Source organism: Acidithiobacillus sp. AMEEHan, from assembly GCF_030996345.1.
Classification (GTDB): domain Bacteria; phylum Pseudomonadota; class Gammaproteobacteria; order Acidithiobacillales; family Acidithiobacillaceae; genus Igneacidithiobacillus.
The window spans coordinates 1-57671 of sequence record NZ_CP118747.1 but is presented as its reverse complement, the minus strand read 5'-3'; the positions used below and the strand labels follow the sequence as shown (position 1 = coordinate 57671).

Sequence of the window (57671 nt, the reverse complement as noted above, 5' to 3'; positions counted from 1 at the left end):
GTTTCGTGCGCGCTCGAAACGCCGCCAGATTGCATGAGCACCTTTCTCCCCTCACTGCCCACGCCATACCCCCAATGCCCTTGCATTGGCAGATCTGGGTGGGGATCACCGCCTACTTTGTGAGTGCCATCTTGCTCTTGGGCTATCTCCTCTATACCCTTTCGTCTGCTCAGTGGCGTGGCGCCGGTCCCGGCCAACTGGGCTGGCGGCGTCCCGATACCTACTGGTCTTTTCTCTGGGCCCTCCTTCTGGGTTTGCTGATCGCCGCCATCTACGCTGCACAACTGCATTGGTTCCCTGCGCCCACCCATCTTGCACCGCGCAGCATGGGAATGTTCGATGCCCTCCACCAGCCGGGGCCCAGCAGATATGTCGTTCTGTTGCTCCTGGCCCCGGTAGCGCCTTTCGTGGAAGAAATCCTTTTTCGCGGGGCGGGCTTGGCGGGGCTGCGCACACGCCTTTCGGCCTTTTGGGCGAGTGTTTGGGTGACTCTGTTGTTCGTGCTCATTCATGCGCCATCCAAGGTCGAGAATTTTCATTATCCGCTGGCTTTGCTACCGGTGCTCCTGCTCGCCATTGCCTTAGTATGGTTGCGTTTGCGCTATCGCTCTTTGTGGCCGGGAGTTTTTCTGCATCTGTTTTGGAATGGGACCATCGTTGTGCTCGTTCTTGCCCACTGAAAGCGCTTTTCTCCCACCCCGCGGGCGGATCCGCGGGAGGCGGCTTGGCGCAGTAAGGGGTTCGCAAGCGTGATATGCTCGGCAGGGGGTAGAGGGAGAAAACGATGGCAGCATTTGGTACGAGTGGTTTGCGGGGACTGGTGACGGAGCTCACCGACGCAGTGGTGGTTGGACATGTGTCGGCGTTCTTGCGCTATCTGCAGAGGTTGGGAGAGTTCCAGCCGGGTACAGAGGTGTATCTGGCTGGGGATTTGCGTCCCAGTACCAGTGGCATCCTCGAAGCGGCTTGGCGGGGCGCTCTGGAGGTCGGCGGAAAGCCCCGCTATTTGGGGCGGATCCCTTCGCCGGCCCTGGCCTTTGCCGGTTTCCAGGCGCGGGTGCCGTCGCTCATGGTGACCGGCAGCCATATCCCCTTCGATCGTAACGGCATCAAGTTCAATCGGCCAAGAGCCGAGCTCAGTAAAAACGATGAAGCTGGCATCCTGGAGGCTATATCTGCGCCCGACCCGGAGAAATTCACGCCTTCTGCTGCGTTGCGGCAACGGCCGCAGTTGCCCGATGGGGAGGGATTCGGGCTCGCCCAATACCGCCGCCGCTACCTCGATTTTTTTGTGGGGCAGCCGCTGCAAGGCTGGCGTGTTGGCGTCTATCAGCACTCGGGGGTGGCGCGGGATCTGTTGGCGGAGCTCGTGCAGGCCTTGGGTGCAGAAACGGTGCTGTTGGGGCGTTCGGAGGAATTTGTGCCCATGGATACCGAGGCTTTGCGCCCGGAAGATCGCATCCTGGCCGAGCGCTGGGTGGCAGAGCACGGCCTACAGGCGTTATTGAGCACCGATGGCGACGCCGATCGACCGATGCTGGCCGACGAGACCGGGGCTTGGTGGCGCGGCGATCAACTGGGGCAGATCTGTGCGGCATTGCTGGGTGCCGACGGGGTGGTGACACCAATTTCGAGCAATACCGGTCTTGAGCGTTCCCGGCGCTTTGCGCGGACACTGCGCACCCGCATCGGTTCTCCCTATGTGATTGCCGGTATGGACCAGTTGCTGGCAGAGGGTTGTGCCCGGGTAGTCGGCTATGAGGCCAATGGCGGTTTTCTGCTCGCCTCAACCCTGCGGGAAGAAGGCCGCACGCTCGCTCCCCTTCCCACTCGGGATGCCATCTTGCCGATGCTCGCCGCGCTGGTGGCGGCGGCGTACGCCCGCAGGCCGCTCTCCAGTCTTCTGCAAGAATTGCCCCAGCGCCATACCCGCAGCGATCGGGTGCAGAATTTCCCTACGGAGCGAAGTCGCGAACTGCTGGCCCGTTACCAGGAGGGGGGTGGCAATGTGGCGGCCTTCAACGAGGATTTTTCGGGTTTGCGTTTTGTCGGCACGGCAGTGGACCTGACTGACGGAATTCGGGTGCAAAGCGAGGCAGATGAAATTCTCCATTTGCGTCCTTCGGGCAATGCCCCCGAGTTGCGCTGCTATGTGGAGGCGGCAACCGCAAGGCGTGCGGATGCCCTGCTGGCGGCGGCCATGCAGCGGCTCCATTCCTGGAAATCTGCCTAGCCGATGCGTTGGCGCCGTCGTTCCTCGTGGATCTATACCGGCCTGGGCCTCTTTGCCATCGCCTTGTTTTTGATGGTGATGCGCTATTTGGGGGTGGTATTCGAGACCAACGCCAAGGCGCAGCTCGCGTTGCATGGATCGACCGCAGGCGTGGACGCCTTGCTCCATTTGGCAGCCGTTTGCAACTGGGTGCGTTGGCGCTGGATTGCGAATCTGCTGTTGCTGGCATTGGCAGTCACGATTTTTGGTCTGGGGCGCGATTGGTGGACGGCGCGGCATTGACCGCCATGGGCACAGTGAGTCAGTCGCTGGACGAGCTGAATTGACGAGGGGGCAGGAGCGCTTCGAGCAGCCATTCAGTGAGGAAAAACAGGCTGCGAACGATGACGCCGGCGATATACCAAAGCACCAGAAAACGCAGGATGTCGAGAAGGTAGGGAGCCCAAAATGGTGCTGCGGGAGAAATTGCCGGGGGAAGCAGCAACGTACCACTGGCGGCGGCAATGGCAGCAGCGAGGGTAATGGCCCAGAGGCGGAATTTTGGCCAACGCGGTGCTGGGGCAGCAGCGACATCTGCCTCCTCGTTTAGCACCGGCTCCTGTTTTGCCACCCGAATTTACCTCCCAGAGATCCCCGCACTCGCGGCCAGGACCTTGTCGCGCAACTTGTCGAGCTGGGTCAGTACCATTTGACTCAGGCTTTTCAGTTGTTCCGCACCCTTGCCAATCGCGGCGGTGTCGTTTTCTCGTACAGATTGCAGCAGACGTAAGCCCAGCTTGTGTACTTGTGGATGCACCTGCTGCAGGGCGGCGAATTCCGTGCTCTGCGTTAGTGTTACATCGTTCAGATCGTCCATCCACATCCCCAAACGACAGGCGTGTTCATCCTTGAGTTCCTCTGCGCCAAGGCTGGAGTGGCCGTTACTGATGGCTTCGAGGACCTTTCCCACCCAGCGCACATGGTCGCTCTTGGCGATACTGAGACGTACGGCAACGGGGACGTGGCCAGCCATGGCCTCTTCGGCAGCCTGCTCGAGATTTTTTTGTACTTTTCCCAGGCAGTCGCGAATCTCATTGAAGCTGTCATCGAAATCGCGCATCGATCCACCCAGTGTTTGCATGTGTACACCCATGGCCTCGGCGGCGGCGATTTCCTGGGCACTGCCGGCAATGATGCTCTGTATATTTTCCTGTGTTCTTTGGGCGGAGTGATTGGCCATACCCAAGACCTCGGCAACCGTCTCAAGGGAATCCCCCCCGCGACGTAGATGCTGGATACTCGCAGATACTCGACTCTCCACCTCCGCAGCCCCTTCGTTGATACCGCTCGCGGCATTACGGATGTCGCTCGCGGCCCGGGAGGAACTCTGCGCCAGCTTCTTGACTTCGTCGGCCACGACGGCGAAGCCCCGCCCATGTTCGCCGGCGCGGGCGGCCTCGATCGCTGCGTTGAGCGCCAGCAGGTTGGTCTGTTTGGCAATTTCCTGCACCTTCACCGCTAGGGTAGTGATGGTCCGGGTCTGCTCCAGAAAGGCCTGGACTGTTTTGCCCATGCCGTTCACCGCCTGTTCGACGAGATCCATTTCACCGATGAGTTCGGATAGGCGCTGGTTGCCTAGTTGCACGTCTCGCAGGGTATGTTCAGACAGATCCTGGTTGGCCGCCACCGCAGCTGCGGAATCCTTGACCGCGCGAATGACCGCGTCTGCCTGATCGAGCAGAGACTGGCTGTCGAGTTCGGCGCGTTGCAGGCTGTCCTGAAACGCAAGCCCGAGGAGGTGGATGTTGTTGGTTCCTTGGTAGGCAAGCGTCTGCTGATCGAGAACCTGACAATACTGTTGCAGTCGTTGCCGCTGTTGCTCGCAGATAGGCGTTATCGAGCTTTGAAATTCCTCGTCCTCGCGCAATAGCCTGATGGTTTCGAGATCCCCGTCGAGGCAGGCATCGAGTAGGGAGCCGAGAGAATCTGGATTGTTTATCATGGTTCTGACCTCGGGTTATCGGCGATGGATGACATTGGCGATGGAGCGCGCCAGGTCATCCGGCAGGAACTTGGCGACATAGCCATCGGCGCCCACACTTTTGGCATGGGCCTCGTTGGCGCTGCCAGAAAGAGAGGAATGGATGACCACCGGCAGCGCACGCAGGTTTTCGTTTTCCTTGATGCGGCGCGTCAGGGTGAAGCCATCCATCTCTGGCATTTCCAGGTCGGTGAGGACCATCGCCACCTTATCGGTGATCGCGCGGCCCTCATTACGCGCGTCCTTGGCTATCTGTTGCAGGCGTTCCCAGGCCTCCTTGCCGGTTTTGGTGCTGATGAAGGGAAGCCCCAGACTGTGCAAGGTTTTTTCGATTTGATTGCGGGCTACCGCGGAATCATCGGCATAGAGAATGAGCGAGCCGGCGGGGATTTCCACGCTGTGCTGTTGACCGAGCTCATCGCCGCTCTTGAAGCGGGAGGGCAACACCTGGCGGAGGATGTGTTCGACGTCGAGCACCAATGCCAGCCGGGCCTTTTCCTCATCTTCATCAAGCCGGGCGAGACTGGTGACCAGCCCGCCGACCGCGGCGCCTTCGGCGGAAAGCACCCGGCTCCAGTCCAGGCGTACGATTTCTTCCACGTCCTCTACGGCAAAGCCCTGCACCGAGCGTTCATATTCGGTGACCAATAGAATGTTCAGTCCGCTCGCCCGACAACCTACCACCCTTGGCAGATCAATGACGGGGAGAATCTGCCCACGGATGTTGGCGACCCCCAGCACATGCTCCGGCGCCCCCGGCATGGGGGTGATCTTGGGCATGACCAAGGCCTCGCGTACCTTGAAAACATTGATGCCGAAGAGCTCCTGACTGCCCAGGGCAGCGTCGGCTCCAAGGCGAAAAACGAGTAGTTCGAACTTGTTGGTACCCGCGAGCTGGGCGCGTTCCTCGACTTCCCGCAAGACGCTTGCCATTTCTTACTCCTTGATTCGCTGATGTAGTTCGCGGCTCAGCCGATCGAGATGTTGCAACACTTCATCCTTTGCCTGCCGCGCCTGTTCCACCTGTTTCTCTGCCTCGTCCTGCTGTTGCCGGTCTCTGGCTTCCAATGCTGCACGCAGACCCCGGTGAAATCGCTGATGCGGTGCTTTTACTGCCGTATATTCCGGGTGATCCTGCAGCAGTTTATCGCCCAACATCGCCATCCAATTCCCCAGAGAGCAGCTATGCTCATCTTTGAGATCGGCAAGCGTCAGGCGCTTGGAACCCAGGGAAATCTCGTCTGCGACTTCCCGGAAGCGATCCTGATGGCTCTGTCGGGCGGCATCGATGCTGGCAGCGGCGGCCAGCCAACTGAGTTTGCCGATCTTTTCCTGCAGATCTGCGCTCGCCGCCGCCGCGTCACCGACCTGCGCCTGATTCCGCTCAGCCACCTTGCTCAACTGTTGTGCCGACTCTTCAATGGTACTGACGTGGAGTTGAACTTCTTCGGTGGCCTCCTGCACCCGCCGGGAAAGCGTGCGGACTTCATCGGCTACCACGGCAAAGCCGCGTCCATGTTCGCCGGCGCGCGCTGCTTCGATAGCGGCGTTGAGGGCCAGCAGATTGGTTTGGTAGGCAATTTCACGAATGGTCTGGGCAATCCTGCCAATTCCATGGATCTGCTGTGCGAGCGCGGTCACACCCTCTTGATTGTTGTGAACGTTGGCGTGTAGCAGATGCAGATTTTGGCTGGTGCTGCCCATGGCCTCCTTGGCATTTTGGGCGAGCTCGTTGAACGCGATGGCGCTGCTGATGGCATTGCTGACGATGCCACTGCGCGCGATTTGTTCCTTGCGCGCAGAACTGTTGTCCACCCAGGAGGCATGGAAGGCCAGGGCGCGCCCGTTTTCATCACGTACCGCGCTGAAGCGCAAAATGAAGCTGATCTCGCCCAGGTCCAGCACGGTATGGTGCTCCTGCAGGCTGCCGTCGGCAAGCCTGCGAAAGATCCGCCGCACCCCTTCGGGATCCCGGTGAAACTGGTGGATGGAGTAGCCCTGAGCCTTTCTGACATCTGCACCCCGCAGCTCCCCTTGCAACCGGTCAGCATAGCGATCCATGACCCTCTGGGCGGTTGCATTCATGTAGAAGATCCGATTTTCCATGGCTTCGTCGGCTTCACAGAGCATCTCCAGACTCGCCAAAGGGTCGAGCAAGGCGCGTGCGTACCGCTCCAACTCTGACAGTTGCATATCCTTCCCCTCAGTTCGTCATGACGCCGCTGCCCACCGAGAGAGCGGCAAACCAGTCGAGAAACCGTCGTACTTGGGGGCCACTGTAGATTGCGCCGTGTTGCGGGCAGAGGTAGTCGATTTCCAGTTTGCTCACCCGCTCGATCCAGTCGTCCTTGGCGCGGTTGGAGGGCATCCAGCGCTGGTGGAAATAGCGTGCCTTTTCGATGTGGGTGGCAAAGGATCTGCCGTCAGCATCCCGGCGATCGACCCAGGCACTGTGGCCGGGCGGCAGCAGGGCCGCCCCGACGTCGCCGGTGAAAAGCACTTTGGCCTCCGGATCGTAGACGTGAAAATTGGCAGACGCGTGCAGATAATGCGCCGGGATGAACTCCAGCCGTCGTCCGCCAATCAGGATGTTGCCTCCGGCATCCGGAATGTCCTGCAGCGGCGCCTCCAGAGCACCGTAGTGGCGGATGAACCCCTCCCATAGGGCCGGAATATGCCATTGGATTTTGGGGTTGCAGGCGTGCCACAGCGGCAGGCTGGAGGCAATGTCTGGGTCCTGGTGCGAGACAAAGGCTCCCTGGATACTGGCAGGAGGGACGGCTTCCACCAGTGCCGCGAAGACCTGAGGAAAAATCTCAAAACCACCGGGGTCCAAGAGGAAGGACTGGCCTTGGGATTCCATGACATAGACATTGGAATCAATGACTCGACTTTCCTGCTGGTCGTACAGAATCCACCAGCGATGATCCTTGGCCTCGAAGACTTTAGTAGCTTTCATCTTGTAATCGCTCCAATTGCTGACGATAATCGCGCACGGCCCGCGCAACGATCCGTACGGCTTCCCCCATGTCGCGCGACACCCGCATCAACGGTACGCCACTCGCCTCGACCAGGGCCGCCTCGATGCGGCCACTCGTCACCACATATTCCTGTTCCTCCACACCCTCTTGCAGGATGCGAACCTCCTCCAGCAGTTGGCGAAGAATTTTGCGGGCATTTTCCTGCTCTGCAGCAATGGTCTTGCCCCAGGCCCTGCGGGTAGATGCGAGTCCCGCACACTGGGCTCGCAGATCCGCACCATGCTGGTTCTCTACGGACATGAAATTCTGGATCAGGCGCTGTTGCTGCAGGATGCGCATCTGTGCTTCGATCAGCGGAGCAATGTTTTCCTGCAGGTGGGAGGCCGACTCGCGCAGCAGTGCGGCACGTTCGCGGAAGGCTTGCGCTACAACACCGTATCCTGCCAGGGCGTTGCCATGTTTTTTGACGAGAACCATGGCATTGAGAGCGCGGCGATCGATTTCGCGCAAGGCGCGATCAATGTCCTGCCGTGTCCGGAACGAGGCGTTGACCACCTCCATGACCCGTTCTTGTTGGCGTGCGAGCTGGTCTGGAGTCATCTTGCTGCCCCCATCCGTTCGCTTCCATGACGACTCAAGGCCGAGGCGTCGAGAATCAGGACCACATTCCCGCGTCCGGAAATGGTCGCTCCCTGATACCAGTTCTCCTTGTCCAGAAAGTCGAGGGGCTTGACCACGGAATCTTCGTTACCGAGGACCTCGGACACGAGGAGCAGGCCGCGCTCGGTGCGGATGCCTTCGACCGGCTCGCTGCCCAGGCGTAATTTCCGGCCGTGCAAGAGTTCGCCCAAATCGATCATCGTTGTAACTTCGCCTTCGTCGATGCGATACACACTGCGTCCTTGCATGCGGTGGATGCGGGTTTCCTGGATCTCGACCAGGCTTTCGATGGCGCTGACTGGCAGGGCATAGGTCTCTCGCCGCAGCCGCAGGTATAGCACCGGCAGAATGGCCAGGGTGAGCGGGAATTCCATGGAAATCGTGGTGCCCGTCCCAAGGTTGGTGCGGATATCGAGCTGGCCGCGCAGCTTGTGCACGGTCTCTTTCACGACATCCATGCCAACCCCGCGCCCCGAGAGCTCAGTGGCCTGCTCTTTGGTGGAGAACCCCGGACGGAAGATCAGCTCCAGGGCTTCCTGTTCGGATAGGCGCGCGGCTTGTTCGGAGCTCAGCACGCCTTTCTCGATGGCCTTCTGTACAACCATCTGCCGATCGATCCCCCGACCATCGTCGGCCACCTCGATGCGCACCCTGTCCCCGAGGTGGATGGCGGCGACGCGAATGGTGGCGACTTCTGGCTTCTGCGACGCGCGGCGCTGTTCCGGGGTTTCGATGCCATGATCGAGGCTGTTGCGAATGAGATGGGTCATGGGGCCGGAGAGGGCGTCGACCACGGCTTTGTCGATCTCGACCTCTTCCCCGACGATTTCGAGTTGGACATTCTTGCCGAGTTGACGCGAGGCATCCCGTACGACCCGCGGCAATTGCTGGAAGATGCGTTTACAGGGCTGCATGCGCAGGCGCATGGCATTGACCTGCAGATCATTCACGCTGAGGTCCATTTCCCGGGCAATACGACCGAGGTCCTCATTCTCTTCCAGCAGACTGCCAATCGCCGAGCTCAAGCGGTTGCGCAGCAACACCAGTTCACCGACCTGATTCATTACGGCATCGAGACGTGCAGCGTCGACGCGCAGGGTATTCTCCACCTCGCTGGCGGCACTCGTCACGGTGCGCGGCGCCGCTTTGGGTTTTGGCGGATCACTCCGCGTGGCGGTCGGACTTGGCGGACTGTTTTGCGGGGTGTCCGCTGCGGGCAGGCCGGGCGCTCCCTTTCCATACATCTGATCGAGCACTGCCTCGAACTCACTCTCGGAGATCTCGTCTGCAGCGGACTCGGGCGCGTCCATCCCAGGTGCCCGCGTGCCATAGAGCTGGTCAAGTACGGCTTCGAACTCGCTTTCTGAAATTTCATCTCCGGCAGTGCTATCTGGCGTGTCGCAATTTTCCCCATGTTGCGCAACGTACACGCCGGATTTTCCCTGCTCGTCCACCCGTTGCTCGACATACAGAGTGCCAGAGGGCAGTGGATCCGCGGCGGAGACATCGCCAGCTTGGGACGGCATCGGATTTTCGGTAGGCACAGCGCCGCCAGCGGCCAAGTCGCGGATCCGGGTCCCGAGATCTTCGGGGCCGGGAGCCGGGTCGTCACCGTGAGCCAGTTCTTGCAGCATGCCGTCGATCACGTCCAGCCCACGCAGGATGGCATCGATCATGTCACTGCTGACGCGGAGCTGATGGCTGCGCAGTTTGTCGAGCAGGTCTTCGAGATGGTGCGTCCAGTCGACCAGGTTCTGCGCCTCCAGAAAACCGGCACCGCCTTTCAGGGTATGAAAGGCACGGAAGAGACTGGCGAGTAGCTCGTCATCTTCCGGGCGATCCTCCAGGCAGAGGATTTCTTCCTGGGCCTTTTCCAGAAGCTCGCGGGCTTCGGCGAGATAGTCCTGGAGAATGTCCATGTCCATGATCAAATCCCCAGTTCGGCAAGGAGGGCATCGACGCCATCCTGATCGATGTCCGGGTTGTTCACCTCCTGCTCGGTGGCGCCGGCCGGTTGCCCTTCCATCCCCATCTCATTGAGGGTTTGGCTGATGCGATTTTCCACCGCGCGCAGTAGGTTGATGGACTTTTTCAGCCGTTGTCCGGCAAGATCCTGCCCCTGCTGGCTGGCGATGATGCGTTGCAATGCCTGGTCGATCTGCCCCAGTTCGGAGTCGATGAAGGTATTGTGGGCACTACGAATGCGGTGGAGGGCTCCTTGCGCCAATTCCACCGCAGCAAGAGTCGCCATGGTCTGCTCTTCCGTCAGGCGCAAGGCCTCTTCCAGAGGATCCTTGGCGCCCGCGAGATCCTCGCCGGCGGTGTTGGCAATGCGCCGCAGTCCTTCGCGCAGCAGCAGCTCGATTTCACTGAGGGAACGTTCTGCCGGCTGACCTGTCACTGGCTTGCTCCCTGGGCGGCCTGCAGCCGCTTGAAGATGGCGTCGAGTTTTTCGCGCAGGGTTTCGGCGGTGAACGGCTTGACGATGTAGCCGTTTACGCCGGCCTGGGCCGCTTCGAGAATGTTTTCGCGTTTCGCCTCGGCGGTGACCATGAGGACCGGGATGTGGCGCAACTCGCTATCTGCACGGATGGCACGGAGCAGATCGATGCCTTGCATGTTGGGCATGTTCCAGTCCGAGACAACGAAATCAAAACGGCGGCCACGCAACTTCTGCAGCGCCTGCACCCCATCCTCTGCCTCGTCAAAGTTGCTGAAACCGATTTCGCGCAGGAGATTGCGAACGATCCGCCGCATGGTCGAAAAATCGTCGACAATGAGAATGCTGATGTTTTTGTCTACTGCCTCTATGCCCATGGGCTGGCTCCGCCTCCGGAAAATGAATCACTCAAGCATTTCAGTAGGCGCAAGCAAAAGACATTCCCGCTGGGCGCCCTATCGTCTCTAGCTACAATACGGCACGGCGGCGGGAAAACTTGAGGGACTCAGGAAGGAGAAGTGCTGCTCCAGTACTGCGGATAGCCGTCGGCCGGCGAGATTTTGTCGGACTTCAGCTTTTGCGCCTGCAGGCTGGCGTCCAAGCGGTTTTTCTGGGGCTGTCCGGCCAGGACTCGATACAAATTATTGTGAGGAAGGTTGCCGATGCAGACCGGGACACCAGCCTTGTGGACTGCCTGCGCGAGGCTCTGCGCCTGGGAGAGTTTGCCGAAGGCGCCCAGCTGTACGTACCATCCGGCCACCTCGCAGTTGCTTCCGGGCAGCGCCAGAGGGGCCGGTTTGGCGGGAGCTGCGCTTTCTGCAGGGGCAGTTGACGTGGCGTTTGGCGCCGCAGACGTGAGGCTACTCGTCGCCGTCACTGGACTCTTGGTCGCGCTCGTGGGGCGGGCTGGCGTGTTGTTGGCGCTTGCGGAAGTCCCGGTAGTCGGGAGCTGAAGATACACGGAGTGGGCGCCATCGGCACTCGGGTGGCGCGCCGCACCCGAGTAGAGAAAGAGCGCCAAAATAATGACGACCAGCAACAGGAAAATGAAAAGCCAACGTAGCACCCTGGTGACTGCCCGCTGGTTTTTTGACGATTGCTGCGTCATGTCTTTTACTCCTCTATTAGCCGCGCTGATCGATGGCACCTGCCATGATGGGGTCCACGCCAGCCTTGGCTGGATGCTGTGGCGCAACGACAACGATACTCACTCGACGGTTCATGGCCAACCCTTTGGCACTGTCGTTTGGTGCAACCGGATGATACTTGCCATAGCCTGCGGCAACCAGATGCCGCGGGTCGACGCCGTGGGCGCTGAAGATTTCCACCACGGCCACGGCACGTGCCGCAGAGAGGGCCCAGTTGTTGGGATAGAGCTGGGTATTGATGGGCAAGTCGTTGGTGAAGCCGTTGACCTGGATTTGATAGGGAACGGATTTTAGGACTCTCGCGATCTGCGTCAGGGTCTGCTCTGCCGCCGGGGTCAGATTGGCTTGCGCCGAGGGAAAGAGAATCTTCGCGTTCAGATCGATGACCACTCCCAACTCGCTGCGGTGAATCATCACGCTCCCGTTTTTGATGAGGGGCTGAAGCAAGGCCTCCATTTCCCGTTGCAGATCATCCAGGCGGGTGGCCTCGCTGGTGTTTGCCACGGGAGGTGGGGTTTTACTCTGGGTGTGCACGAGTGGCGAGGAGGGCTTGGTGATGAGAGGAAGCGGTGGCAACCGTACCGGAGCAGTTGCTGGCGAAGTCTGATTTGCCTGCTCCTGCTCGATAGGAATCGGTGACGATGGGTGTCCGGAGAAGGCGGAAACCAAGGTTTCCGACAACACCTTGTATTTGCCCTCGTTGACCGAGGAAATCGCGTACATGACCACAAAGAAGGCAAAAAGCAGAGTGATGAAGTCGGCATAGGAGACCAACCAGCGCTCGTGATTCTCCCATTCCTCTTCCTTGCGAGAACGTCTCGCCATTTCGACCTCCGGTTTCCGATGTTTGGTCCCGTTCGTTCAACCGCAAAGATCATGCCGGCATGGATGCTGCTTGGCAAATGGGACTTTTCTTCGGAGGTCGGTCATGCCGGTAGAGCATCATCTCATCGCTACGCTGTTTCAGGAAAAACATCGGCAAGGGGCAAGCGCGGCCAGACGACTGGGCGCCACGCTCCTGGAACAGCCACGCTGGACTATTCTCGCAGGAACTTCAGGACGGACGGCAGAAAGCGAGATTCTCGATATTTTGCCCGAAGGGCGCGGAGCGCTGTTTGATCCCTGGCCTGGTCTACCCGACCGGCTGGAAGGGGTGGGGGAGCTGCTCTTGCTCGTCGGAGCTTTGAGCGGTATTCCCACCGGCTTCGTGACGCGTTACCTGGGAATGAGCCAGTGGCGGCAGTACCCGGCAGTCCATCTCACGATGCCGGAACAGGTCTATCAGTGGCAACGACGCGGCTTCTTGCGTGCTCCGGCGCCGGTAAACTGTCGCGGCCAGATTCAGCGTCACGGGGCGCGCGCCTTATCTATGGAGCTGTTGAACGTGGGGGCGGGCGGCTTGCGGGTGCGGGTGCCCATGCCAAGGGATTATGCCCTGAGCGTTGCCGAGCGGTTTTCGACGGTCAGCTTCTCTTTTGCCGGAGAACGCCATGCGCTCGCGGCGACATTGCGACATCTCGGCGGTCCTCGTCGAGTAGCGGGTGACGTGGTGCAAGAACTCGGCCTGGCGTTTGACTCGCCACCGCAGGCATTGCAGGAACAGCTCCTGCAATATGCCCTGCGCTATGACCGGGAGGCTCTACAGCGTGCCCGTCTGTGATTTTGTGTCGGTAACGGTACCGAGACGGACGGCATGCGCGAGCAAGCAATCCGGGGGCAAATCGGAGCTCCCGCCGCTGGCTGGCTGTGCCTGTTCGACGATCCATTGCCGCAGCGAGCGTTGTCCCGGGCAAAAATAAAGAGGCGCAAGTTGATGCACGCGTAGCTGGTCTTCCGCCTTCTGCGGGAGAATCACCAGCAGCAGGTTTACCCCGTCGGCGCAGCAGGGCTCTGGTGGGTCGTAGTGCAGCCCGAAATGCTCGGGTGCGCAGAGGAGGAAGGCGATCATCGGGTCGTCAAGGGATTGTAGCCACAAAAAAGGGCCCTGTTTATCGACGTGCAGGAGTGCGAAGCGCTGCAGGTCGGCAAATCCCGACAGCGGTGGGGAGCATTGCCAGATCTGCGCATCACTGATCGGCAACTGGCCGAAGCGCGTGGGATAGAGAGACTCGCTCATGAATTCTCCTGTGTCTGACCCGAACCGTGTTGTGCAAGCCAGACCTCCAGCTGTCCAGGCTGACTCTGTGCGGCATCCTGGTTTTCACTGCGTACCATATCAAACAACTCCTCGCGCAAGATGGAGATCCCTGCCGGGGTTTCCAGGCCTAGGCGAACCTGGCCATCATCGATGCGCGTGACGACGATGCGAATATCCTCACCAATGCGGATGGCCTGGCCTTTTCTACGCGTCAAGACCAGCATCAGGCGCTCCCCAGACGGTGCCCATTGTTACCCTTGCTGATTTGTCCCGCATCGTCGTAGAGCTTGTTTTCCTTACCGAAGAGTAGCTGCCAAGCCTCCTGTTGGAAGTGACCGAGGGCCTGGATGCTGGCGCCATTGCGGCGGTTGATCTGGGCAATTTCCTGCAGTAAGCGTTGGCGATGACGCATCTCTACTGGGCTGCCACTCTGCCCCCGGCGCTGGTTTTCCAGGGCGCTGATTTCGCGGAACAACTGCATCTTCTGGCCAGCGATGCCTTGCAGCCGCGCCCAATCACTGCTGAGCAACGCCTCGGACTCACTTTCCAAAAGCTGTCGTAACGCCTCCAACCGGGCAAGCTGCTGGGAAATGATTTCGCCGGTGGAAGACACGGATCAGGCCCGTGTGCTGGGCGCTGGTCGCGCCAGCAGTTGCTGTTGATCCTGCAGCAGTCCTTGCCCAATTTTGGCTGGCGAGACGACATAGCTGCCGCTGCGCACCGCTGCACGCAGGGCCTCGATGCGACTCGACTCACTCTGGTCATCGCCGGCATGCAGCAGGGCCTGCGCCGTTGCCGAGAGTGTTACTTGCTCTTGCGCTACGCTGCTCGGTGCACTACTGCCGGTTTTCGCGGATGTTTTGCCGCGCGGCGCGTCTGCGGTTACCGGTGTAATCGGGTATTTCGGCTGAATGGGATCCATGGCTGCCTTCCTCTCCGCTCATCTCTCGAATAACGGCACAATTGCAGAATCTCTTGAATCGTGCAAGAAACCTTTTCTTGCGCCTTCAAAAGGATACTCGTACATTCCCATCGCGCATCACGATGGCATGCAGTACTCGTCCAGACTGCACATTACGTACCAGAATGCTCTGTCCCTCTTTGCCACTCTCGATGGCTTCTGCGGTGGTCGCTATGCGTACCCCGTCCCCCTGGGCAACTAGCGTTACCAATTGCCCGGCATGCACCAGATCCGGTTGCTGCAGCATCGAGCGCAAGATGGGTTGGCCAGCCATGACCCCGTAGCGTAGGCGTTGGCCGATGGCTTCCCTTGGATTATGCAGCGGCGCTCCGGAGAGTTCCCCAGGATTGGCCATGCTTTCGGCAATGTCGCCGGCGCGCAGGATGCTGTCGGCACTCAGACTGTGCGCCGCAATCAAGATCTCGCTCCCCTGGCGGATCTGTACTGGTACATATAAGGTCCAGACCTGAGGGTTTTGACAATGCACCGCCACGGTCTGATTGCCAAAGGGATTGGCGTAGCCGAAATATCCGAGTTGTAGCCGTGTACAGGCCGGAAAATTGACGCTTGCCGCGGGTACATCCACGGCGATCTCACTGCTGCGCGCGTTGGCCGGTAGGTGTTGGCGTACGAACTGAGTGACGGCGCGGTGAATGGCTACCATCCCTTCACCTGCATGGGCTGGTTCGATGGGTATCAGGCAAAAGCCCAAGACAGCCACAATGGCCCAGTTGCGCAAAGATCGGAACATCAGAACTCCTCGTTCATCGGCGCAGACGTGTTGCGAAGCGAAAGCAAAACTCAGGCCAGAGCTTTCATCGGGATGGACTCGGAAATCCCCACAGAAACCCTCCGCCCGGCGGCAAAATCTTGCCGCATTTCATGGCCGGCGGAACATTGTCGCCGATGATCTCCATAAAATTGGGAAAAAACTTTGACAGGGGCAATCCCTTCGGTAGGCACGAGGTTTGCTTAAACGCATTGTCATCTTCGCTAGAGGCCTGATGCCATGCCCAGTCTCTTGGACCAAACCCTGAACCCTTTGGCAGACGCCCTGCGCGTGTCCGGCTATCGGCAACAATTGCTCGCTGCCAACATTGCCAACGCCAACACGCCGAATTACAAGGCGGTGGACATTCCCTTCGCCAAGACCCTGCAGGCGGTGCAGGCGGGCCAGGGCATGGGGTTCCCCATGAAAACCGATCAGTCCCGGCAATTCACCAGCGCTCCAGGTTCCTTGGCGCTGGCGAGTTTTGTCCAGTACCAGCGGGGGAGTGCGGTGGGGCTGGATGGAAACTCTGTGGACATGAACCGTGAACAGTCAGAGTTTGCGCAGAATGGCGTGCGGTACCAAGCCGATGTCACTTTCTTGACGGGAAAGATCAAAAATTTGTTATCTGCGATCACTGGCACCACGCAGTGATCCCGGCGTAGAGGGAAAAGCCATGTCCTTGTTTTCGGTTTTCAATGTCGCGAGTTCCGGACTTGCGGCGCAGAGTTATCGGCTGAATGTAGTGGCGAGCAATCTCGCCAATGCCAACTCGGCCACCAGTTCCAACGGTCAGCCATATCGGGCGCGGGAAGTGGTCTTTGCCGCGCAACCGCTGAGTAGCAACCCCGCTGGTGTTGACGGTGTGACGGTTGCTGGAGTCATCGAAAAACCCGGACCGTTCAAATTGGTGTACCAGCCGGGAAATCCTCTGGCCGATGCCCAGGGCTACGTAAAAATGCCCAATGTCAACCCGGTAGATGAATTGGTGAATATGATTTCTGCGTCCCGCGCTTATCAAGCGAATGTGAACGTGATGGAAACCACCAAGACCCTCCTGCAAAAGACCTTGACCCTAGGAGCCTGAAAATGAGTAGTGTCAATTCTCTCACTGCAGCCGTAAATCCTTTTTACGCCTCTTTGCAAAGTACTGGTGCCAGTAGTTCCGGATCCGCCAGTTCCGGTGCCAGTGGTTTGGCCAGTGAAAGCACATTTTACAATCTGCTGATCACCCAATTGACCAATCAGGATCCTCTGGATCCCTTGAGCAATCAGGATCTTTCCGCCGAGCTAGCGCAGTTCAGCGTGGCCAATGGCGTCAATGCCATTCAAGGCTCGCTGAGCAGTCTGATGGCGCAGATCAATCAAAATCAGGGACTGCAGGCGGCATCTTTGATTGGTAAAACGGTCAGCACCTCAGGCAACAGCCTGCAATTGAGCGGTGGCACTGCTGCCGGCGGCTACGATCTCAGCGCTGATGCCAACAATGTCGATGTGCTGGTGCAGAACTCTGCCGGGCAGACCCTGGCAGTATTGCCCCAGGGCGCGCAAAGCGCCGGAATGCAGAGCTTCACCTGGAATGGCACCGATAACTCCGGTGCTGCGCTACCAGCGGGAAATTATCAATTCATTGTCCAGGCGGCTAATGGCTCACAAGCAGTCACGGCTACGCCCTATAGTTGGCTCCTCGACACATTGAGTGGGTAAGGCGGTATGATTGCTTTATGGGAAGGGCAGCGAGCTGAGGATAAGGATGGACCAAGGTAATCAACTGTTCACTCTGGCGTTGGGGTTGGTTCCGCCGTGGATGGTGGACGATGTGCGGTTCACGGTGGAGGAAAAGCGCCTGGACCTGCATGTGAACTTCCCAAGGGGTAGTCAGTTTCCCTGTCCGGTCTGCGGCCAGGACTGCCCGGTCTATGACACCCAGGAGAAGGTCTGGCGTCACCTCGACTTCTTCCAGCATGCGGCTTATCTCCATGCCCGCGTACCACGGGTCCATTGCCCGGAACACGGCGTGCATTTGGTATCCGTCCCTTGGGCGCGGGAAGGCTCGGGATTCACGCTGCTCTTTGAGGCTCTAGTCATGGCCATGGTCCGGGAGATGCCCGTGTTGACGGTCTCCCGCCTAGTGCGGGAGACGGACCAGCGACTCTGGCGGGTGCTCGATCATTACGTCGCCAAGGCCCGCGAGGCCGCGGACATGTCAGAGGTCCATTCCGTCGGTATCGATGAGACGAGCAGCCGGCGCGGCCATGATTACATCACCCTGTTTGTGGACCTCGTGGCGAAGCGCCTGCTGTTTGCCACACCCGGCAAGGATGCCGAGACTTTTGCGCAGTTCGCCGAAGATCTGCAGGCCCATGGCGGCAGCGCCGAGGCCATTACGGAGGTCAGCATGGACCTCTCGCCAGCCTTCCAAAAAGGGGCCGCAGAACACCTGCCCAACGCCCAGGTCACCTTCGATCGCTTTCACCTCATGAAGCTCGTCAATGAGGCCGTAGATGCCGTACGCAAGGGGGAAGCCCTCTCCCAACCAGACCTGAAAAAGAGCCGCTGGCTTTGGCTCAAGAACCCGGGAAAGCTCTCCGCCAAGCAAAGCGCCAGGCTCCGGGAGATCCTCAAGAACCAGAACCTCAAGACAGCACAGGCTTATCAGCTTCGCCTGACCTTCCAAGAAATCTTCACCGTCCAGAATCGCCACCAGGGCGCCACCCTGCTCAAGGCCTGGGTGGAAAACGTCAAGGACAGCGGATTACCGCCAATGGTCAAGGTCGCCTACACCGTCATGAATCACTGGGATGGTGTGCTCCGCTGGTTCGAGAGCCAGATCACCAACGGGATTCTGGAAGGCTTCAATAGCCTCCTCCAGTCCGCCAAGGCAAAAGCCCGTGGCTACCGTACCCACAAGAACTTTATCAACATGGCCTACCTGATCCTCGGTAAACTGGATCTCAGGCTACCCACATGAAACATCGAAGAACCCTATAGTTTTGGGGTGGTGAATGGCGTCACCTTGGGTAGCGCTGGTCCTACTTTGCAACTGAGTGGGCAACAGGGTTCGGTTCCTTTCAGTTCCGTACAAAACATCATTTGAGGAGACGGTCATGGGTGCTTTCCAAACGGCTTTGAGCGGATTGAATGCAGCAAACACGGATTTACAGGTGCTGGGCAATAATATTTCCAATGCCAATACCGTGGGTTTCAAGTCTTCCAACGCGGAATTTGCCGATGCCTACGCCTCTGCCATGGCCAACAGCGCGCCTACCTATGGCCAGGTGGGTATTGGTACGCAGGTAATGACGGTGGCACAGCAATTCACCCAGGGGAATATTCAGACCACCAGCAACCCTCTGGATGTGGCGATCAATGGTAATGGATTTTTTCAGTTCAATTACAATGGTGCGACGGTATATAGCCGTAACGGTCAGTTTCAGTTGAATTCCGGCGGCGTGATCGTCGATGGCAATGGTGGCGAACTGATCGGTGTGCAGGCGCAAAATGGTAAGTTGACCGGCCTCAGTGGCCCGCTGACTATCAGCCAGGCGGCGTTGCCACCGCAGGCATCTTCGGGATTGAGCTATTCCCTGAATTTGGATTCCACCAACACCCCAATCTCCAGTGGAACGCCATTCAGTACGAACGATCCAAACAGTTACAATTACTCCACCACCAGCACCGTGTATGACAGTCTGGGTACGCCGCAACTGGTGACCACCTATTATCAATTGGCATCCAGCAGTCCGACCAGCGGTCAAACCTGGAATGTGTACTATTCGGCAACTGGCACCGCCAGCGGCACGCCCAGCAGTGGTTCGGTGGGTACTCTGCAATTCAACTCGACCGGTCAGGTGCAGCCCCCGAGCAGCGGCACCATCAATCTGCAGTGGGCCGACGGCGCCAATCCATCCACCCTGGCAGTGAATTTCAGTGGCAGTACCAACTACAATTCACCGAATGCGGTAATCGCCGCAAACACCAATGGTTATGGCGTTGGACAATTATCAGGACTCTCCATTGATCCCAGCGGCGATATCTATGCGCGCTACAGTAATGGCCAGTCCCAAGTCATGGGGCAAATCAGTCTCACCCGCTTCGCCAACAACAATGGCCTGCAGAATCTGGGTAATAACTACTGGGCGGAGACCTATGCCTCGGGCCAGCCGTTACAAGGTAGTCCGGGTAGTACCAACCTTGGTGTTCTGCAGTCCGGTGCCGTGGAGGCATCCAATGTCGATCTTTCCAAGGATCTGGTCAATTTGATCGTGGCGCAGCAGGCCTATCAGGCCAATGCGCAGACCATCAAGACGCAGAATACTGTGGTGCAGACCTTGCTGAGTCTGTAAGGGGGTAGATCGCCGTGGATACGCTCTACATCGCCATGACCGGTGCCAAGACCTTGCTGCAGCGGCAGGACGTCGTGGCAAACAATCTTGCCAATGCCAATACCAGTGGTTTCCGTGCGGAAATTGCGGAATCGCGGGCCTTGCCTGTGTACGGTTCCGGGGCGGGGCTGCCGACTCGGGTCTATACCGCAACTACCGACGACAGTTGGGACTTCCAGAGTGGGCCGATCGTTCATACCGGGCGGCCGTTAGATGTCGCGATCGATGGGCAGGGGTGGATTGCCGTGCAGGGTACGGACGGCAAAGAGGCCTATACCCGCGATGGAAATCTCCAGGTCAACGGACAGGGCATCCTCGAGACCGCCACTGGTCATCCGGTGCTCGGGGTCAATGGTGCCCCCATCTCCCTGCCACCCATGACGGGTCTGACCATTGGTAGTAATGGCACGATTTCTGGCGTACCCCAGGGCAATCAGCCCAATGGTCTGCTCGTCATCAACCAGATCAAGCTGGTGAATCCGCCGGAAAAGGATCTGCGCAAGGGCGCCGATGGACTGTTCCGTACAAGTGACGGCAAAGCGGCACCTGAGGATCCCGCTGTCGTCCTGGAAGGAGGCGCGCTGGAGGGTAGCAACGTCAATCCCATCCACAGCATGATCCAGATGCTGCAGGACAGTCGGCAGTTCGAAATGCAGACCAAGTTGATCCAGACCATCGATCAGGATCGCAATACAGCCAATCAGATCCTCGTGCTTTCCTGACGGTAAGGAGAAAATTCTATGATGCGCTCTCTCTATGTGGCAGCCACTGGTCTGGAAGGGGAACAGACCAAGATGGACGTCATCGCCAATAATCTGGCGAATGTGAATACCACCGGCTTCAAACAGTCTCGGGCAGTATTTCAGGACCTGCTTTATCAGAATCTGCGGCAACCCGGCGCGCAGTCGTCGCAGACCACCCAGTATCCATCGGGACTGCAGCTGGGTACCGGGGTGCGGGTCGTGGCTACCGAGCGGCTGATGACCCAGGGCAACCTGACGCAGACGGGGAACGCTCTCGATGTCGGCATCAATGGTCAAGGTTTCTTCCAGATCCTGGAGCCGAACGGCACCATTGCCTACACCCGCGATGGAACCTTTCAGCTCAATAACCAGGGGCAACTGGTCACTTCCAATGGGTATCTCTTGCAGCCACCCGTCACTATCCCGCCGAATGCGCAGAGTATCACCATCGGCGAGGATGGCACGGTTTCGGTCGTGCTGCCGGGGCAGGCGGCGCCGCAGCAGGTGGGCACCATCCAGCTTGCCAACTTCATCAATCCCACCGGCCTGCAGAGTATTGGCGGCAACCTCTATCTGCAGACGGGTTCTTCCGGGGCGCCGCAGACCGGCCAACCCAGCCTGAATGGCTTGGGCACGGTGCAGCAGGGTTACCTCGAATCCTCCAACGTCAACGTGGTGTCCGAGCTGGTAGACATGATCGCCACCCAACGGGCCTATGAAATCAACAGCAAGGCGGTCTCGACCTCGGATTCGATGTTGGGCTACGCCATCCAGAATATCTGACGAGGGGTTGCTCATGCGGGGAATGATTGGATTTCGCTGGCAAAATCTCTGGCGTCTGTGCTCCGTGCTGTTCCTGGTGCTGGGCTTGACTGCCTGCGCGGATATGCAGCACCCGAGTATGGAGCCGATCAAGCCGTTGCCCATCCCCGCCGAGCCCGCCTCGCTGAATGCGCATCCGGCCAATGGTGCCATCTGGCAGCCGGAGACCAATGTCTCCCTCTTTGCCGACAACCGCGCCAACCGTGTGGGCGATCTGATCACGGTGCTGATCCAGGAGAATGCCAGCGCCTCGAACAACACCAATACTGCCATCAACCGCTCCGACTCCCTGAGTGCGGCGCTGACCAACTTCTTTGGTCTGACGCCGGCCTTTGGCAATATCGGCGGCTCGCAAATCAGTCCCTCCATGGGCGCGAACAGTAGCCAAAAATTTGGCGGCACTGGCGCCACGACCCAGAGCAATACCTTTACCGCCACCCTCGAAACCACGGTGGTGCGGGTGATGGGCAATGGTAATCTGGTGATCGAGGGCTCCAAAGAGGTGTTGCTCAACGGTGGGCATGAGTTCATCCGGGTTGCCGGAGTGGTGCGCCCCGCCGATGTAACGCCGCAAAATACCGTGCTTTCCACGCAGATTGCCGATGCTCGAGTGGAATATAGCGGTGACGGTAGCATCTACGCGGCGGCACGGATGCCATGGCTGGCACGATTCTTTCTTTCTCTCTGGCCATTCTAAGCATCGGGAGATTGTCGATGAAATCGCGTCTGGTCATCCGCTGGTTGTTCTCTCTGCTGGGTGTCGCCTTGTTGCTGGCTGCCGCGCTGCCGAGTAGCGCAGAAAGTATCCGCAATCTGGCCATGGTCTCCGGGGTGCGCAGCAACCAGCTGGTAGGCTATGGGCTGGTGGTGGGTTTGAACGGAACCGGCGACCAGGCGACTCAAGTTCCCTATACCACCCAGTCCCTGCTCAATATGTTTCAGCGCCTCGGCATCAATTTGCCAGCGTCGGTGGCTACCAACCTGCAACCCAAGGATGTGGCGGCAGTCATGGTCACCGCGCATCTACCGCCCTTTGCCCAGCCGGGGCAGACCATCAACGTCACCGTCTCGGCGGTGGGCAATGCCTCGAGCCTTGCGGGTGGCACTCTGCTGATGACGCCGCTGAAAGGTGCCGATGGCCAGACCTATGCCGTGGCCCAGGGCAACATCATCGTCAGTGGTTTCGGCGCGAGCAGCAATGGCACCTCGGCGCAGGTGAACATCACCACCGCGGGTACCATTCCTAACGGTGCCAATGTCGAGCGGGCGGTGCCGAGTGGCTTCGCCAACGGCGGACCGCTGCAGCTGGACCTGCACACGCCCAGTTTCACCACGGCGGCACGTATCGTCGATGCCATCAACCGCAGTCTTGGCGGTGGCACCGCGCAGGCCCTCAATGCCGGGGTGGTCGAGGTCAGGGCGCCGAGCGATCCGGGGCAGCGTGTCAACTTTCTGGCATTGATCGAAAATCTGCAAGTCGATCCCGAAACGCCGGTCGCCAAGGTGGTGATCGATGCGCGCAGTGGTACGGTGGTGCTTGGGCAAAACGTCACGCTCGGCAGTTGTGCGGTGGCGCATGGTAACCTTTCGGTCACCATTTCGCAGAAATATCTGGTGAGTCAGCCTAATCCCTTGGGTGCCGGTCAGACGGTTGTTGTGCCCCAGGCCAACGTCAAGATCCAGCAACCGCAGGCCAAGTTGCTGATGTTTGAGCCGGGAGTGAGCCTGGAGGCAGTAGTGCGCGCCCTGAACGCTGTGGGTGCGACGCCAACGGATCTGATCGCAATTCTACAGGCAATGAAGGCGGCCGGTGCGCTACATGCCCAGCTGGAGGTGATATGAGCACGGGCGGCATTGCCCTGCAGGCGCAGAGTCACGCCGTCAATCTCAACGGCCAGGGGGCGGCAGCCGTGAGCAGCAACGCCCTCGGTTTTGCCCAGCTGCAGCAGCTCCATCAGGAAGCCAAGGACAAAAATCCGGCCGCCATCCTGGCTACGGCCAAGCAGTTCGAGGCGATGCTGTTGGACGAAATGCTTTCCACGATGAGTAAAACCACTTTTGGCTCCGATCTGCTCGGTAAGAGCAGTGGACCGATGTTTCAGTCGCTGTTCACCGAGCAGATTGCGCAAACGGTGGCACAGGGGCGTGGCGTTGGTCTGGCGAGCACCCTGGCGCAGGAGATCGCCACTCGCTATCACCTGCATTGGGATGCGAAAACCGCAGCCAAGGCTGAGGCGGCGAATACTCCAGTAACGATTCCGGCAGCACCGACGACGTCCAATGTCCAGAACATCAGCGCGCCCAACTGGAATCAGCCTGGTCAGAGCCTGCTGCAGCGAGCCAAGGCCTTCGTGCAGAGCATTCTGCCTGCAGTGCGGCAGGCGGCGGTGCAACTGGATGTCTCGCCGGTTGCCATCCTTGCCCAGGCGGCCCTGGAAACCGGTTGGGGAGCGCATGCACCCGGTGACAACCTCTTTGGGATCAAGGCGGGCAGCGGCTGGAGTGGAAGTGCCCTGCAGAATCTCACCCATGAATTTGTCGACGGCGTGAACACCGTAGAGGATGCGAGCTTTCGCGCCTATCAGAATGTTGCGGCCAGTGTGGCGAACTACACCCAACTGCTGCTGAATAGCCCGCGGTATCGGGCCGCTTTGGGTCAGGGGAACAACATCGCCGGCTTTGCGCAGGCTTTGCAGAATGGCGGATATGCTACCGATCCCAACTATGCGACCAAGATCACCGCACTCGCGCAAGGGCCAGTGATGCAGGCAGCACTGGCCGGCACGGGGCTCACCCCTTGAGCTTTGCCAAGAACGTGCCGTTTAACGGTGTATGAAGCGACGGAGATGGGCATGGAAGCCAGCGAACGCGAAGAACTACAGACCCTGCAACGCCTGACGGCGGTGCTCGAGCAGGCGCGGGCGGCGCTGCAGGCCGGTACGCCGAGTGATACCGCCAGCCTGGCAACGCAGCGGGAATTGCTCGCGCGCTTGTTGGATCTGCGCGCGGCAGCCGGAGCTCGAGAAGCCAGTCCCGCCCTGCAGTCGGCGGTGCTGGAGCTGCAGGAGATCGTCGCCGCCTTTGAACATGCCCTGCGGGTCGGGATGGCGGAGATCCGTGCGCGGCTGGAGCCGCAGACCCAGTCTTCCAGCGAGAGCTTTGCCGACCGCATCGGACGCGGTCATTCCTTGGGGAGTGCGTGAGATGTCTGGTGTTTCGGGTCTGATCAATACCTCACTGACGGGTTTGCAGGCGGCGCAACAGGCCTTGCAGGTGACGGGTAATAATATCGCCAACGTCAACACTCCGGGTTATAGTCAGGAAACCGTCATCCAATCGACCACCACCCCAGCTATTTGGGCGGCCAGTTCTACGGGAATGGCACGCAAATTACCGACGTGCAGCGGGTGTATAGTAGCTTCCTGCAGGGGCAGGTCTGGTCGGCGAGTGCGGGTTCCAGTGGCGCGGCGACGCTGTCCCAGGGGCTACAGCAGATATTGGGCGTGCTCAGTAGTGGCAGTGTGAGTACGCAAATTCAGCAGTTTTTCTCCGGGGTGGCACAGGTGGCCGCCAACCCGAGCGATATTCCATCACGCCAAGCGATGTTGGGTGACGCGCAGACCCTCAGCAATACCTTTCAGTCCCTCGCGCAGCAGCTCAATCAGATTGGTCAGGGCATCAATCAGCAGATGCAGCAGAGCGTGTCCAGCATCAATCAGCTGAGCACTCAGATTGCCCAGTTGAACCAGCAGATTGCCAATTCGGCGGGTTTGGGCAATGGCACCCCCAACGACCTCCTCGATCAGCGCGACCAACTATTGACGCAACTGAACGCGCAGGTCGGGGTCCAGGTCGTTCGCCAGAACAACAGCCAAATCAATGTGTTTCTTTCCAACGGGCAGGCCCTGGTTGCCGGCTCCACCGCCTTCTCCCTGAAGACGCAGGCGAGTCCGTACAATCAGCAAAATCTGGATATAGCCTACGAAGGCGCACAGGGGAGCGCGGACATCACGAAGAACCTTAGTGGCGGAATCCTCGGTGGTCTCCTACAACTGCGCGCGCAATCCCTGCAGCCGGCCGAGAACGGTCTGGGCTTGCTGGCCGATGGCATCGCTGCGCAAGTGAATGGACAGCAAGCGCAGGGTCTGAATCTGCAGGGGAGTTCCGGTACCGCCATTTTTCAGACCGGCGGCGTGCAGATCTTTGCCAATAGCAGCAATAGCAGTGGTTCCTCTGCTGCCGCTCTCCAGGGCAAGATCACCAATATCGGCAACCTGACGGGTGACGAGTATATCTTGCGCAAGGGCGCCAGTGGTTACTGGCAGCTGAGTAACGCGAGTACCGGCGCGGTGCTACAAACGACGTCGGGAACGGTCAGCACTGGTGGCGCAACGTCCCTCAATTTTTCGACGGAAGGCTTTCAGGTGCAGGTGTCGGGTAGTGTTGCCACGGGCGATCGATTTTTGGTGGAGCCGACGCGCCTGGGTGCCGCGGGCATGCAGACGATCATGAGCGATCCCAGTCAAATTGCGGCCGCCAGCCCGTATGTGGGTAGTCCTGGCGTCATGACCAGCGGTGCTTTGGTCAACAATAACCTGGGCAATATGACCCTCTCTGCTGGCCAGTTTGTGAGTGGCAGTACCGCAGGCGCGGTGCAGGTGAGTGGACTTGGCTTTCCCATGACAGGCACTGCAGAGTTGCAATTCAGCAATGGAGCCAGTAGTGGCTCCGCCGACTTCACCATTACTGCCAATGGCACCACGCTTGCCAGCGGTACGGTGGCCTTGGGCAGTTCGGGAACCGCCATCGACATTGCCTACCCCAATGATCCGCCGGGCGGGTATTACCAGATGCTGCTCTCGGGTACTCTGGTAGGCAAGGGAGACACCATTACCATCAGCCCCGGTGGGGCGGGTAGTAACGGTAATGCGCAGGCCATGGCGGGCCTGGCGACGCAAGGCATTTTCAACGGTGGCGCGAATAATGCCAACGCTCAGGCGGCACAGCTACTGACGCAAGTCACCACGCAGGCCAATCAGGCGCAGGATCAGGCGCAGGCGCAGGCAAGTGTCCTCAGCCAGGCGCAGTCGGCGCAGCAGTCGTATTCTGGGGTGAACTTGGATCAGGAAGCGGCCAATCTCATTCTTTATCAGCAGGCCTATCAGGCAGCAGCCAAGGCGATTTCCGTGGGGAATACCCTGTTTCAGTCTCTGATCCAGGCGTTGTGACAGGAGAAGCGAGATGCGCGTGAGTACACAACAGATTTTTCAGGCCGGGCTTAGCGGCATGCTGCAGCAGCAGAGCACGCTGAATCAGCTCAGTCAGCAGCTTTCCACGGGCAATGCCTTGACCAATCCCGCCGATAATCCCACCGCGTACTCGCAATCGCTCGATCTGGGGGCGCGTATCGCCAATCTGCAGAGCTACCAGCAGAGCAATCAGTACGCCCAGCAAAATCTACAACTGAGTTCGAGCACTTTGCAGAGCGTAAGCACGCTCATGAATCAGGTCCAGCAGCTCGCCGTGCAAATGAATAATGGCACGGTCAACAGTAATGATTTGCAAAATGCCGTTACCACCATGCAGGGAAATCTGCAGCAGCTGGTACAGTTGGCAAATACCCAGGATGCCAACGGCAAGTACATCTACGGTGGTTCGCAGGATGGCAGCCCGCCATTTGCCCTGCAGAGTAATGGACAAGTCCTCTACCAGGGCGATGGTGGCACAAATTCGTTGCAAATTGGCCCGTCTCTGAGCGTGCCGAGTAGCCAACCGGGCAGTGCAATTTTCATGAATATTCCAGCGGGAAATGGTACCTTTACGGTTACGCCGAGCGGCAGCAATTATGGATCCAGCAGTTCTGGTACCGTCACTCTGGGACCTGGCTCGGTCCTAGATAGCGCGGCCGCCCAGTCTGCCTTCATTGCCCAAGGGGCGAGTTACCAGATCAGTATCAGCCAGGGCAGTAGTGGCATGACCTACACCGTGAGTAGTGGGACCGGAAACTCACCGAGTTCCTCCTGGAGCCCGGTCAGTTCTGGAGCATTCACGCCAGGACAGAGCATCGACATTCCCGACCCGAACGATCCCAATAGTCCAATGGCGAGCGTGAGCACGCAGGGAGCGCCAGGATCCGGCCAAACGGAGAGTTTCGTCTTGAGTGCCGCGCGGCCACAAAGTCTTTTCCAGACGTTTCAGAGCATCATTACTGCCTTGCAGGCCGGTACCGGTTCGCCCGCGGCGAATACCGAGCGCGCCCAGGGCCTGAGCAACGCGCTCGCCAATCTCAGCAATGCCCAGACACAGCTCCTCAGTGTCCAGGCAAGCATTGGTTCGCAGCTCCAGCAGGCGCAGTCGGTGAGCACGCTGAATACAAATCTGACCGAACAATTTCAAAGCACACAAAGCAGTCTGGCAGATATCAGCTATCCCCAGGTCATCACCCAGTTTCAAGAGAGCTCAACAGCCCTGCAGGCAGCGCAAAAAGCGTTTGTGCAGGTGCAGGGGTTGAGTTTGTTTAATTATATTTGAGTTAAATATACGTGAATTTGGGGAGGTAATGACGGTGTCTAGTCCGCATTATTCAAATAGCTTTTTTGAACAAAATTTGGTTCTAACAGATAAATATAAAAACAGAAATAGATTTGAAGTATTTCGTGAGTTTTGTCACGGAAAAAGAGTCTTGCATGTTGGTTTCGCAGATTGGCCGATTACGGATATTAATAATAATCTTCATGTCTATTTAGATGGGGTTTGCAAAGCTCTTGATGGCTTTGATACCAATGTTGAGGCTTTTCCTTTAATTCAAGCGCATGTTAAAGGTAAGCTATTTTCAGATGTAAATAAAATATTTGATAGCTATGATTTAGTTATTGTTCCAGAGGTTATTGAACATGTTGGAAATGTCGAAAATTTTCTAGAAAGTCTTAATCAATTAAAATTTGACGAGATATTATTTACTGCACCAGACGCGGTTCAGTGTTATTCTCGGCACTTTAGGGTTTTGAATGATGGGCATTTTTCAGAATTGGTTCATCCAGATCATAATTGCTGGTATAGCCCATATAATTTGTATAATACGATCCGTAAATATTCCCCTTGGGAAATTTTTGAGCTGGGTGCATTTAATGATATTTCTATTATCTTAAGAGCAAAAAAAGAATCCGCGAAGATTAAATATAGGCTCCTCGACACATTGAGTGGGTAAGGCGGTATGATTGCTTTATGGGAAGGGCAGCGAGCTGAGGATAAGGATGGACCAAGGTAATCAACTGTTCACTCTGGCGTTGGGGTTGGTTCCGCCGTGGATGGTGGACGATGTGCGGTTCACGGTGGAGGAAAAGCGCCTGGACCTGCATGTGAACTTCCCAAGGGGTAGTCAGTTTCCCTGTCCGGTCTGCGGCCAGGACTGCCCGGTCTATGACACCCAGGAGAAGGTCTGGCGTCACCTCGACTTCTTCCAGCATGCGGCTTATCTCCATGCCCGCGTACCACGGGTCCATTGCCCGGAACACGGCGTGCATTTGGTATCCGTCCCTTGGGCGCGGGAAGGCTCGGGATTCACGCTGCTCTTTGAGGCTCTAGTCATGGCCATGGTCCGGGAGATGCCCGTGTTGACGGTCTCCCGCCTAGTGCGGGAGACGGACCAGCGACTCTGGCGGGTGCTCGATCATTACGTCGCCAAGGCCCGCGAGGCCGCGGACATGTCAGAGGTCCATTCCGTCGGTATCGATGAGACGAGCAGCCGGCGCGGCCATGATTACATCACCCTGTTTGTGGACCTCGTGGCGAAGCGCCTGCTGTTTGCCACACCCGGCAAGGATGCCGAGACTTTTGCGCAGTTCGCCGAAGATCTGCAGGCCCATGGCGGCAGCGCCGAGGCCATTACGGAGGTCAGCATGGACCTCTCGCCAGCCTTCCAAAAAGGGGCCGCAGAACACCTGCCCAACGCCCAGGTCACCTTCGATCGCTTTCACCTCATGAAGCTCGTCAATGAGGCCGTAGATGCCGTACGCAAGGGGGAAGCCCTCTCCCAACCAGACCTGAAAAAGAGCCGCTGGCTTTGGCTCAAGAACCCGGGAAAGCTCTCCGCCAAGCAAAGCGCCAGGCTCCGGGAGATCCTCAAGAACCAGAACCTCAAGACAGCACAGGCTTATCAGCTTCGCCTGACCTTCCAAGAAATCTTCACCGTCCAGAATCGCCACCAGGGCGCCACCCTGCTCAAGGCCTGGGTGGAAAACGTCAAGGACAGCGGATTACCGCCAATGGTCAAGGTCGCCTACACCGTCATGAATCACTGGGATGGTGTGCTCCGCTGGTTCGAGAGCCAGATCACCAACGGGATTCTGGAAGGCTTCAATAGCCTCCTCCAGTCCGCCAAGGCAAAAGCCCGTGGCTACCGTACCCACAAGAACTTTATCAACATGGCCTACCTGATCCTCGGTAAACTGGATCTCAGGCTACCCACATGAAACATCGAAGAACCTAAATATAACGTCTGCGAAGCCACTGGCGGTAGTATGATGGGAGGCTGTAACATCGTTCAGTCATGTGAAAATAGAGATTTCAGATTGCTCATAGTTTGCGATTACTTCTGGCCCTCTGTTGGTGGCGTTGAGTCGATAGTTGAGCAACTTGCTTTGCAACTTGTTGCTTCCGGAAAGATTGTAGAAGTGGCTACGAGAGCTCTTCCAGAGCGTAATGCTAAAAATTATCGTGGAATTGATATCTTGAGTATTACGGTGAATGAAAACGAAATTCCGTGGAAGAGTTCTGCGGCAAAAGCGCTTCGTTCTATAATTGAAAATAACGATTACTCATCTGTGATTATTATTTCGGATCCCCTTAGTTGGCCGATTTGGTCCCTCAGTAATTTGCACATAGATAATGAAAAAACGAAGATTATTGTTCAGCCGTTAATAAATCGTCAAGGGTTTGAAGTATGGAAGGGTATGGAAGATTTTAAAAAACAATTAGAATCTGTCTTGCGCCGCGCCTCGGCTGTTGTTAGTCTAACAAAAAATGGGATCGAAAACGAATTTCTTTCTGAAATTGGAGTTCTTCCAGTTGTGATTCCGAACGCTACTACCGGCAATGCTAGCACCTTTAATCTTCGGTCCAGATTGGGCATCGATGATGAATTTCCGATTCTCTTGCATGTTGCCAATTTGTGGCCAGTAAAAAATCATCTGGGTCTTCTTGATGTGCTATTCAAAACTGCCGGCAATTGGCATGTGGTGATTATTGGCCATGCTACCGCCGATGTCTCATATGTTGAAAAGGTTAAGTCTGCGATACTGCGAGATCCTAGGGTGCATTGGCTTCCAGACCTTGATGGGGCGGATGTCAGGGCAGCTATGGCGAGTTGTGCTCTTCTCTTAATACCATCTCATGGAGAGGTTTCTCCGGTTGCAATTATAGAGGCTATGAGTCAGGGTTTGCCTTGGCTATCTGTGCCGTATAGTGAGGGCGTCTATGAGTATTCTGGCGGCCGGGTTGCTTTCCTTAATGAATTTCCAGTTCATATCGCGGAGCTTCTTTCTTCAAAAAGTCTGCGAGGAGAGCTATCTAAAGCAGGAAAGAAACAATGGGTTGACGAATTTTCTTGGTCATCAGTTCTTCCGAAGTGGGAAGATTTGTTATTGCATTCATGTACGGACAAATGGAACCCAGTTGTTGGTGTAATTCTACCGTCTAAAAATCGACCTTTACTGCTTCGAGATGCTATACGATCTGTGATCAATCAACTGTACGAAAATTGGATTCTGGTCGTTGTAAACGATGGTGGCGTTGATGTTTCTCAAATTATTCGAGAGTTCTCTGATAATCGTATAACATTGCTACAGCACGATCATAGTTATGGTGCGTCGCAGGCTAGAAATACTGGGCTTCGCACATTGAAGTCTGATATTGTCGTTTTCCTTGATGATGACGATGAGTTTGAGCAGGATTACTTTTCCCATATAATTGATTCTTTGAGGGACGCTGATGTTGTTGTTTCTGGTAGTGTATATATTTATGAAACCATAGATTCTGCTGGCAGAAAGGAGCTATCCCGTGCTTACCCATACGCTGGCATGTCGTTTGACTTTGATAAGTTGCTTGGCGGAAACTATATTCCACTCCCTTCTGTTTCGTATAAGAGTGAAAGCTTTCGTGAGTTTTTCGACGCTGGTCTTGAGGTATATGAGGATTGGGACTTTTTGCTTCGATTGACCCGGGGTAGGACAGTTGTTAATTGCGATGATGTGCTCGTCAAGGTTAGACAAAGAGTAGATAAAAAGGACTCGCTCACTCATGGCTTAGGATTTGTTAAATGGATGAGCTCGTTTGAACAAGTTTGCGCAAAACATCCATCTAATAGCCCGGAAGTTCTACTTCGCAGGGTGCAAACCCAAGTTGAGATTGTCAACACTAGATTTTCTAACTCTACTCCTCACGTGACTTCAAACGAGAGAGCCGAGCGCGCGGGGTTGGACGTCTGCGACAGCCCAGGCGCGCTCATGGTAGATCCGGTGCGTCAGGTCTCGCCGTGGCTGCCCGAGGCGCGTTGGCTACCGGTGGAAAGTGCTTGGGCCAAAGAAATGTTGGCTGCTGAGTCAGTGTCTGGTCAGCAGTCGCCTCGGGTTGCGGCTTCCGTGCTGTTGCATCCGTCTCGCTCTGCGGCGGGTACGATCGCCAGTATTGATGCACAATGGGTGGGCGCTGAACTTTTGCAGATTCAATCCAAGCCGGGTGATGAAAGCTGGCTCGCAGTTCTCAACAAGCATCTCCTTTCCAGCCGGGACGATTGGATTGCTTTGCTGGATACGGGAGACGAGCTTACTCCGGACGCCATCTTTCGCATCCAGCAGGCCATTACCGCACATCCGGAATGGCAGGTCATTTACACGGACGAGGACTCGTTGACTGCCGACGGGCAGCATGTGAATCCCCATTGCAAGCCCGATTTCAATATCGATTACCTGCGTAGCCTGCCGTACATCGGCGGTCTATTGTTGGTCAAAAAGGAACTTTTTGCTGCTTTGGGCGGCTTTGATCCGGCAGCGGATGGCGCCGAGGATTATGATCTTGTGCTCCGCGCCTGGGAGCAGGTGGGAGACGAGGGCATCGGGCACATTCCAGAAGTGTTGTACCACCGGTTGCAGGGGGGGGGTCACTGCAATAAATCCATCGAGGAGATTTTGGCGGCCAGCAAGGGAGCATTGGAACGTCACCTGCAACGTCTGGGGATTGCCGCCGAGGTCCTGCCTGGGCCGTTTCCGCCCTCCACTCGAGTGCGCTATCCCCTGTCGGCGACCCCGCTAGTTTCCATCATCATACCCACGCGCAACCAGGTTGCCATCTTGCAACGCTGTGTGGAATCGATCATCGAAAAGACCCGCTATCCCCACTATGAAATCCTCATCGTCGATAACGACAGCGATGAGGTCGAGGCCCGCAACTATCTGGATTTGCTCAGTGCCCAGGAGGAGAGTCTGGGGGGACGCCTACGCGTCCTGCGTCACCCCGGACCCTTCAATTTTTCGGCAATGAACAATCGCGCCGTTGAGGAGGCTCGCGGCGATCTGATTTTGCTGCTCAACAACGATACCGCCGCCTTGCATGAAGACTGGTTGGAAGAGATGGTCAGCCATGCCCTGCGTCCAGAAGTCGGCATTGTTGGGGCGAAGCTACTCTTTCCTGACGGCAAAATTCAGCACGCTGGCGTGATTCTGGGGATGAAAGGACCTGCGGAGCACCCCTTCATCGGTCAAGCAGCGGAATACCGCGGGTACTTTGGGCGCGCCATGTTGACCCAAGATCTTTCCGCCGTGACCGGTGCCTGTTTGCTCGTCTCCAAGGCGCTCTACCGGGATGTTGGCGGGTTGGACGAAGAGCGTTTTCAGGTCTCCTACAACGATGTCGACCTTTGCCTCAAAGTGCGCGAGCGGGGCAAGAAGATCGTCTTTACCCCCTGGGCCATATTGATGCACGAGGGCTCGGCGAGTCAGCGCGGCGAAGTGGAAAAAAAGCCGAGCCCTGAGAAGGAAAAACGTTTTGCCAGCGAAAAAATGGCTTTTTACCGCAAGTGGCTGCCGCAACTGGCCTTTGATCCGGCGTACAACCGGCATTTGAGCCTCGCCAGTACAGATTTTCTGCTCGAGGATCAGGCCGCCTTGACCTGGGACCCGGACTGGCGTCCCCGCCCGCGCATCCTGGTGCATCCCGCAGATCGAGAGGGCTGCGGCGAGTACCGCATCATCAGCCCCATGCGCGCCTTGCAGCGGGGAGGGCGGGTACAGGGATGGGAGACCATGCGCATCTTCGAGCCCGCCGAGATGAAGCGCTTCGCTCCCGACAGCATCGTCGTGCAGCGGCAGATGGAGTGGCCACAGATCGAGGCCCTAGAACGCCACAAGGCCCTGTCCAAAGCCTTCCGCGTCTTCGAAATCGACGACCTCATCACCAACTTGCCGGTGAAGAGTCTGCACAAGGCACATATTCACAAAGATATCGCCAAGCGCTTTCGCAAAGCGGCGGGTTTGTGCAACCGTCTGGTGGTCGCAACCGAGCCCCTAGCGCAAGCCTACAAGGGTTTCAGCGATGAAGTTCGGGTACAGCCCAACTGCGTCGAGGACGCAATATGGGGTGCTTTGCGCCCGCAGCGGCGCGGCGGGCCAAAGCCGCGGGTAGGCTGGGCGGGGGGCGTGGGGCATACCGGCGATCTGGAGATGATTGCCGATGTGGTCCGTGATCTCGCCAATGAGGTGGAGTGGGTCTTTTTCGGTCTTTGCCCCGATGCCCTGCGCCCTTACGTCCACGAAGTACACGGCGGCGTTCCGCTGCCCCAATATCCCGCCAAATTGGCGAGCCTGGATTTGGACCTTGCCCTGGCGCCTCTGGAAGATAACCCCTTCAATGAGGCGAAGAGTCATCTGCGGCTACTGGAGTACGGAATTCTCGGTTACCCCGTGGTCTGCTCGGATGTCTATCCCTACCAGGGTGATTTTCCGGTAGTACGGGTGAACAACCGTTACCGCGATTGGATGAGGGCCATCCGCGAAGCGGTCTCGGATCGGCAGGCCCTGGCGGAGATGGGGAACCATCTACGGGAAAAGGTGCGTGCACATTGGCTGCTGGAAAATCACCTGGATGACTGGCTCGCCGCGTGGTTGCCCTGATCCTGCTCTGCTCAGGTGAACCCGCTGTCTTCGTAGAAGTCGTCCGGGGAGAGAGTAACCGATAAACCACTGCAGCGCAGGGAGACGACTTCCTCGCGGTCTAGGATCTGTTCACGCCAGACCTCCCCCTCCCTGCTGAGCAGGCGGAGGTGGACCTTTTCGGAATCTGCCAGCAGATGGCAAAGACCTCGCCGGCCGCGCTACTCAAGATTGCCACGTGCAGCATTCAAGTTTTTCTGCAGCGTGTCGTTAAGGGAATTGTGAGGCGGATCTCACATTGGCATGGATGCCAACTTTATCCCTAAGAAAGGAGTTTTCTCATGGCAATTTCCGGAATCATCAATACCAACGTCTCGGCGTTGAGTACCCTGAACGCCCTCAATGGCACCCAGGGTAGCTTGAATACCTACTTGCAGCAGTTGTCGACGGGCAAGAGCATCAATGGTCCCCAAGACAACCCCGCGGGCTACGCCATTGCCCAGCGCTTTCAAACCCAGATCAACGGGTTGAATCAGGCGGTTTCCAACGGCAATCAGGGTGTTTCCCTGATCCAGACCGCCACTGGCGCCATCCAGAACCAGACGAGCCTGTTGCAGCAGATTCGTACCACGGCGGTGCAGGCGGCCAATGCCTCCAACACCACCTCAGATCGTCAGGCCCTGCAGGGGGTGGTGAGTCAGTTGCTGGCGCAGGTACAGACCATCGCCACTCAGACCCAGTTCAACGGCCAGAATATCCTCGACGGCACCTTTGCCGGCGCGGCTTTTCAGGTGGGTGCCAACAGCAACCAGATCATCAACGTGGCGGTAGGTAATACCCAGACCAACGCGATGGGTAATTATGCTACCTCGTTAACAAACCAAACTGGTGGGGCCTATTCCACAAGCAGCGGCGCATTCATCAACGGTGGTTACGCTGCGGGTGGAGCATTTACGATTAGTTCGGGCGCTGCAGGTGCAGGTGGTGCTGGTAATTTTGCAACGAACACTCTCGGAGTTTCGGGTTCGGTTGGATCTGCGGAGGTCAAAGTTTCCAGCGCGTCGGAGTCTGCTTATAGTTTGGCGCAGAGTGTAAATGCGGTTTCTGCACAAACCGGTGTTTCGGCACAGGCGTACACGAGTGTAGCGTTCCAAGTGACGGCAACGGGTAGTATCAGTTTTTCCTTGAGCAATGGCTCGAGCGGTTCGCCAACAAACTCGGTCAATATCGCGGCGACCATCAGCAGTGGTTCTGGTGGAAGCTTGGATCTCAGTTCGATTGTTACCGCCATCAATAATCAGGCAGCGATTACAGGGGTTTCGGCCAGTACACAAACGGTAAGTGGTACCCAGGAGCTGGTTTTGACCCAAAGCCAAGGTAGAAACATTGTGATCCAGGCGGGAACTGGTTCGGCGACATCGGGTATGTCATCCGGATCCACAGCCAAATTGCAGGCCGTTAACAATTCGGGTTCGTCCGTAACATCCGTCGGCGGTGTCTTGTATTCCGGATCTGGCGGAATGGTTATCCAGGGCGCCGTGCAGTTTGAATCGGCGTCTTCCTATGCCATTGGTAATGCCAGTGGCATCGGTTTCAGTTCTCAGGCGGCTACCCTCAGCGGATCCGCCATCTCGAATATCAATGTCAGCACGGCGGCGGGAGCGCAGCAGGCCATTGGCATCATCGATCAGGCGATCAACTATCTGAACCAGCAGAATGGTGCCCTGGGTGCAATTCAGAATCGGGTACAGGCATCGGTCAGCAACGACCAAACGACGGCGACCAACCTGCAGTCGGCGCAGTCGGTGGTGCAGGATGCGAACATCGCTCAGGCGACGTCGCAGTTGACCAAGTACCAGATCCTGCAGCAGGCGGGTATCTCGACCTTGGCGCAGGAAAACTCCTTGCAGCAGAGCTACCTCAAGCTTTTGCCGTAAGGAAATCTGCTTCTTCCTCCCAGGGACGCCTGGGAGGAATTTTGCCAGTGAGGTTACACCATGGAAACTTCATCTATTTCTGCAGTGACTGCTGCGAAACCATCAGCCAGCAATGGCGTAAGCCCGGTGCTTGATATGCCAACGGTGCCAAACTCTGCGGGGCAGGCAAATCCCTCGTCTAGCACCCCAGCGGCGGATAAAAAGGCCGGACAAGTGCAGCAGGCAGTGCAGAAATTGCAGGAGAAAGTGGCAACTACCCAGCCCTCGATCACCCTGGAGGCTGGCTTGGACCCCAACGGTGAGCATCCGAATCAGGTGCTGATTCAATTGAGCGATAAAATGACCAAGCAGGTGTTTTTTTCCTATTACGTGCCGGCAGAGCAGGTCGCCAAGGCGGCGGAGTCGGAAAATCCTGTTGGCTTGTTATTACAGAATAAGGCGTAAGGAGAGCTTTATGTCTACATCTCTTTCTGGTTTGGTAAGTGGCATCGATGTACAAAGCCTGATTACCAACCTGAGTGCTGCTTATCAGGCTCCCATTACCCTGCTACAGACCCAGGAACAAACGCAACAGACCACCCTCAGTGCTTGGGGCACGCTACAGAGCAGCCTGTCGAGCTTGCAGAGCGCTCTGGGCTCCTTGCAAAACATTGGCAGTACCAATAACCGCAGCGCCACGGTGGCGAACAGCTCCTTGGCCTCGGCGACGGCTTCGGCCAACGCTCAGCAGGGTAGCTATAACCTCAGCAATATCGTCCTTGCGCAGGCGCAAAGCGTTTATTCCAGCGCTTTTTCCAGCGTCAGCAGTGGCATCGGTACAGGAACCATACAAATTCAGGTGGGCAGCGGTGCAGTGCAGAACGTTGCCATCAATAGCAGCAATGACACGTTGGACGGCATTGCCCAGGCGATCAACCAGGCCAATTTAGGGGTAAATGCAGGGGTGGTCTACGATGGAACCGGCTATCGCCTTACCCTGACTGGACAGAATACCGGCGTCAATCAGTCTTTTTCGGTGACGGTCAGTGGTGCTACCGGTAGTCTTTCCAGCCTGAGTTACAGTTCCGGTAGTTCCGGCGGTATGACTCTGAGCCAGGCAGCACAGAATGCGGCTGTCGATATCAATGGTCTGCCCGTCACCAGTAGTACGAATACGATCTCTGGGGCAATCCCAGGGGTAACCCTGAATTTGTTGCAGGCCAGCAGTGGTAGCACTTCCTTGCAAATCAGCGCGAGCAATACGGGTTTTGTGACGGCAGTACAGAGTTTTGTCAGTGCGTTCAACAAGACCATGGGGACCATCAACCAGCTCACGGCCTACAACGCCCAGGCGGGTTCTGGTGGTCCGCTTCTTGGCAATGCAGCAGTCAATGGCCTGCGTACGCAGCTGTTGAATCTGGTGTCCAATCCTGCGGTGGGGCTCAGCTCTGGCGCGTCCTACAACTCTTTGGGTTCGGTGGGCTTGGGCTTGACCAGCAGTGGGACCATCAGCCTGAACACTGGCACCCTGCAGACTGCGCTGAGCGCAGACTATCAGGACGTGGTTGGCCTTTTTGGTCAGAATGGCCAGACCAGCAGTAGTTACGTGCAATTCTCGGGGGCTAGTTCTGCCACCCAGGCAGGTACCTACGCCATTAATGTCTCTCAGGCTGCTACCCAGGCGACGATCACGGCGGCCTCGCCGTTCCCCAGCAGCGGACTGACCCAGAGCGAGAGTTTGACCTTTGCTTCGGGTTCGCAGTCGGTGGTGGTTTCCTTGGCCTCTGGCAGTAGTCTGGCGGCGGTGGTGAATACCATCAACGCTACTCTGCAGCAGGGGGGCATGACAGGTGTCGAGGCCGTCAACGACAACGGCACCCTGGAATTACAGTCCACCGCCTATGGCAGTGCGCAAAGCTTTTCTGTGATATCCAATGTTGCCAGTGGCGGCACGGGAATTGGTACGAGTACCTTGGCAGCCTCGGGTACAGACGTGCAGGGAACAGTCAATGGTCAGGCGACGAGTGGTGTCGGGCAGTTGATGACCGTGACCGGTCCCGGTAATGCCTTGGGTTTGCAGCTCAATGTGCTCGGCAGTAACACCGGTTCCCTGGGGACAGTATCCCTCAGTCAGGGGCTCTATCAGCAGATGAATAGCCTGCTGAGTCAGGCCCTCAATACGCAGAATGGCTTTATTGTGGCGGCACAGAACGGTATCAACTCGACGATCAGCGGTTTGAACGCCCAGATTGCGACCCTCCAGCAGTCGGCAAGCAACCAAACCGCCTTGCTGACCCAACAGTTTGCTGCCATGCAGTCGCAACTCTCCACGCTGCAATCTACTAGTCAGTATCTCAATGCCTTCTACAACAGCGGTACTTTCAGTTCCTCCAGCAGTAGTTCTTCTTCCTGAACATCGAGGGGTTAGCGTATGGCAGCGGTAATGAACGCAGTACAGGCCTACCGACAGGTAGGCCAACAGGGGATCTCCTCCGACCGTCTGGTCCTGATGGGCTTGGAAGGGATTCTCGAATATCTGCGGCGCGCCGATCTGGCGATTCGCGAAAGTCGAATTGCGGACAAGGCGGAAGCCATGGACAAGGCCTATCAATTGACGGCACATCTGCTGGCAAGCGTGGATCATGAGCGAGGTGGGGAAATCGCTGCCAATCTGGAAAATTTGTATCGATTCGTCCTGGAGAAATTGGCTCTGGCGAACATTTTTGACGACCTCGATACCTTGGCCAGTTGCCGACCCATACTCGAAGACCTGCGGGACGGCTGGCGAGGTTTGCTCGAACGCGGCTGAGGCACTATCCTCTCTCCAAAATGGAGAGAGAAACGTGGATGGACCTGGGGTAGCCATAACCGCCAAACTGCCAGTTGCGATTCGTTCGTGGTCGGGCCAGGAAGAAGAATTTGCGGACTTCATGGGTGATAACCGCGTTTTGTTGCGCGCCCTACTGATTTGGGAGGAAGAAGGTGGCAACGCCGACGAAGACGAGCGCTCGGCTCTAACCCATCTGCAAATCAAGACCGATCTGTTACTCACCCTGCTTAGCGCCGGAATCCGCGCGCAAGAACCACTTCCGGCTGCACATCCTTGCGAACTGCGTGGCGATTCGCTGCAAATCACCCTGGACGACGATTGGCAACCGCTCGATTTTCCGTTGCAGGCAGCAATTTACTTGCATCCGCGCCTGGCCATGCCGCTGCGGCTGCCCGGCGCGGGCTTCGAACAGGTGCTTACGGATTCTGTGCAGCGGCTCTGGCGCTTCCCATTTCGCCTGAGTCCTGGCGTGCAGGAAATGCTGGATCGACTAATCTTCCGTCATCATCGGCGTGAGGTTGCCAGATTGCGCGAAAGCATGATGGATCACAAAACGAGAAAGGAATGATGGAAAGCCTTGTCGAAACCACTGCGCCGCAGAACCCCGCCGATCGCCGTGCCTTGTCGCGAGAAAGCTGTGGACTGGTTGGGCGTAGCGAGGTCTTGCGCAATGTGACCCGGCTCTTGGGGAAGGTCGCCGCGACGGACAGCACGGTGTTGATCCTGGGAGAGTCCGGGACGGGCAAGGAGGTGATTGCCCAATGCTTGCACCGGCACTCGACCCGCGCCGCTGGCCCCTTTGTGGCAATCAATTGCGGTGCGATTCCCGCCGAGTTGATGGAAAGTGAGCTCTTTGGACATGAAAAAGGGGCGTTTACCGGCGCCCTGTTGACGCGTAAGGGGCGTTTTGAGCTGGCGGAGGGCGGCACGCTCTTTCTCGATGAAGTAGCGGAAATGACTCCGTCAATGCAGGTGAAATTGCTGCGCGTTCTGCAAGAGCACCAATACGAGCGGGTAGGTGGCAGCAAGCCGCGGGATGCCGATGTGCGCATCATCGCTGCGACGCACCGCGACCTGGAGGCGCGCATTCGCGACGGCTTGTTTCGCGAGGATCTCTATTACCGTCTGAATATCTTTCCCGTAGAATTGCCACCTCTGCGTCAGCGTGGCGACGATCTTTTTTTGCTGCTGGAGCATTTTTTGATGCAGCGGCAGGAAGATGGTTTTGCGCCTTTTCGCCTGTCTGCCGAAGTGAAGCAGGTCCTACTCGAGCATTGTTGGCCAGGGAATGTGCGGGAGCTACGGAATCTGGTGGAACGACTGAGCATTCTCCGCGCTGGGGAGGAGGTGCGGCTGTCCGATTTGCCGCAACACATTTGGCAGAGCGCAAAGAACGCCAAATCGGAAAGCGACGCTTTGCGGACGATTTGGGCGATGGAGCCGGATGCAGCGTTGCCGGTCGCGGAGCTTGGCGAGCTTGGACATCGTTTGCCCGACGGCCCTTTTGATCTCAAGAATTATCTGGAGGAGATCGAACGGAACCTGATCTTGCAGGCCCTGGATCTCTGTGACCAAGTGGTGGCGCGTGCCGCCGAACGACTGGGGCTGCGGCGCACGACTTTGGTGGAGAAGCTGCGCAAATATGCCATACAGCCCGGCAGGGAGTAACGCCTCGGTGCCTGGCCATCCGGATCCCCAAGACGCCGCTCGCCTGCTCGAGGCCTTTGAACTCTTCAACAACGCCTCGCGCGAGTTGAGCGATGCGTATGGCACCTTGCAGGCCGAGGTGCATCGGCTCAACGGGGAGTTGGCCGCCGCCAATCAGCGTCTGCGCGAAGAGCTGCAGGCAAAGGAGACCTTGGGCCAGCGCCTGGCAATGCTGCTGGAGATGTTGCCGGGCGCGGTATTGCTGCTTGATCCCCGCGGGCGGATTTTGCAGATGAACCCCGCCGCGGAGCGACTGCTGGAGACTCGGGAGCTCGGCTGGATCTGGCCGGAATTGCCCGGATTAGCGATTCAGGAGGGGGGCGCGGAATGTTTGCTATCGGCCGGGGGCGCGCGCCGACGTCTGGCCATCGCCGTAACCCCGCTGGCCGGGGAGGGGGGGAAGATTCTGCTCTTGCAGGATGTCACCGCGGCACGTGCGCGCGAAGCCGCCAGTCAGCGACGCGAGCGTCTGGCAGCCTTGGGGGAGACGATGGCGGGCCTTGCGCACCAACTGCGTACGCCGCTAGCGACGGCACTGCTCGCGGTCGGCCAGTTGCGGCCGGAGCGAGATGCCGAACATTTTGCGCGCCAGCAGCAACGAGCATTGGATCGATTGCGACATTTGCAGGGGGTCATCGACGCCATGCTGCAGTTTTTGCGCGGCAGCATGCCCGCCGAGGACAGCACTGCGCGCCTGGAGGAGATTGACGCAGGATTGGTGCGGGTATTCGCGCCCTTGTTTCGTCAAAAAAGTGTCAATCTCGATCTCCAGCTGGGAGAGAATGACTGGATTTTGACGGGCAGCGCGGATGTATGGGTCAGCGTCATCGGCAATCTCCTGCAGAATGCCCTGCACTTTGCTCCCGTCTCGAGCACGGTGTATGCCCTCGGCGCGCGCAGCGGCAATTCCTGGATTCTGCGAGTGATGGATTCCGGGCCCGGGGTACCCGAGGCCGAACGCGAGCGGATTTTCCAACCCTTTGTCAGTGGCCGTCGGGAGGGAACCGGGCTGGGTCTGAGTATTGCGCGCAATTTCGTCACAGGTCTGGGGGGGGATCTCCATGTTGAGGACAATCGACCCGGTGCCTGCTTTGTACTGCGCGTGCCTTTCGCAGCGCTCCCCGATCCGTTGGCTAGTCGGTCGAAGTCCTGATGAACGACAAGCGCATGGCATTCCGCATTCTGTTGGTCGAGGATGACCCGGATTTCGCCGAGGTATTACAGGAGGCTCTGAGCGATCTCGGGTATCGCATTCGTCACGCCAGCGATGGCGAGGCGGCCCTGGCGCAGTTGGTAAATTTCCCCGCCGATCTCATCCTCAGTGACGTGCAGATGCCGCGGCTGGATGGCTATGCTCTCCTGGCGGCCCTGCGTGAGCGTCGCCAGGCCCCGCCCGTGCTGATGATGACCGCCTGGGGAACGATCGAAGAGGCGGTGCGCGCTTTGCAGGGCGGGGCGGTGGACTATCTGGTAAAGCCTTTTGAAATCGAGAGCTTGGAGGCAAAGCTAGAAAAGCATCTGCTGCCCCGCGCCGGTGCCGATGACCATTTGATTGCCGAGGCACCCAGTATGCGGCGCTGCCTGGAGCGTGCAGCAAAAGTCGCGCAGAGTGACGCCACTGTGTTACTCAGTGGTGAGAGCGGTGTGGGGAAAGAGGTTTTGGCGCGCTATCTTCATCAGCACAGTGCCCGTGCCAAAGGCCCCTTCGTTGCTGTGAATTGTGCTGCCATCCCCGAAACCCTGTTGGAGGCGACACTCTTTGGCCACGAGAAAGGTGCCTTCACCGGCGCCACGCAGGCGAGTGCGGGAAAATTCGAGCAGGCCCAGAACGGCACTCTGTTGCTCGACGAGGTGACGGAAATGCCCCTCGTCCTGCAGGCCAAGCTGCTGCGAGTCTTGCAGGAGCGGGAGCTGGAACGGGTCGGCGGGCAGCGCACGATCTCCCTGGATATCCGGGTGCTTGCCACCAGCAATCGCGATCTCGGGGAGGCAGTCAAAAGCGGCGGGTTCCGTGCCGATCTCTATTACCGGTTGCAGGTGGTTCCGCTGCAGATTCCCCCTTTGCGCGAGCGGCGCGAGGATATCCTCCCGCTCGCTCGGTATCTCCTGGGGCAAGCGGCAGTGACCCTCGGTCTACGCGCGCGGACGCTGTCGCCGGCAGCAGAACAGGCGCTGCTCGCGCATGACTGGCCGGGCAACGTGCGCGAGCTACAAAATGCCCTGCACCGCGCCCTGATTCTGGCGGACGGTGACGAAATACAGACGCGGGACCTGGATCTGCCGGGCGAGATGGCAGAAAACGGGGTGGCGATGGAGGAGCCGTTGTCTGTTGCAGAATTGGCATTGGGGGAGCAAAAGGGGCACTATGAGCGGGAGTTGATTGCCGATGCTCTGGCAAAAACCGGAGGATCGCGTGGCGAAGCGGCGCGTTTGTTGGGAATCAGTGCGCGTACCCTGCGCCACAAATTGCAGCGCTTGCGGGAGGCTGGTTTCGACCTTGGATAGTTTGGCCTGGATATTGCTTCATTTTGGGAAAGCATTCCCAGGAAGGATATGGTCATGAGCAGTGTAGATTCGCTGGATGGTTTGCTGAGCCAGCTGCGTGCCCTGAGCGAGCAGGCGCAGGGTCTGAAAAACAACACTCCGAACAGCGGTGGAGTAGGAGAATTTGCCAACACGCTCAAACAGATGGTGGATGGCGTAAATGCCCAACAGGAATCCGCCAACCAGCTGCAAAACCAGTTTGCCACTGGCGATCCGCAGGTAAGCCTGAGTCAGGTGATGGTTGCCTCCCAGAAGGCCGATCTTTCTTTTCAGACCATGCTCCAGGTACGCAACAAGCTCGTTTCTGCCTACCAGGACATCATGAATATTTCCGCCTGAGCGCGCAGGGTTGATGCCCCATGGCCGAAGAAGCCCTGAATCCGTCTGCCGCACGTTTGGATCTGCGCCAGTGGCAACAACGCTGGCAGGAGATGCCAGCCAATCGCCGGTTCGCCTTCCTGGTGGTGCTTGCCGCTGTCGTTGCCGTGCTCCTCGTCGTGGCGCTGTGGCATGGCTCTGGCAACTATCAGGTCCTCTATGCCGGGCTTTCCGATCGCGACGGTGGTCAGGTCATCGCGCAATTGCAGAAATTGAATGTTCCCTTTCGCATTACCGATGGGGGTACGGTCATTACCGTCCCCAGTGATGTGGTGTACAGCACGCGGATGAAGCTGGCGGCAGAGGGCTTGCCGCACGGCGATGCGGTAGGTTTTGAACTGCTCGATCATGAACCCATGGGTACCAGTGATTTTGTCGAGCATGTCAATTATCAGCGTGCCCTGGAGGGTTCGCTGGAGCGAACCATCTCCTCGCTCGGAGAAGTCGAGCACGCGCGTGTGCAACTGGCAATTCCCAAACCGTCGGTCTTTCTGGATCAGGAGCAGAAGCCGACCGCATCGGTCATGCTCACGATGTACCCCGGACGGCAACTTTCTGCCGGTCAGGTGGCGGGGATCGTCCACCTGGTTGCGGCCAGCGTGCCGGGTCTCGAGGACAAAAATGTCACAGTAGTCGATCAACACGGCAACCTGTTGAGTAGCAACGCCAACCAGTCCCTGGGTCTGCAACCGGCACAGTTTGCCTACCAGCAGGCAGTCGACGCGCAATATCAAAAGCGCATCGAGGCGATCATTTCCCCAATTGTCGGGAGTAGCGGAGTGCATGTTGCGGTATCGGCAGCCATCGACTTTGCCAAAAGCGAGAGCAGCTCGGTCACCTATGGTAAGAATCAGGTACTCAGCCAGCAGACGCACAGCAGTAGCAGTAACGGTGGTGAAGGGCCATACGGTGTGCCGGGCGCGCTCTCCAATCAACCACCGGGAGTGGCCATTGCGCCCCTCACCGCGCCGGTGGTTTCTACGCTCTCCCCGGCGGGACTGATCGCGCTGGCTCCCACGCTGAAGAGCTTGGCGCCCACCCAGAGCAGCAACGACACGACGACCAATTACGATGTCGATAAAACCATCGTCCATACCGTCAGCCCGGTCGGCAGCGTCAAGCGGGTTTCCGTCGCGGTATTGATCGATGAAAAGCCACTGCCGGGCGGTGATGGAAAGCAGTTTTCTGCCCTCGCGCCAGCGCAGATCCAACAGATTCAGCAATTGGTGGAGGAAGCCATCGGCTATGATGCCAAGCGTGGTGACTCCGTGAAAGTCGTGCAGATGCCTTTTGCCGGCAGTCAGATGAACGCCGCTCTGCCGTGGTGGCAGCAGTCCTGGTTCCTCAGCCTGGCCCACGGTGCCTTGCGCTATCTGGCCATCCTTCTGCTAGCCTTCCTGCTGTTCCTGGGGCTCATCAAGCCGGTCTTGCGGATGCTGCGTGACCGACAGGAACGAGCGCAGAGTGCGGCGCTGGCAGCGGCGCGGGGAGAGCAGGAACGGCAAGACCAGCAGCGCGCAACGGCAGGGGCCCAAGGGGGACGTGTCTGGGCTGGGGAAGAGGGAGAAGTCGAGCTTCCGGCGGATCCGCTCAAGGCAGATCTGTACGTGGCAAGGCAACTGGTGATGCAGGATCCGGCCCGGGCTGCCCAGGTCGTCAAGGAATGGTTGAACGGTGAGCAGCGAAGCTGATCTGAATGGCATCGAACGCAGCGCCATTCTTCTGCTCAGTCTGGGCGAGGATGAAGCTGCCGAAGTGATGCGGCACCTCGGCCCGCGCGAGGTACAGAAGCTTGGTGCGATGATGGCAAAAATGGCGCAGGTGAGCACCGATCAGGCACGCACGGTACTCTCGGATTTTCGCGCCCGCCTCGAACATCAGACATCCTTGGGGATCGGCAGCGATCAATACATTCGTGGCATGCTCACCAAGGCCCTGGGTGACAAGGCGGGATCACTCATCGACCGCATCCTGCATGGTGGCGAGGCCAATGGTCTGGAAAACCTGAAATGGATGGACGCCCGTTCCGTGGCCGATCTGATCAAACTGGAACATCCCCAGGTACTCGCCATGATCCTCGCCTATATGGAGCCCGAGCAGGCGAGTGAGGTGATTCACTTCTTGCCGGAGCGCACGGTTGGCGAGGCGATGATGCGTCTTGCCAGCCTGGAAACCGTGCAGCCCGGAGCGATCCGGGAGCTCAACGAGATCCTGGAGGAGCAGATTTCCGGCGATTCCCAATCTCTGCAAGTCGCGACCTTGGGTGGACCCAAGGCAGCGGCGGAGATTCTCAACCGGCTGGAAACCAGTCGCTCCGGCAGCATTCTCGATCAGATTCGTGAATCCGAGCCCGAACTGGCGGAAAAGGTACAGGAAAAGATGTTTGTCTTTGACGACCTCGCCAAGCTCGATGACCGCAGCCTACAGACCCTGCTGCGCGAGGTGCCATCCGATGGCCTCGTCGTTGCCCTGAAGGGGGCTCCGGGTCCGCTACGCGAGAGCTTTTTCGCCAACATGTCCAAGCGTGCCGCGGAAATGTTGCGGGACGACCTGGAAGCCAAGGGGCCAGTGCGCCTGAGCGAGGTGGAGGCCGCGCAAAAGGCCATCCTGCAAGTGGCCCAGCGTCTCGATGCTGCCGGCCAGATCAACCTGAGTGGCGGTGGTGAGGAGATGCTGTAAATGGCTGCCTCCGACACCGACGTCATCCAGCGTGAGAACATAGCGAATTTGCGTGCCTGGCGTATGCCGCAAATGCCGGGTATCGCCACGGCGACGAGGGCACCGGAGGTAGAAGAAAACCCTCCGGCAGAGGAGGCGGGCGAGGAAGTCGAGCTGCAAGACTTGCGGCCGCCGACGGCAGAAGCCCTGCAACAGTTGGTTGCGCAGGCGGAAGAGGAGGGGCGGCAGCGCGGGCGGAAAGAGGGCTACGCCGCTGGCCGCGACGAGGGTCTGCAGGCGGCCAGAAAGGATATCGAAACCTTTCGGCGGCTTGTAGAGCAATTGGCCGCGCCGGTTGCGCAGCTCAACGACCGCGTGGAACAGGCCCTCCTCGCCCTGGCTTTGGAACTGGCAAGGCAGGTGATCCGCCAGGAGCTGCAGACGCATCCGGAGCAAATTCTGCCATTGCTGCGGGAGGCGCTGGCCACGGTGCCAATCGCCAGCGGAGCAACGGTCGTCCGCTTGCATCCACAGGATTGTGCGCTGGTTGAAGAGCGGTTGCCTGAGCTGCTCGATGCGGGAGTTACTCCGGTGCCAGACGAGGCACTGGAATCTGGTTCGCTGGTCGTGCAGGTGGGCCTGGACACGGATTCCCTGCGTCCCGATCGTCGCTGGCGGGAGCGTTCCGAAACGCCTGCCACGGAGCTCGACCTGCGCCTGGCGACGCGTTGGCGTCAAGTATTGGACACGCTGTTTGCCGGACCGAGGCCTGAGGATGGTGTTAACGTTACAATAAAGTATCATCCCAAACAATATAGTTTCATCCCCAACAATAAAGTCTCATTCTCGACAATAGAGTATCATCCTGATCTTGCGCTCCAGAGCTAGTGGAGTATGCTTGTTCAATAAGCGGCTAGGAGAGGATGCCTTGGCTCGCCAACGCTACGATATCGACGAAGACCGGATCGCGCGCTTCCAAAAGGAGGGGCGTGGAAGGGGCGTGGCGCAGATTACCTCCCATGGCTTACCACGCGAGACGTACCATCCCAAGGGCGGTGCCACCGCATCAAGGGGAACAAGACTGGGCGCGTGCATCACCTCCTCTCGGATATTGAGCGTAATACTTTTTACTTGTTTGATTGGGCAGATATTGTCACGGATATCCGTGAACAATTTCCATTAGATCGCAATATCACTCGTCGTATTGCAGGAGATCTTGGGATTCCCCACCCTCGCATTGCTCACAGCTCCGCTCCTTTAGTCATGACCACGGATTTCCTAGTGGATGTTTATGTTGGCGGACGGCTAATACAGCTGGCGCGAGCAGTCAAGCCGGCAGACGAATTGGAAAAGCCACGTGTGATTGAAAAACTGGAGATGGAACGCCGTTACTGGGAGCTACAAGGTGTGGACTGGGGAATCATCACCGAGCGGGATATCCCTGAGGCGATGGTACGCAATATTGTCTGGGTTCATAGTTATGCCGAAATTGACCAGATCAAACAACCCTACGAAGGCTACTTTTCGGAGAAGGCGAGGCTAGTATTTCAAGAACTTCCGTCACATCCCGGGCCTACCCTCCGGCAGTTCTGCGCTGACATGGATCTCCGGTTTTCCATGTCTGCTGGTGATTGCCTACTTCTAGTCCGACACATGTTGGCTAAAAAGATGATCGTCTGTCCAATGGATCGGCCCATAGACGATTCCACGCCGTTGCATCAATTCCGATTGTCTCAGCGTGAGTCCATGAGGGCCAGCGGATGAGAGAACTTGCGGTTTGCCAATTGCTGGAATACCCCGAGGAAGGGAGGATCGAACGAGTTCTATGGATCGACCCCGCAATGAGCGGCCTCTACAGCATCGATATTCAGGCGTCTACTGCCATGCCCCTTTTCCGGGAGGCAGAGGAAATAGAGCGGATGCGCGAGACGGGGGAATGGCGCCTCACCGATCCCGACCCCTGGTTGGCATTCGTGGCAGACGAGGCCATCCCCGAGATCTACCGGCTAAAGAGGGACCGGGCGTGGACGATGATACGTCCTCTAATTCTTGACCAGCCAGCCATCTTCCAGCCTCGCCTTAGAAGTCGGGCGGTTCAGGCCGTGATGGCGGAGACGGGGGCTACTAAACAGACAATCTACCGCTTGCTACGACGATACTGGCAGCGCGGCATGACACCGAATGCGCTGCTCCCCGACTATGATCGATGTGGGGGACGAGGCAAGGAGAGGGCTTCCTCAGGAAAGAAGCGGGGAAGGCCCGCCGATAGGGACGATTTGGGCGTCAACGTCACGCCAGAAATGCGGCAATTATTTCGCTCGGTTGTCACCAAAAAATTTGCAAAAAATGCACAAATGGATCTGCGAGTAGCCTATGACGAACTGATCGCAAGTGCTTTTTCCGATCAGGCGATCAATGAGCAGACCGGGCGGCAGGAACTGGTCCCACGCAAAGATGCGCCAACCTTCAGGCAGTTCTGCTATTGGTCCGAAAAAGACAACGATCTTTTTCGAGTCGATCGCATCCGTCGCACGCCGCGCGTCTACGATAAGGACCGACGCGCCATATTGGGATCATCGACGGCAGAAACAGTCGGTCCCGCTTCTCGTTTCCAAATCGATGCGACAATTGCAGATGTCTATTTGGTGTCGCGATATGACCGTGCGAAGATCGTCGGGCGCCCGGTATTGTATATCGTCATCGACGTCTTTAGTCGCATGATTACGGGAGTGTATGTTGGATTTGAAGGACCTTCCTGGGTTGGTGCGATGATGGCGCTGGCCAATACTGCCACGGAAAAAGTGGGGTATTGCCGCCAGTTTGGCGTCGAGATAGGTGAGGCAGACTGGCCGTGTCAAGCTCTTCCCGATGCGCTACTTGGTGATCGAGGTGAAGTCGCCGGCAGTGCTGTTGAGACGTTGATCAATAACTTTCAAGTGCGCGTCGAAACCGCAGCACCCTACCGTGCGGACTGGAAGGGTATTGTTGAACAGCGGTTTCGACTGATTCCTGCCCGTTTTAAGGCCTACGTTGCAGGCTATGTTGCCACCGATTTCCGGGAACGTGGCGCCAAAGACTATCGTCTGGATGCAACGCTGGATATCGACCAATTTACTCGTATCATCCTGTACTGCATTCTCTACTATAACAATCAGCACGTCTTGAAGGATTATGAGAAGACCCCGGACATGATTGCGGACGGAGTTCAGGCGATACCCTCCGAGCTATGGGATTGGGGGATTGCACACCGAAGTGGTAGCCTGCGTGTCTTCCCACCAGAGTTGGTTCGACTGAGCCTGTTGCCGAACGCTGAGGCGATGGTAACGGCCACTGGAATTCGCTATGCCGATTGCTTCTACACTTGCCAGAAAGCGATAGAGGACCACTGGTTTGAACGCGCCCGGCAAAGAGGGCGCTGGAAGGTGAAAATTTCCTACGAACCGCGCTGCATGGATGTGATATACCTTCACGATGATCTGAGGCAAGGGAAATTCATCTCCTGCACTCTGACAGAAAAGAGCCGCCATCATCTGGGCCGAACTCTGTGGGAGATAGATCAAATACGTCAGGAAGAGCGCCGCGCAGGACGCAATAACGAGCAACATGTTCAGCGCGGGCGTATCAACTTGATTGAGACAATAAAAAATGTCATGCAGGAGGCCCAGATCATGCAGACGAACGCGCCCAATTCTTACAGTAGCAATCGCCAGAGAACGGGTAGCATTCGCGAAAACCGTCGCCGGGAAAAACGGGATAATCAGGAGCGAGAAGCCTTCCAAACCAAGCGGCGCAGGGAGGATGCCAAGATAAAGGGGGAGATCCTCCACTTCCCCACGGGAAAAATGGAGGACGACTACCGTCTACCGGACATTGCGGAGATTCTTCGTAGGCAAAATGAAGAACAGGGTGATGACGATGCGGGATGACATGACCACCCTTGCTGAATACAGCGAAAACCCGTTCATCGCAAAGTTGCCGCCCGTCTTGTCCGTGAATGAGGCATTGCGGGCTATGGCAGGGCCACCAAAATTCAGTGAAAAAGAGCGTGGCTATCCTGCCCATCTGCGGGCACATTGCGTCCTGCGACTGAAGAACTATTTCGAGCCGCTCGAGAACCATCTGCAATTGGAAGCGAAGTTCGGCATGCTTCTTCGCCAAGGGTACCTTAGTCGCAATCCCAACACTAACGACTACATTCACCGCCTGCAGGAGGGCTACGAGCGAGTAATTGGGAAGGATCTTGCCGCTGTCCGGCGCCCAATCCGCTCTACGGCGAGTAGCTTTGCCCTGATCGGTTGCTCCGGCATCGGCAAGAGCTACGGCATGGGCAGGGTCCTGGAGCTCTACCCGCAGGTCATCCACCATGTCCACCCTTTCAGTCTTGACCAAGTGGTTTGGCTGAAGCTGGATAGCCCCTACAAAGGATCGCCTAAACAACTTTGCATTAGCTTTTTTCAGGCGATAGACAATTTGTTGGGCACCCGGTACCGCGCCCGGTATGGGGCCAGTCGGAGCTCTCTTGATGAAATGATGGTCCAAATGGCGCAAATCGCCAACCTGCACGCCCTCGGTGTACTCATCGTCGACGAGATTCAGCATATTAGGGAGGCCCCGGGCACTGGAGCCGACGCCTTATTGAATTTTCTTGTGACATTGGTGAACACCATCGGCATCCCGGTAATTGTCATTGGTACGCTGGGAGCGTTGCCGTTGTTGCAGGGAGATTTCCGCCAGGCGCGTCGGGCCAGTGGCTTAGGAAGTTTGGTCTGGGAACGCATGGAACAAGGTCCGACCTGGAACTATTTCGTCGACCGCATATGGAAATACCAGTGGACGCGAGAGTTGTCCCCGCTGACCGACGAGATTCGTCAGGTGCTTTATGACGAAAGTCAAGGAATTATTGATGTGTTGGTCAATCTTTTCATGATGGCACAACTGCGTGCCATACAGCTGGGAGCGCTGCGAGACAGACCGGAGTGTATTGACCCTGGTCTTCTGCGTCAGGTTGCGCGTGAGCACTTACGACTCATCCACCCCATGATTGACGCCTTAAAGCGGGATGATCGGGAGGCAATCGCAAAATATGACGATATACGCCCATTGCATGACCATGCTGCACAAGTCTTTGGGGACTCGCTTGCGCGCTTATCGGGGCCTTCTTTTGAGAAGGCCCCTGCCCCCGAGAGGTTGGCGATTGGCGAGGATGCAAGCGAGAACCAAGTTGTAGCGGCGATCTTGCGCGCTTTGGGAGACTTGGGAGTGGCGCCGGACCTTGCAAAGGTTCTATTGACAGAGGTCCGTGCCGAAAATCCGGGGCTATCCGCCCTGGATCTCGTGGCAAACATCGCCGCGATGCTGCAAGGACGAGGGCCCGTGCGTCCAAGCGCCAAAGTAGGTCGGAAGAAAGTACGAACGTCCATAGCTGGGGCAAAAGCGTTGTCTGACGCGAATGACCTCAGGTCAGTTGTCACCGCTGGGAAAAAAGATGGGCTGTCTGCTTACGATTCACTGAAAGGTGTTGGAGTGATTAAACCGCCTCTGAATGACCTTGCTGGATGAAGGTCGTCAATGCTTGCCTACTTTCCCAGAGTGTATCCGGATGAACTGCTTTACAGCGTGCTTGCGCGATACCACCGGCATACGTGTTCTCAAAGTCCAAAGCAGACCATTCAGGATTTGTTCGGTGCCACGGGCGTGAAGGCGAATGTTGCGCTACAAAGCCGGATAGCGGCTCTCTGTCAAAACATACCAGCTGATCGTGGACTTGATCCTGAAAAACTGATCAAAGAAACTACGCTCCTCCCTTATTATGTAGCTTTTGCCACGGAAGAGGTGACCAAATTTGCCATTTCCCAGTTAACCGACGGCCATGCGGAATCGGTTTTCGCGCGACTTGGCATTGCAGCGAGCGTGATCTCGGCGCCAGATAGTCTGCGATATTGCCCAGTTTGTCTGAGTGAGATGCAGAGACAATACGGAGAGTGGTACTGGAGGCGTAGCCATCAACTTCCCGGTGTTCTGTTATGCCCAGACCACAAGGTTTTTTTGGTTGATAGTAGCATGGTCCCCAACGGAGAGAATCAACATGCATTTATTGCGTGCTCTCTACAAAACTGCAAACTTCTAGCGTTGGCCAAGAGTTGGGAATGCGAGCCGCAGGGGATGACGTTGTTGCAAGATATCGCTGATCGCAGCGCGTCCCTTTTGGCTGCTGCGTTGAAGCATGAAGAATGTCGTGATTGGGGGGTATATTACCTCGCCGCGGTTCGCAACCGAGGTTTCGCGAAAGGAAAGCAGAGAGTAGATCAAGCGTCCTTTCGGGAAGCTTTCTCTCGTTTTTTTGCGCCGATTGCCAATGTGGTTCCACAAGCGTTCAATGGGGACTGGCCTGTGGCCATGGTCCGGAAGCACCGTAAGGCATTTCATCCACTACAACACATCTTGCTGCAAATGTTCCTTGACCGATATCCAGTTATTGTGAAGCCTGCAGATCCTTCATTTGAAGAGGGTCCATGGGAGTGCCTCAATCATTTGGCAGAGCACTTTGGGCGCAAAGTCGTTGAATCGTTGACTGTGCGCCGGGAGATGGATAGGTTTGTTGGACGGTTTTCGTGTGCGTGCGGTTGCAGTTACACGCGAGTGGCGGGGTCCTCGATTCCACCACATATCGGGTTCTTCGATGTTTCATGTGGGTAGCCTGAGATCCAGTTTACCGAGGATCAGGTAGGCCATGTTGATAAAGTTCTTGTGGGTACGGTAGCCACGGGCTTTTGCCTTGGCGGACTGGAGGAGGCTATTGAAGCCTTCCAGAATCCCGTTGGTGATCTGGCTCTCGAACCAGCGGAGCACACCATCCCAGTGATTCATGACGGTGTAGGCGACCTTGACCATTGGCGGTAATCCGCTGTCCTTGACGTTTTCCACCCAGGCCTTGAGCAGGGTGGCGCCCTGGTGGCGATTCTGGACGGTGAAGATTTCTTGGAAGGTCAGGCGAAGCTGATAAGCCTGTGCTGTCTTGAGGTTCTGGTTCTTGAGGATCTCCCGGAGCCTGGCGCTTTGCTTGGCGGAGAGCTTTCCCGGGTTCTTGAGCCAAAGCCAGCGGCTCTTTTTCAGGTCTGGTTGGGAGAGGGCTTCCCCCTTGCGTACGGCATCTACGGCCTCATTGACGAGCTTCATGAGGTGAAAGCGATCGAAGGTGACCTGGGCGTTGGGCAGGTGTTCTGCGGCCCCTTTTTGGAAGGCTGGCGAGAGGTCCATGCTGACCTCCGTAATGGCCTCGGCGCTGCCGCCATGGGCCTGCAGATCTTCGGCGAACTGCGCAAAAGTCTCGGCATCCTTGCCGGGTGTGGCAAACAGCAGGCGCTTCGCCACGAGGTCCACAAACAGGGTGATGTAATCATGGCCGCGCCGGCTGCTCGTCTCATCGATACCGACGGAATGGACCTCTGACATGTCCGCGGCCTCGCGGGCCTTGGCGACGTAATGATCGAGCACCCGCCAGAGTCGCTGGTCCGTCTCCCGCACTAGGCGGGAGACCGTCAACACGGGCATCTCCCGGACCATGGCCATGACTAGAGCCTCAAAGAGCAGCGTGAATCCCGAGCCTTCCCGCGCCCAAGGGACGGATACCAAATGCACGCCGTGTTCCGGGCAATGGACCCGTGGTACGCGGGCATGGAGATAAGCCGCATGCTGGAAGAAGTCGAGGTGACGCCAGACCTTCTCCTGGGTGTCATAGACCGGGCAGTCCTGGCCGCAGACCGGACAGGGAAACTGACTACCCCTTGGGAAGTTCACATGCAGGTCCAGGCGCTTTTCCTCCACCGTGAACCGCACATCGTCCACCATCCACGGCGGAACCAACCCCAACGCCAGAGTGAACAGTTGATTACCTTGGTCCATCCTTATCCTCAGCTCGCTGCCCTTCCCATAAAGCAATCATACCGCCTTACCCACTCAATGTGTCGAGGAGCCACATATCGTCGATTATGGCCCCCTTTTGGATGTGAGGCTGAAACAGAGAGTGCGGGAAGGGCTTGGCCTTAGATCGATCGCACGTGATCTCGGCGTTGACACTGGAACAGTGCGATTGCGGGCGAGCAAGCTTGGTTTGCCTGTACCCTGGAAGGCATTATCCGGACGAAATGTTAGCCAGCGCCCGCTGGAACGGGATTCGATGAGAGAACATTGGCTAGATATCCAGCGTAATCGCCCGGCGTTGTCACGTCATCAACTCGCTCGTTTATGCCCCAGGGAACATGCTTGGCTCTATCGAAACGATAGAGAATGGCTGATTGAACATTCGCCTGCACCGAAACATGGGAAATGGCTGGATCAACGAGTAGATTGGAAGGCGTTTGATCGTCACATGGCAATCCAATTGCGTAAGGCTGCTAAGGATATACACCAGCAGGTTCCGCCGCGACGGGTTACCCAGACAGCCTTAGTGCGCACGCTGGAGCATTCCCAGCGCCTCTTTAAGTCCCGTTCAAAATTGCCTGAAAGCGTCAGGACCCTCGATGAACTGGTAGAAACAGTTGAGGATTTTCGCTTACGTCGCATTACCTGGGCAGTAGCCGAACTGAACCGGCAAGCTTTGGAGGTGCGCGCTTGGCGCGTTCGTCGCCTCGCGGGGTTGCCCCCAAAGGCCTCAGATCGGGTGGAAGCGGCGCTGACGGCACTGGTTGAACACCCCCAGCCCATCGCGGGTGCTGCATCGTGATTAGAATAAAAGAGTTTTGCGATGTGTCTGAGGTTCTTCAACTTTATTGGTTGGCCGGGCTTCAGAAAAACGCCAAGAATGATTGGCTATTAAATGTCGTAACGCGAGGCGAGTCTTCGGGGGGCTTTGTCATGTGGAAACTCCCGATTGGCCTATTCCCAGTACTCGCACTCGGCTACACATTTCATGACGGTCAGTTAGATAAAATCACCTATGGCGAGTATGCGGATGTGATAATTCCAAACTTGGCAGAAGGACAGGAAACGGATTCATCCGCCATCCCTGCTGAGTTATACCCATTTTACGGATGGTCATCCGGGGTGCAGCGATTGTTTCGTTACGAAGTGGGCCGGGTAGAGTATCTGATCCCGGCAATGGAGCTGATCCGCAGCCTCTTTCTACATAATAAAACGCTTGCAAACTATATCATGCAACCTGGTGGTATCATGACACTCTACAGACCGATTATGCCAGGGTATAGCTCTCGATTGCAGCTAGACTTTACGCAGAAAATGCCAGTCAGGTCCCTGAAAAGACCGTTTTTGCTGGAATTTGCATGGCTGGCTGTGGACCCTGAGGGGAGGCGGTCTTGGGACAGCGTTTATGAGCGATCAGTCAATCAACGATTCATGACATTTGATCCTCCGGAGTTACGCAACTGCAAGATCAAGTTTCGTGGCGTTCGTGAGAAAAATCGTTGGTTGATCATGGAGATAATCGAGATAGCAGGGAAGAACGTTCCTTGTGATATTTTGTATTATTCACATCCATCACTGAAAACAGATGTATCTGTCCAGATGCCAAGAGGCGAGTTAATCACGCGGAAGAAGCGCGGTGTATCCTCGGAAGATAGTCCTTTCACGGTGGATATAGAGAGTTCTGGAAGCAAGACGGATGTGAATCAGCCAGCGCTGCAACTAATGACAAGGTCCAGTATTTTCGAGCGAGAAGTAGAAGTGTTCGTAGTAAAAAATGGAAATCGGATTCGTTATCGAAAGGTTGGAGATTTGGCTGGTATTGGGGGATTTAATGAAAATATAAATGTTAACGTTCGCAGTGGTGTGGCAAAAATCCCCCCGAAGAAGGTCAGTGTTGCGCCTGAGTCGCAGTTTGATAATTTGGCCCCTTTAGAATTTCAGTTGCTTACAATCGAGAGCAAAGAGAGTTCTGAAGATTTGATGAGGCTAATGCAGGTCATAAGAGAAATGGCAAATAGGCTTGTCAAAGTGGATGTTTTGATGGCGCTCTGCCGCCTGCCTGTTGGTCGATCGTTCTCTATGATTGGAAACCGCCAGAGATTATGTCTAGTAGCAGTATTATTTCAGAAGGGCAGTCATCCTATTGTCTTATTGGACGTGGAACACAGAAAAAATACAGCGCTATCTACCCTCCTTATTAGGTACAAAGGCGAATTATCACTTCAGGATATTGAGGGACACGTTTTGGCTCTTTTGGGTGGAGTTGATCGTCGTGGTGGACATTGGGATTTAGCGGTAAAACCTCCTTGTCCTGCCGATTATGAGCCTTTACGAAAAGTGATGAGGCCCGTGCTGGCGCGCCGAACAAGAGAGGCGGAAAACTATTTCTGGGCAGAAAAACTTAAACTGATGATCTTTGGGCGGTTGTGAGTTGTTTGAGCGAGTCAGTCCATATGAGCGGAAATAATGTTTGCTTAGAGAATCTCTGAGCTAGCGCGAAAATCGGCATGATTCTGGGTGGCCTTGTTGCGCGGGGTAGGACGATGAAGTCTCAATATTGGTGTGGATACATGGCGAAGCAAACCCTCTACGACAAGCTTTGGGAGCAGCATGTGGTGCTGCGCGAGGAGGATGCGGAGGTCGCGTTCGGCAATAAGTCGATTAAGTGAGATGATGGAAGCGCCACTCGCTTCCACGAATGCGACGTCATGAGCGGCAAACAGTGCTCGTTCGGCAGCCTTCTATGGAGAATGTGCTCGCCAGAACATCTCGCACGTGATTATTCAGCCTTGGCCACGCGTTTGCGTGAAGGTTTCCCGATGAAGTTCGACCGCACGAATACAGCCTGCCGGGGCCTTCACTGGCATGCGCGGATCCGATCTTCCATGCTGCCAGAAGCCGTGCGATGGCCGGCAACAAGAAATCCCCGCCACCAAACGACGGCTCTAGGAGCTTGAGTTTGTGCAGCGGACGGTTGGCCTCATAGCCACTAAGATCGAGAAGAAAATCGACGATTTCGCGGCGCGTAAAGATGGCGCCGCGCGCCTCGATGCCGGCGTCGGTTGCGAGGATTTCGACTGCCTACGCTACCGGGTAATGTCGCTGCAAGGACGACTGCCGGGCGGCGAGTCCTCCGCTGCTCGCCTGGAGCGAAGCGAGGGCGAGTAGTCCCTGGTAGATGCAACGGTGTACTGTATCCGCCGAAACGACCGCGAGAGCTGGGAGTGCAGGCGCGTGCAGTGCCGCATGGTTGCCGTCAAGTCAGTTGGGAGACGAG

The 57671-nt window shown here is 57.2% G+C and carries 57 protein-coding genes and 3 pseudogenes (1 of these 60 running past the window's edge); 43 read left to right on the top strand and 17 right to left on the bottom strand.

The window, feature by feature from the left end:
• The 3 genes from ORD17_RS00290 to ORD17_RS00280 form a co-directional block, all read left to right on the top strand.
• Positions 1 to 680 carry the 3' portion of a CPBP family intramembrane glutamic endopeptidase gene (locus ORD17_RS00290; RefSeq protein WP_308388944.1) on the top strand. It extends 1513 nt beyond the left edge of the window, so 680 of the gene's 2193 nt are visible here — the last part of the coding sequence; its start codon lies off the left edge, out of view; the stop codon is at positions 678 to 680.
• A gap of 104 nt (positions 681 to 784) precedes the next feature.
• Positions 785 to 2233 (top strand): phosphomannomutase, encoded by a 1449-nt coding sequence (locus ORD17_RS00285; protein WP_308388943.1) that lies wholly within the window; start codon positions 785 to 787, stop codon positions 2231 to 2233.
• Between the two features lie 3 nt (positions 2234 to 2236).
• Positions 2237 to 2515, top strand: a complete 279-nt coding sequence (locus ORD17_RS00280; RefSeq protein ID WP_308388942.1) for a hypothetical protein — start codon at positions 2237 to 2239, stop codon at positions 2513 to 2515.
• A gap of 19 nt (positions 2516 to 2534) precedes the next feature.
• Here ORD17_RS00280 and ORD17_RS00275 read toward each other — a convergent pair whose 3' ends face one another.
• The 11 genes from ORD17_RS00275 to motD form a co-directional block, all read right to left on the bottom strand.
• Positions 2535 to 2843 (bottom strand): hypothetical protein, encoded by a 309-nt coding sequence (locus tag ORD17_RS00275; RefSeq protein WP_308388941.1) that lies wholly within the window; start codon positions 2841 to 2843, stop codon positions 2535 to 2537.
• Positions 2844 to 2849: 6 nt separating this feature from the next.
• Positions 2850 to 4214, bottom strand: a complete 1365-nt coding sequence (locus tag ORD17_RS00270; protein ID WP_308388940.1) for a methyl-accepting chemotaxis protein — start codon at positions 4212 to 4214, stop codon at positions 2850 to 2852.
• A 15-nt stretch (positions 4215 to 4229) separates the two neighbouring features.
• Complete coding sequence (locus ORD17_RS00265) at positions 4230 to 5186, bottom strand: chemotaxis protein (protein WP_308388939.1); 957 nt, start codon at positions 5184 to 5186, stop codon at positions 4230 to 4232.
• 3 nt (positions 5187 to 5189) lie between these two features.
• The gene (locus ORD17_RS13390; RefSeq protein WP_374693416.1) at positions 5190 to 5957 is read right to left on the bottom strand and encodes a methyl-accepting chemotaxis protein; all 768 of its coding nucleotides are present in this window, start codon (positions 5955 to 5957) and stop codon (positions 5190 to 5192) included.
• 499 nt (positions 5958 to 6456) lie between these two features.
• Positions 6457 to 7212, bottom strand: coding sequence for an MBL fold metallo-hydrolase (locus ORD17_RS00255; protein WP_308388937.1), 756 nt, complete (start codon positions 7210 to 7212; stop codon positions 6457 to 6459).
• Positions 7199 to 7834 carry a hypothetical protein gene (locus ORD17_RS00250; RefSeq protein WP_308388936.1) on the bottom strand — a complete coding sequence of 212 codons (636 nt, stop codon included), beginning with the start codon at positions 7832 to 7834 and terminating at the stop codon, positions 7199 to 7201. Before ORD17_RS00250 ends, ORD17_RS00255 begins: the two co-directional genes overlap by 14 nt.
• A complete protein-coding gene (locus tag ORD17_RS00245; protein WP_308388935.1) occupies positions 7831 to 9819 on the bottom strand; it encodes a chemotaxis protein CheA in 1989 nt (662 codons plus the stop codon). Before ORD17_RS00245 ends, ORD17_RS00250 begins: the two co-directional genes overlap by 4 nt.
• Before the next feature lie 2 nt (positions 9820 to 9821).
• Positions 9822 to 10295: a protein phosphatase CheZ gene (locus tag ORD17_RS00240; RefSeq protein ID WP_308388934.1), complete on the bottom strand. Its 474-nt coding sequence runs from the start codon at positions 10293 to 10295 to the stop codon at positions 9822 to 9824.
• Complete coding sequence (cheY, locus tag ORD17_RS00235) at positions 10292 to 10711, bottom strand: chemotaxis response regulator CheY (RefSeq protein WP_308388933.1); 420 nt, start codon at positions 10709 to 10711, stop codon at positions 10292 to 10294. Before cheY ends, ORD17_RS00240 begins: the two co-directional genes overlap by 4 nt.
• 128 nt (positions 10712 to 10839) lie before the next feature.
• Complete coding sequence (locus ORD17_RS00230; protein WP_308388932.1) at positions 10840 to 11442, bottom strand: SPOR domain-containing protein; 603 nt, start codon at positions 11440 to 11442, stop codon at positions 10840 to 10842.
• Positions 11443 to 11458: 16 nt separating this feature from the next.
• Positions 11459 to 12307, bottom strand: coding sequence for a flagellar motor protein MotD (gene motD / locus ORD17_RS00225; protein WP_308388931.1), 849 nt, complete (start codon positions 12305 to 12307; stop codon positions 11459 to 11461).
• A 103-nt stretch (positions 12308 to 12410) separates the two neighbouring features.
• Here motD and ORD17_RS00220 point away from each other — a divergent pair, with 103 nt between their 5' ends.
• Entirely contained in the window at positions 12411 to 13142 is a 732-nt protein-coding gene (locus tag ORD17_RS00220; RefSeq protein WP_308388930.1) for a hypothetical protein, read from the top strand.
• On the opposite strand, the gene fliW is transcribed toward ORD17_RS00220, so the two are convergent.
• From fliW to flgA, 5 genes are all read right to left on the bottom strand, one after another.
• Positions 13122 to 13598, bottom strand: coding sequence for a flagellar assembly protein FliW (fliW, locus tag ORD17_RS00215; protein WP_308388929.1), 477 nt, complete (start codon positions 13596 to 13598; stop codon positions 13122 to 13124). The two genes, ORD17_RS00220 and fliW, sit on opposite strands and share 21 nt — an antisense overlap.
• Complete coding sequence (locus ORD17_RS00210) at positions 13595 to 13843, bottom strand: carbon storage regulator (protein WP_308388928.1); 249 nt, start codon at positions 13841 to 13843, stop codon at positions 13595 to 13597. Before ORD17_RS00210 ends, fliW begins: the two co-directional genes overlap by 4 nt.
• Entirely contained in the window at positions 13843 to 14232 is a 390-nt protein-coding gene (flgN, locus tag ORD17_RS00205) for a flagellar export chaperone FlgN (RefSeq protein WP_308388927.1), read from the bottom strand. Before flgN ends, ORD17_RS00210 begins: the two co-directional genes overlap by 1 nt.
• Before the next feature lie 3 nt (positions 14233 to 14235).
• On the bottom strand, positions 14236 to 14541 hold the full coding sequence (gene flgM, locus ORD17_RS00200) for a flagellar biosynthesis anti-sigma factor FlgM (protein WP_308388926.1): 306 nt from the start codon (positions 14539 to 14541) through the stop codon (positions 14236 to 14238).
• 85 nt (positions 14542 to 14626) lie between these two features.
• Positions 14627 to 15331: a flagellar basal body P-ring formation chaperone FlgA gene (gene flgA / locus ORD17_RS00195; protein ID WP_308388925.1), complete on the bottom strand. Its 705-nt coding sequence runs from the start codon at positions 15329 to 15331 to the stop codon at positions 14627 to 14629.
• Between the two features lie 258 nt (positions 15332 to 15589).
• Between flgA and flgB the strand changes: the two genes are divergently transcribed.
• The 36 genes and pseudogenes from flgB (at position 15590) to ORD17_RS00025 (ending at position 53170) form a co-directional block, all read left to right on the top strand.
• Positions 15590 to 16003 (top strand): flagellar basal body rod protein FlgB, encoded by a 414-nt coding sequence (flgB, locus tag ORD17_RS00190; protein ID WP_308388924.1) that lies wholly within the window; start codon positions 15590 to 15592, stop codon positions 16001 to 16003.
• A gap of 22 nt (positions 16004 to 16025) precedes the next feature.
• Entirely contained in the window at positions 16026 to 16436 is a 411-nt protein-coding gene (flgC, locus tag ORD17_RS00185; protein ID WP_308388923.1) for a flagellar basal body rod protein FlgC, read from the top strand.
• A gap of 2 nt (positions 16437 to 16438) precedes the next feature.
• Positions 16439 to 17056 (top strand): FlgD immunoglobulin-like domain containing protein, encoded by a 618-nt coding sequence (locus tag ORD17_RS00180; RefSeq protein WP_308388922.1) that lies wholly within the window; start codon positions 16439 to 16441, stop codon positions 17054 to 17056.
• 46 nt (positions 17057 to 17102) lie between these two features.
• Entirely contained in the window at positions 17103 to 18320 is a 1218-nt protein-coding gene (locus tag ORD17_RS00175) for an ISL3 family transposase (protein ID WP_014003049.1), read from the top strand.
• A 3-nt stretch (positions 18321 to 18323) separates the two neighbouring features.
• Positions 18324 to 18446 (top strand): FLgD tudor-like domain-containing protein, encoded by a 123-nt coding sequence (locus tag ORD17_RS00170; protein ID WP_308390108.1) that lies wholly within the window; start codon positions 18324 to 18326, stop codon positions 18444 to 18446.
• Positions 18447 to 18456: 10 nt separating this feature from the next.
• Positions 18457 to 19695, top strand: coding sequence for a flagellar hook protein FlgE (gene flgE, locus ORD17_RS00165; RefSeq protein WP_308388921.1), 1239 nt, complete (start codon positions 18457 to 18459; stop codon positions 19693 to 19695).
• Between the two features lie 14 nt (positions 19696 to 19709).
• On the top strand, positions 19710 to 20456 hold the full coding sequence (gene flgF / locus ORD17_RS00160; RefSeq protein ID WP_308388920.1) for a flagellar basal-body rod protein FlgF: 747 nt from the start codon (positions 19710 to 19712) through the stop codon (positions 20454 to 20456).
• A gap of 18 nt (positions 20457 to 20474) precedes the next feature.
• A complete protein-coding gene (gene flgG / locus ORD17_RS00155; RefSeq protein WP_308388919.1) occupies positions 20475 to 21260 on the top strand; it encodes a flagellar basal-body rod protein FlgG in 786 nt (261 codons plus the stop codon).
• Between the two features lie 13 nt (positions 21261 to 21273).
• Entirely contained in the window at positions 21274 to 21996 is a 723-nt protein-coding gene (locus ORD17_RS00150) for a flagellar basal body L-ring protein FlgH (protein ID WP_308388918.1), read from the top strand.
• Positions 21997 to 22013: 17 nt separating this feature from the next.
• Entirely contained in the window at positions 22014 to 23141 is a 1128-nt protein-coding gene (locus ORD17_RS00145; RefSeq protein WP_308388917.1) for a flagellar basal body P-ring protein FlgI, read from the top strand.
• On the top strand, positions 23138 to 24100 hold the full coding sequence (gene flgJ, locus ORD17_RS00140; protein WP_308388916.1) for a flagellar assembly peptidoglycan hydrolase FlgJ: 963 nt from the start codon (positions 23138 to 23140) through the stop codon (positions 24098 to 24100). The genes ORD17_RS00145 and flgJ overlap by 4 nt, the downstream gene beginning before the upstream one ends.
• 51 nt (positions 24101 to 24151) lie before the next feature.
• Positions 24152 to 24502: a hypothetical protein gene (locus tag ORD17_RS00135; RefSeq protein WP_308388915.1), complete on the top strand. Its 351-nt coding sequence runs from the start codon at positions 24152 to 24154 to the stop codon at positions 24500 to 24502.
• A complete protein-coding gene (locus ORD17_RS00130) occupies positions 24387 to 24824 on the top strand; it encodes a flagellar basal body protein (RefSeq protein ID WP_308390107.1) in 438 nt (145 codons plus the stop codon). The genes ORD17_RS00135 and ORD17_RS00130 overlap by 116 nt, the downstream gene beginning before the upstream one ends.
• A complete protein-coding gene (locus ORD17_RS00125; RefSeq protein WP_308388914.1) occupies positions 24707 to 26527 on the top strand; it encodes a flagellar basal body rod C-terminal domain-containing protein in 1821 nt (606 codons plus the stop codon). The genes ORD17_RS00130 and ORD17_RS00125 overlap by 118 nt, the downstream gene beginning before the upstream one ends.
• A 13-nt stretch (positions 26528 to 26540) precedes the next feature.
• The gene (gene flgL / locus ORD17_RS00120; protein ID WP_308388913.1) at positions 26541 to 27830 is read left to right on the top strand and encodes a flagellar hook-associated protein FlgL; all 1290 of its coding nucleotides are present in this window, start codon (positions 26541 to 26543) and stop codon (positions 27828 to 27830) included.
• A 34-nt stretch (positions 27831 to 27864) separates the two neighbouring features.
• The gene (locus ORD17_RS00115; protein WP_308388912.1) at positions 27865 to 28506 is read left to right on the top strand and encodes a hypothetical protein; all 642 of its coding nucleotides are present in this window, start codon (positions 27865 to 27867) and stop codon (positions 28504 to 28506) included.
• Positions 28507 to 28552: 46 nt separating this feature from the next.
• On the top strand, positions 28553 to 29770 hold the full coding sequence (locus ORD17_RS00110) for an ISL3 family transposase (protein ID WP_014003049.1): 1218 nt from the start codon (positions 28553 to 28555) through the stop codon (positions 29768 to 29770).
• Positions 29771 to 29818: 48 nt separating this feature from the next.
• Positions 29819 to 31330: pseudogene (locus tag ORD17_RS13385) on the top strand (glycosyltransferase); the annotation flags it as partial.
• A 471-nt stretch (positions 31331 to 31801) separates the two neighbouring features.
• On the top strand, positions 31802 to 34462 hold the full coding sequence (locus ORD17_RS00105; RefSeq protein ID WP_308388911.1) for a glycosyltransferase: 2661 nt from the start codon (positions 31802 to 31804) through the stop codon (positions 34460 to 34462).
• Positions 34463 to 34782: 320 nt separating this feature from the next.
• The gene (locus ORD17_RS00100) at positions 34783 to 36378 is read left to right on the top strand and encodes a flagellin (protein ID WP_308388910.1); all 1596 of its coding nucleotides are present in this window, start codon (positions 34783 to 34785) and stop codon (positions 36376 to 36378) included.
• A 60-nt stretch (positions 36379 to 36438) separates the two neighbouring features.
• Positions 36439 to 36822 carry a hypothetical protein gene (locus ORD17_RS00095; protein ID WP_308388909.1) on the top strand — a complete coding sequence of 128 codons (384 nt, stop codon included), beginning with the start codon at positions 36439 to 36441 and terminating at the stop codon, positions 36820 to 36822.
• Between the two features lie 10 nt (positions 36823 to 36832).
• Entirely contained in the window at positions 36833 to 38770 is a 1938-nt protein-coding gene (gene fliD, locus ORD17_RS00090) for a flagellar filament capping protein FliD (RefSeq protein WP_308388908.1), read from the top strand.
• 18 nt (positions 38771 to 38788) lie between these two features.
• Positions 38789 to 39166, top strand: a complete 378-nt coding sequence (fliS, locus tag ORD17_RS00085) for a flagellar export chaperone FliS (protein ID WP_308388907.1) — start codon at positions 38789 to 38791, stop codon at positions 39164 to 39166.
• A 34-nt stretch (positions 39167 to 39200) separates the two neighbouring features.
• Positions 39201 to 39755, top strand: a complete 555-nt coding sequence (locus ORD17_RS00080) for a PilZ domain-containing protein (protein ID WP_308388899.1) — start codon at positions 39201 to 39203, stop codon at positions 39753 to 39755.
• A 74-nt stretch (positions 39756 to 39829) separates the two neighbouring features.
• Positions 39830 to 40489 (top strand): annotated as a pseudogene (locus ORD17_RS13380) (sigma-54 interaction domain-containing protein); the annotation flags it as partial.
• Positions 40490 to 40621: 132 nt separating this feature from the next.
• Positions 40622 to 40855 (top strand): helix-turn-helix domain-containing protein, encoded by a 234-nt coding sequence (locus ORD17_RS13375; protein ID WP_374693415.1) that lies wholly within the window; start codon positions 40622 to 40624, stop codon positions 40853 to 40855.
• The gene (locus tag ORD17_RS00070; protein WP_308388897.1) at positions 40830 to 42047 is read left to right on the top strand and encodes a HAMP domain-containing sensor histidine kinase; all 1218 of its coding nucleotides are present in this window, start codon (positions 40830 to 40832) and stop codon (positions 42045 to 42047) included. Before ORD17_RS13375 ends, ORD17_RS00070 begins: the two co-directional genes overlap by 26 nt.
• Positions 42047 to 43399 (top strand): sigma-54 dependent transcriptional regulator, encoded by a 1353-nt coding sequence (locus ORD17_RS00065; protein WP_308388896.1) that lies wholly within the window; start codon positions 42047 to 42049, stop codon positions 43397 to 43399. The genes ORD17_RS00070 and ORD17_RS00065 overlap by 1 nt, the downstream gene beginning before the upstream one ends.
• 54 nt (positions 43400 to 43453) lie before the next feature.
• On the top strand, positions 43454 to 43777 hold the full coding sequence (fliE, locus tag ORD17_RS00060; RefSeq protein WP_308388895.1) for a flagellar hook-basal body complex protein FliE: 324 nt from the start codon (positions 43454 to 43456) through the stop codon (positions 43775 to 43777).
• A gap of 20 nt (positions 43778 to 43797) precedes the next feature.
• Positions 43798 to 45507 carry a flagellar basal-body MS-ring/collar protein FliF gene (gene fliF / locus ORD17_RS00055; RefSeq protein ID WP_308388894.1) on the top strand — a complete coding sequence of 570 codons (1710 nt, stop codon included), beginning with the start codon at positions 43798 to 43800 and terminating at the stop codon, positions 45505 to 45507.
• Positions 45491 to 46495 carry a flagellar motor switch protein FliG gene (fliG, locus tag ORD17_RS00050; protein WP_308388893.1) on the top strand — a complete coding sequence of 335 codons (1005 nt, stop codon included), beginning with the start codon at positions 45491 to 45493 and terminating at the stop codon, positions 46493 to 46495. The genes fliF and fliG overlap by 17 nt, the downstream gene beginning before the upstream one ends.
• Entirely contained in the window at positions 46496 to 47362 is an 867-nt protein-coding gene (locus ORD17_RS00045; protein ID WP_308388906.1) for a flagellar assembly protein FliH, read from the top strand.
• 201 nt (positions 47363 to 47563) lie between these two features.
• Positions 47564 to 48238, top strand: coding sequence for a TnsA endonuclease C-terminal domain-containing protein (locus ORD17_RS00040; protein WP_308388905.1), 675 nt, complete (start codon positions 47564 to 47566; stop codon positions 48236 to 48238).
• Between the two features lie 77 nt (positions 48239 to 48315).
• A complete protein-coding gene (locus ORD17_RS00035; protein WP_308388904.1) occupies positions 48316 to 50400 on the top strand; it encodes a DDE-type integrase/transposase/recombinase in 2085 nt (694 codons plus the stop codon).
• Positions 50384 to 52033, top strand: coding sequence for an ATP-binding protein (locus ORD17_RS00030; RefSeq protein WP_308388903.1), 1650 nt, complete (start codon positions 50384 to 50386; stop codon positions 52031 to 52033). The genes ORD17_RS00035 and ORD17_RS00030 overlap by 17 nt, the downstream gene beginning before the upstream one ends.
• A gap of 9 nt (positions 52034 to 52042) precedes the next feature.
• Positions 52043 to 53170 (top strand): TnsD family Tn7-like transposition protein, encoded by a 1128-nt coding sequence (locus ORD17_RS00025; RefSeq protein ID WP_308388902.1) that lies wholly within the window; start codon positions 52043 to 52045, stop codon positions 53168 to 53170.
• Here ORD17_RS00025 and ORD17_RS00020 read toward each other — a convergent pair.
• Positions 53159 to 54376 carry an ISL3 family transposase gene (locus ORD17_RS00020; RefSeq protein WP_014003049.1) on the bottom strand — a complete coding sequence of 406 codons (1218 nt, stop codon included), beginning with the start codon at positions 54374 to 54376 and terminating at the stop codon, positions 53159 to 53161. The two genes, ORD17_RS00025 and ORD17_RS00020, sit on opposite strands and share 12 nt — an antisense overlap.
• A 73-nt stretch (positions 54377 to 54449) precedes the next feature.
• On the opposite strand from ORD17_RS00020, the pseudogene ORD17_RS00015 reads away from it, so the two are divergent.
• The 3 genes and pseudogenes from ORD17_RS00015 to ORD17_RS00005 all read left to right on the top strand — a co-directional run.
• Positions 54450 to 55196, top strand: a pseudogene (locus ORD17_RS00015) (TnsD family Tn7-like transposition protein); the annotation flags it as partial.
• Positions 55193 to 56824, top strand: a complete 1632-nt coding sequence (locus ORD17_RS00010) for a hypothetical protein (RefSeq protein WP_308388901.1) — start codon at positions 55193 to 55195, stop codon at positions 56822 to 56824. The pseudogene ORD17_RS00015 and the gene ORD17_RS00010, both read left to right, overlap by 4 nt.
• Positions 56825 to 57355: 531 nt before the next feature.
• Complete coding sequence (locus ORD17_RS00005; protein WP_308388900.1) at positions 57356 to 57562, top strand: hypothetical protein; 207 nt, start codon at positions 57356 to 57358, stop codon at positions 57560 to 57562.
• The last annotated feature ends 109 nt before the right edge of the window (positions 57563 to 57671 follow it).

Coding starts and splice junctions, on each gene's coding strand:
- ORD17_RS00285 (WP_308388943.1), top strand. CDS start 785: ATGGCAGCATTTGGTACGAGTGGTTTGCGGGGACTGGTGACGGAGCTC.
- ORD17_RS00280 (WP_308388942.1), top strand. CDS start 2,237: ATGCGTTGGCGCCGTCGTTCCTCGTGGATCTATACCGGCCTGGGCCTC.
- ORD17_RS00270 (WP_308388940.1), bottom strand. CDS start 4,214: ATGATAAACAATCCAGATTCTCTCGGCTCCCTACTCGATGCCTGCCTC.
- ORD17_RS00265 (WP_308388939.1), bottom strand. CDS start 5,186: ATGGCAAGCGTCTTGCGGGAAGTCGAGGAACGCGCCCAGCTCGCGGGT.
- ORD17_RS13390 (WP_374693416.1), bottom strand. CDS start 5,957: ATGGGCAGCACCAGCCAAAATCTGCATCTGCTACACGCCAACGTTCAC.
- ORD17_RS00255 (WP_308388937.1), bottom strand. CDS start 7,212: ATGAAAGCTACTAAAGTCTTCGAGGCCAAGGATCATCGCTGGTGGATT.
- ORD17_RS00250 (WP_308388936.1), bottom strand. CDS start 7,834: ATGACTCCAGACCAGCTCGCACGCCAACAAGAACGGGTCATGGAGGTG.
- ORD17_RS00245 (WP_308388935.1), bottom strand. CDS start 9,819: ATGGACATGGACATTCTCCAGGACTATCTCGCCGAAGCCCGCGAGCTT.
- cheY (WP_308388933.1), bottom strand. CDS start 10,711: ATGGGCATAGAGGCAGTAGACAAAAACATCAGCATTCTCATTGTCGAC.
- ORD17_RS00230 (WP_308388932.1), bottom strand. CDS start 11,442: ATGACGCAGCAATCGTCAAAAAACCAGCGGGCAGTCACCAGGGTGCTA.
- motD (WP_308388931.1), bottom strand. CDS start 12,307: ATGGCGAGACGTTCTCGCAAGGAAGAGGAATGGGAGAATCACGAGCGC.
- ORD17_RS00220 (WP_308388930.1), top strand. CDS start 12,411: ATGCCGGTAGAGCATCATCTCATCGCTACGCTGTTTCAGGAAAAACAT.
- fliW (WP_308388929.1), bottom strand. CDS start 13,598: ATGAGCGAGTCTCTCTATCCCACGCGCTTCGGCCAGTTGCCGATCAGT.
- ORD17_RS00210 (WP_308388928.1), bottom strand. CDS start 13,843: ATGCTGGTCTTGACGCGTAGAAAAGGCCAGGCCATCCGCATTGGTGAG.
- flgM (WP_308388926.1), bottom strand. CDS start 14,541: ATGGATCCCATTCAGCCGAAATACCCGATTACACCGGTAACCGCAGAC.
- flgA (WP_308388925.1), bottom strand. CDS start 15,331: ATGTTCCGATCTTTGCGCAACTGGGCCATTGTGGCTGTCTTGGGCTTT.
- flgB (WP_308388924.1), top strand. CDS start 15,590: ATGCCCAGTCTCTTGGACCAAACCCTGAACCCTTTGGCAGACGCCCTG.
- flgC (WP_308388923.1), top strand. CDS start 16,026: ATGTCCTTGTTTTCGGTTTTCAATGTCGCGAGTTCCGGACTTGCGGCG.
- ORD17_RS00180 (WP_308388922.1), top strand. CDS start 16,439: ATGAGTAGTGTCAATTCTCTCACTGCAGCCGTAAATCCTTTTTACGCC.
- ORD17_RS00175 (WP_014003049.1), top strand. CDS start 17,103: ATGGACCAAGGTAATCAACTGTTCACTCTGGCGTTGGGGTTGGTTCCG.
- flgE (WP_308388921.1), top strand. CDS start 18,457: ATGGGTGCTTTCCAAACGGCTTTGAGCGGATTGAATGCAGCAAACACG.
- flgG (WP_308388919.1), top strand. CDS start 20,475: ATGATGCGCTCTCTCTATGTGGCAGCCACTGGTCTGGAAGGGGAACAG.
- ORD17_RS00150 (WP_308388918.1), top strand. CDS start 21,274: ATGCGGGGAATGATTGGATTTCGCTGGCAAAATCTCTGGCGTCTGTGC.
- ORD17_RS00145 (WP_308388917.1), top strand. CDS start 22,014: ATGAAATCGCGTCTGGTCATCCGCTGGTTGTTCTCTCTGCTGGGTGTC.
- flgJ (WP_308388916.1), top strand. CDS start 23,138: ATGAGCACGGGCGGCATTGCCCTGCAGGCGCAGAGTCACGCCGTCAAT.
- ORD17_RS00135 (WP_308388915.1), top strand. CDS start 24,152: ATGGAAGCCAGCGAACGCGAAGAACTACAGACCCTGCAACGCCTGACG.
- ORD17_RS00130 (WP_308390107.1), top strand. CDS start 24,387: ATGCCCTGCGGGTCGGGATGGCGGAGATCCGTGCGCGGCTGGAGCCGC.
- flgL (WP_308388913.1), top strand. CDS start 26,541: ATGCGCGTGAGTACACAACAGATTTTTCAGGCCGGGCTTAGCGGCATG.
- ORD17_RS00110 (WP_014003049.1), top strand. CDS start 28,553: ATGGACCAAGGTAATCAACTGTTCACTCTGGCGTTGGGGTTGGTTCCG.
- ORD17_RS00105 (WP_308388911.1), top strand. CDS start 31,802: ATGGTAGATCCGGTGCGTCAGGTCTCGCCGTGGCTGCCCGAGGCGCGT.
- ORD17_RS00100 (WP_308388910.1), top strand. CDS start 34,783: ATGGCAATTTCCGGAATCATCAATACCAACGTCTCGGCGTTGAGTACC.
- ORD17_RS00095 (WP_308388909.1), top strand. CDS start 36,439: ATGGAAACTTCATCTATTTCTGCAGTGACTGCTGCGAAACCATCAGCC.
- fliD (WP_308388908.1), top strand. CDS start 36,833: ATGTCTACATCTCTTTCTGGTTTGGTAAGTGGCATCGATGTACAAAGC.
- fliS (WP_308388907.1), top strand. CDS start 38,789: ATGGCAGCGGTAATGAACGCAGTACAGGCCTACCGACAGGTAGGCCAA.
- ORD17_RS13375 (WP_374693415.1), top strand. CDS start 40,622: ATGGAGCCGGATGCAGCGTTGCCGGTCGCGGAGCTTGGCGAGCTTGGA.
- ORD17_RS00070 (WP_308388897.1), top strand. CDS start 40,830: ATGCCATACAGCCCGGCAGGGAGTAACGCCTCGGTGCCTGGCCATCCG.
- ORD17_RS00065 (WP_308388896.1), top strand. CDS start 42,047: ATGAACGACAAGCGCATGGCATTCCGCATTCTGTTGGTCGAGGATGAC.
- fliE (WP_308388895.1), top strand. CDS start 43,454: ATGAGCAGTGTAGATTCGCTGGATGGTTTGCTGAGCCAGCTGCGTGCC.
- fliF (WP_308388894.1), top strand. CDS start 43,798: ATGGCCGAAGAAGCCCTGAATCCGTCTGCCGCACGTTTGGATCTGCGC.
- ORD17_RS00045 (WP_308388906.1), top strand. CDS start 46,496: ATGGCTGCCTCCGACACCGACGTCATCCAGCGTGAGAACATAGCGAAT.
- ORD17_RS00035 (WP_308388904.1), top strand. CDS start 48,316: ATGAGCGGCCTCTACAGCATCGATATTCAGGCGTCTACTGCCATGCCC.
- ORD17_RS00030 (WP_308388903.1), top strand. CDS start 50,384: ATGACGATGCGGGATGACATGACCACCCTTGCTGAATACAGCGAAAAC.
- ORD17_RS00025 (WP_308388902.1), top strand. CDS start 52,043: ATGCTTGCCTACTTTCCCAGAGTGTATCCGGATGAACTGCTTTACAGC.
- ORD17_RS00020 (WP_014003049.1), bottom strand. CDS start 54,376: ATGGACCAAGGTAATCAACTGTTCACTCTGGCGTTGGGGTTGGTTCCG.